The following is a 45,146-nucleotide window of genomic DNA, read 5'->3' on the forward strand; positions in this document are numbered from 1 at the left end:
AAGTAAAAGCAACTCTGCTTGCAATGTCTCCTTTTCGAGGTTTCCACCGTTTGCTGATATCTGAGTGATTCGTTTCAACAAATCGCTCACTTCTCCAGATTTGTGTTCGTATAGAGGCGGAACATTGAAAGCTGGGAAAGAGACCCCGTTCTCACCCTTGAAGTACTTGAGTGATTTCCTGAGGCGTTCTCGGTCTGTTTCCGGTTCAAGCCTCGATATGCATCCCGTATGATCAAGGAACACACGAACTGTAGATCCGCTCGTCCTACACTCCACAAGATATCTGTTCGGTACCTGAGTCTCAATGCCTCTCAGACTCTGCGACAGCTCGAAAAGTTCATTCAACATAACTCAGCACCCCCTTCTCAATCTTAACCTGCTGATCGAACTTCGGTTGCCACTGAGAACTCTTGCCATTAGGGAAGCAGCTTCGGAGCATGCTGGGAATCACCAGATTGATGTCCTCGCAAACTTGTGTCTCAGGGCGAAAGGGACCAAGATAGTCTGGGGTGAATTCCTTCCAACCAAGGCAAGGAGTAGAAAAGAACTGGCCGCGCTTGAGGCGGCGCTCAAAGACCTCCACATAGGCGTGAGCGCCATTTGTTGTCCCAACAGGCTGCAACCCTTGGCGGCCGTGCTTGCCATACTCCTTTGCGTCTGGCTTGACTGTTGCATGAAGCCGGTAACAGACGTCAACTAAGACGGTTGCGATTAGCTGATAACTATTGCCCTTCTTCATTATTTTGCTTTTCCTGAGAGGTCCACCATAGTTCGTAGAGTAATCGTGGTACACAATCGGCTTGCATATCTCCACTTTTGTCGGCACCACTTCCGCCCAGTCGCTCATAAGGATGCATTCGAAGATGCCTTTGGCAGCTCCAAAGGTCGGAGCGGGATAGCTCACAGGTGTGTCCCCTGTATCCGGCCTAGTCCACATGGCTGTGGGGCCGGAGATTTGCAGTGAAATGGCGTAGTTGTCCATGTAACCTCCTTTCATCCTGTTTTTCAATCAGTGACCTCAACTGTGCCCTCCCCGCACCCGAACGCGTCGGCGAACTCAGGGGCTCTCGCGGCGGTTCCCTCAAGATGATCGCGGAGCAGATAACACCGGCCATCCTTAGAGGACTGTGCAAGAAGCTCAAGAAGTCTATCATGCTTGTCTTCTACGCTGTCCTATCCCCGCGTCTGTCAGCTTTGACTCGTCCACTTCAGACGGTGAATCGAGGTCTGGCCTAAGTAGTTGCTCATACGACAATCAGCAAGCCGAAGTGTAACAGGCCACGGTGTGGTAATCAAGGTGGCGAGGCCAATATCGGAAATGGCCGTTCATTCGGAAGGATTCTTCCCTCAGCGCATCTCTGTTCAGATACCGTTCCATTCAGCCGACGTATGCGCTTGAGAGCAAGTGATCAGTTAAATTCGGCGATAGACCCTGGCGAGGGAAGGGGCTCCATTTCGGAGCAGGAGGCGAATCAGTAGGCCTGATCCCTGAAGATGACGGTGCATCTTTGCAGGCAGCGCTACAACTCTATTGAATGAAAGTCCATATTGTTTGGCTATGCACCTAAGAGCCTGATAAGGCCGAGCTTGGGGAAAAGAAGCTGGTGGCTCACCTTCTCGCAGTTCGGGCACAAATGACCGTCCATCATAGAGACAAGCCCGATTATGGGAAACTCCTTCAGCCTCAAAGAATCGATAGTGCGACTCTCGCCGAGATGCCTGAGTCATACCACCTCAATGGACGACTAGAAACATACGGATAGAGCCCCACTGCAAATATTGAAGATGTGATTTCGACTCTGCTTCATCACCCCACCATCGCCTTGTAGAACTTCAGGGTGTCTCAGTTCTTATCCCTGCTACCTCACCAGATGCTATATAAGAAACGATGCGCTGCGTTGCATAGGGAAGTTGAACCTAAACCCAAATGCCTTGTGCTGAGTAACACAAATCTATCCGCTCACAGATCGCGCACGAACTGCACCATGCCCGGGCAGCCGATCAGGGCCTCGAAGGCGGGATGCCGCTTCTCGTCGAGGTACTTGAACCCTGCCTTCTGATAGGCACTCTCGGCGGGGGTGTTGCCAATGTAGTAACCCACCTGCGCCTTGTGAAAACCCTGCTTCCGTCCCTTGTCCAGGATTGCCTCGAGCAGCTTGCTGATCGCCCCCGCGCGGCGGTACTCGGGGCGGGTGGCCACGTGCTCCACCACCCAGGCACCCTCAGTTGACTCAGGATGGCATGTCATGAAGGCTGCCAGGTTCTGCTGCCCCGGTGCCATGTCTTCTGGCGTCAATCCCATCCTCTGGATGACTGCGACCATGGGCGCGGTGACCGTGTCTTCCCCGTTATTCACCGGATCGAAGCCTTCGAGAGCCGCTGCTGGATGGCCATCGACATCGGCCACCAGGAACTCGGTGTAGTAACACATGTGGCGTGGCCGCTGCAAAGTCAGCAGTTCCAGGAACTCCAGACACCTGTCCTCCGGCTGAGAGATGATGAGGTCCCAGATGCCTATTTTCATGTGTGACCGGCCTGCCATGAGCATGGTCCAGGCGAGCAACTTCGCATCTTCGGGGCGTGCCTGTCGGATCTTGGTGTTCACTGTTCCTTCTCCTTCCTTAGTCTGGTGGTCTGCTCTTCAGCAAGGTGCCTGCGGGAATGGGCCCGGTGAAGTCTGATAATCATATCTCTCTGACGAAAAGGCAGATGAGAGAGGAAGTCTCACTCTCTTCTGTAGATTCTCAATGTCGGCATTGATCATGATACCGCTGCTTTTGCAGTAGAGAGCATCCGCCGCTGGTGGCAGTTGATGGGACAGGAGCGATACTTGCAGGCAAAACAATTGCCTATTACCGCTGATAGTGGGGGCAGCAATGGCTACCGGATAAAACTCTGGAAACTGGAACTACAGAAACTGGCGAACGAAATGGGCCTTTCCATCTCGGTCTCTCACTTGCCACCAGGAACCAGCAAGTGGAACAAGATTGAACACCGTTTGTTTTCATTCATCAGCCAGAATTGGCAGGGAAAGCCCCTGGTGAGTCATGAGGTCTTCTTTGGATCCTCTGTCTTGCCAACCAGAATGGCATCCTCCTGCAAAGCCATTGGGTTATTCTCACCCCCGCCCTGTGGGGTCCACATGCCTATTCTTCTATACCTGGTCTCTTCATATCCCTTGACTACTAAATGCCTCTCTAGATCTTTGACATTAAAGTCACCACCGAGCACTGTCACTGATCCATCAGAACCAGAAGCTGATGTCCGTAGTTGTTCAGCCAATCTATTTGACAGTAACCGATTTGGCGAGATTGCGAGGCTTGTCGGGATCCTTACCATGAGCCAGTGCCGAATAATAAGCCAGAAGCTGAAGCGGTACGACAGTTACCAAGGGCTGGAAAATCTCTTCCACCTGGGGAATCTCGAGCCAATCATCAAAAATCAGGTTGTTCTCCTCGGAAACCCCAATAACGAAAGCCCCGCGTGCTTTTGTTTCGTGCGCATTAGCAATGGTTTCATCGAACGTGTAATCCCTGGGGCAGATGACCACAACCGGTGTTCCCTTATCGATAAGGGCCAATGTGCCATGCTTTAACTCTCCGGCTGGCATGCCTTCAGCATGAACATAAGAGATCTCCTTCATTTTGAGCGCTCCCTCGGCAGCTATAGCGAAATTGATCCCTCTGGCTATGTAGTAGTAATCACCCTTATCCTTTGTTTGCTGCGCCAATCCCCGTATCTTCTTACTGTTCTTGCTGAAACACTTCTCAATCTTGGGACATATATCCACTATCTTCCCCAAGCCTTCTTCCAACCTGTTAGCCATCGTGAAAGCCAACAGGTAAAAGATGGTTAGCTGGCTCATGAAGGTCTTGGTAGCAGCCACACCAACTTCAGGCCCGCAGTTGAGATAGAGGACTCTATCGCTCATCCTCGCCAGAGTAGACCCCACAGTATTAACCAGCGAATAGATAGTAGCCCCATTTTCCCTAGCCCTCTTCACACCTTGGATGACATCGGCGGTCTCGCCACTCTGAGAGATAGCTATCACCAGACTATTCTTGTCAATCGAATCGGAGAAGTACTGAAATTCGGAGGCCATAATCACATCGCAGAACTTGCCACCCAGTTTGGAAAAGAGGTACCTCCCGACAAGGGCCGCATGTCTAGATGTACCACAAGCAGTTATGACCACCTGCCTTGATCTCAGAATGCCTATGGCCATCTCAAGAAGCTGCTTCTTATCCTGCATGGTAGCGCAGCGTATTGCATGGGGCTCTTCCATTATCTCTTTCATCATAAAAAAGTCATAGTCTTGCTTGGTCGCCTCATCGCACTTCCAGTCGATCTCCTTAAACTCCTTCTGAATCCGCTGCCCCTCCGCATCGAGAAATGTAACATCCTTGCTCAAGACCACGGTTTCCCCATCTTCCATAAAAGCAACCCGATTGGTCTCCTCCAGGAAAGCAAGTACATCACTGGCAATGAAGTTCCTTCCGCCACTCACTCCAACCACCAGAGGACTGTCTTTACGGCTGGCCACTATCTTCCCCGGTTCTTTTATTGAAATTGCAGCTAATGCATATGAACCTTTAAGCTTCTTTGTTGCCTTCAAGACAGCCTGTTCAAGAGAAACTCCCTCATCCATATACTCCTCAATGAGATGGGGGATTACTTCGGTATCAGTCTGAGATACAAAAAGATGGTTCGGCTCAAGCCAGCTACGAAGCTCTTGATAGTTCTCTATGATTCCATTGTGAACCACTGCAATCTCTCTTTTGCAGTCGAAGTGAGGGTGAGCATTTATGGCTGTGACCTCGCCGTGTGTAGCCCAGCGAACGTGCCCAATCCCCGTACTCCCCGGGAGATCATCCAGGTGGCGTTTTTCTCGTACCTGATCTAGATTGCCCACGTCTTTTTCAGCACAAATCTTGCCGTTGGCAATTGTGGCAATGCCCGCAGAATCATAACCCCTATACTCCAGATTCTTCAGCGCCTTGACCAGGAAGGGAGCGGCAGGGCTATCTCCGACACAGCCGATTATTCCACACATCTACAGTGTCTCCAGTTTCTTCATAAGCTCTCTTTTCTTCTCATCACCTAGATTGATATCCTTATCCATCACCCTGTAACGCGACTCCGCTATAGCCAACTTGTTCGGCCCAAGATCCTTCGTCAAACAAACATGAGGACCAACAAACGAATTGGGGCCAATCTTGATCCCCGGCAAAATGCTCGCGTTAATACCTGTCTTTGACCCCGCTCCTATTATAGCACCAAACTTGTCAAGTCCAGTGTCTATCATTCCATCTCCAACTCCGACCTTGACATCCTTTTCATCGAAGCGAAAATTAGCAAGCACAGTGCCAGCACCAAAAGAACAGTCATCGGCTATGACAGAATCGCCAACATAGTTTGAATGAAACCAGCATCTATCACCAATATAGGAGTTCTTTACTTCAGTACAGTATCCTACGACACAATTAGCACCAATGTGGCTATAGTCACGCACCAAGGCGTTATTGCCAATTATCGACCCTGCGCCGATATACGCCGGTCCTCGTATCACAGCGTTCTCCAAAACCCTGACATTATCTTCGATGACCACCTTCCCTTCAATAGTAGCCTTGGAGGAGATACGCGCTGATGGGGAAATACTCGGCTTACTCCTATCAAGGAAATATCTCACCGCTGTAAAGATATGCCAAGGGTACTTGATAGCCGCCCAATAATCGCGGTAGGGGACTATCTTGATCTTGTCCCCCTCTCTGACCATGCAATCCAGGGCACATTCATATACGTCGTCCCGGCTTGTTTGAACACTTTCAACACATTTCAAAAGTCTCTTTATATCAGTGTGCAAATGTACAAGTATGTTTACAAGATTGCTTGGCTCCTCCCCCTTCTGAGGCTTCTCCACAATCTTTCTTAACATATTCCCCCCATCAACCACCAAGTAACCGCCGGGGAAATAGTCCTTCACCTCGTAGCCAACCAGATAGGAAACAGCACCACCATCACGGCCCCCACGAACAAGACTGGTATAGGCCGAGCTGTCAAATATATCGTTCGGATTTACCACCACTACCTCGCCACTCAAGAACCGGCTAGCACTCTCCAGTGCATTGGCAATTCCCAGAGGATTCTCCTGTACAACAACCTCAAACTGCACTCCAGAAACATCCTTCGCTATTTGCTCTATCCTCTCGACATTCTGCGGATTTGCCACTATTATCAGCTCGTTCAGACCGGCCTCGCTTGCCTTCTCCATCTGGTGTTTAAGCAGTGGCTTGCCCAAGAACTTAAGCAGCAGTTTATCCTCCGTGATAGGAAACATTCTCTTTCCAACGCCACCGCAGAGTAATACCGCCTTCATAGCATCACCTCCGACATGAAGCGCCGAACTACCTTAACACCTCTATCAACAAGATCACGATTCTTCGTTGCCGATGGCGACTCAGCTAGTACCCGAATAACTGGTTCGGTTCCACTGGCCCTGATGAGCATCCATGAATCTCCAAACTCCAGCCTCACACCATCCAGGGCATTCAAACTGTCAGCCCCAAAACAATTAGCCTCCTCTCCAACCTTCCTCATAACAGCTTCCTTCAACTTGTTGGGACATGAGACCTTACTCTTGTCAAAGAAAAGCTTTGGCATCCTTTTGAAAAATTCCCTAACCTCGCCCACCTCACTCATGCGGCTGAGCAAGATCAGCGTGGCAAAAATGCTGTCAGGATAGTAGCCCGCCTCAGGGATTATATACACACCTACCTGTTCTACTCCGATAGCAGCATCATTCTCCCGGGCAAGATATGCTACATTGACATCACCAACCTCACCCCTAACTACCCTCACTCCCAGGTCTTCCACAGCTAAGTCCAGCAACCTGCCTGCCTCTACTGTCGAAGCAATCGTCTTCTTTCCACTTTCCTGAACAACCAGCCTGGAGATAAAGGCAATCGGCTCGTTGAATCCCAGGAAACCCTCGCGGTCACAAAAGACAACCCGATCAGCATCACCATCAAAGCAAACAGCAAGATCTGCCTTGACCTCCCTCAGAAACTGAACAGTGTTATGTAAAGTATCTTCTTTTGGTTCCGGATTCCTGCCTGGGAACAGGCCGTCAGGAACATCATTCAAAGGAACAACATCAAGACCCATCTCAGTAAAAATCTTGCTGACTACTCCGGAAGCAGCGCCATTTCCTGGGTCCACCACGATTTTTGGCTTGCCATCGAAGGTCTTTGAAATAAACCTCCCCTGAATGAAGTGAAGGTAAGCCCCACTCATCCCCTGCCCATGGTACAACCTACCCTGGCTCTCCCTCCTGAACCTCTTCTTAAGATAGACATCCTCTATTTGCCGCTCTTGAATCTTGTTATATCCCAATGAGTCTCTATTGAACAACTTCATACCGTTGAACTCGGGGGGATTGTGAGAGGCTGTAACCATAACACCAGTGTCAAAACCCCATTCTCTAGTAAGGAGGGCCAAAACTGGAGTAGGTAGAATACCCAGATCAGTCGTCTCTATTCCACAGGATTGTAAACCTGAAAGGATGGCGTCCTTGAGAATCTCCCTGCTGAGCCTGGTATCGGTAGCCACGCAAACCCTGGACCCCAAGGGTAGTATGGTGCCCAGCGCTTGGGCCACTTCCTGACATAGCTCTACGGTCAGGTCCTGATTGACCACACCCCTGATACCGCTCGTTCCAAAAAGGGACATCTTGGCTGTCCTTCCAGCGCCTACTTACTTGTCTGCACAGATAAAGGGTAAAATCGACACTCGCCATACCCCTCTTGAGTAGATCATCCTCCTACCATCTGGTATCTGGCTTTCCCCTCCTCGTAGAGGTCTCTGGCATGGATATCATTGATCACAACAGCAGGGAAATCCTTTACTTCTATCCGCAGAACCGCCTCAGCCCCAAGCTCCTCATAGGCTACTATTTCTGATTTCTTGATTGTCTTGGATATGAGCGCACCAGCACCCCCTATGGCAGCAAAATACACTGCCTTGTATTTCCTCATAGCCTCTTTTACCGCTGGCGAACGCATACCCTTGCCTATCATTCCCTTGAGGCCCTCGGCCATTAAGCGGGGGGAGTAGACGTCCATGCGACCACTTGTAGTAGGACCAGCAGATCCAATTACCTGGGCCGGTCTGGCAGGCGAGGGACCCATATAGTATATTGTTTGTCCCCTTACATCAAACGGCAGAGGCTCCCCTCGATCCAATGCCTCAATCATTCTCTTGTGAGCAGCATCTCGAGCCACATACATAACGCCGGTGAGTAAGACATTATCTCCAGCCTTGAGATCACTTAAGGTTTCATCACTCAAAGGCAGTGTAATCCTCTTGGCCATTTGCCCTCCTCACACTTTCAACCCTTTTAGGACATCCCTGGCAATAATACTCCTCTGGAGTTCCAAGGCAAATTCGGTAGCACTTGTTGCTAGCGCATCGCGGCAGAGCCTTTCCATAGGTAAACCTGCTACATAAGAGGGCCCGTTAAATATGTGAGCTACTCTATCCGCAACCTTGTAAATCATTTCAGTAGCAAATAGCTTCACCATGGCTGCTTCGCGCTTTATCACCACTCCCTTATCGGCCTTCCACGCAGCCTCATGAACCATGAGCCTGCAGGCATGAATGCTCATCGCAATATCTGCTAGCGCCGATTGCACATTCAACTGTCCAGAAATCAATTGACCAAAGGACTCCCAGGACTGGGCTCGAGTGGTTGATTCTTCCAGCAGTCTCTGCGCCACCCCCACACACCTAGCACCTCTCACCAAACGTCTTGAGGGAAGCCATTTCTTGCCTAGATTGAAAGCCTTCCCAGGCTCTCCTAATACGTTCTGGGTCGGTACTTTACAACCTTCAAATACTAAGGAAAAAGGTTCCCTCACTTGAGACCTCCATGCCGTCTTTTCACCACCACCTTCCACACTAAAACCAGGAGTATCTTTGTCTATCAGAAGGCATGTTACCCCTTCTCTTGCTCCTTTATTATCAGAGGTGGCCGCAAAGACTATAGCAAAATAATCCTCGCCAGCCTTCGAAAAAGACAGTTTCCTACCGCTGAGAATATATTCACCGTTTGTCCTTTCTGCCTTAGTTTCCATACTGAAAGGACTAGATGCTTTACCCGGTTCCATCAGTGCAATATAAGCCTGTCTTTGCCCATGGAATAATGGCAGAAAATATCTTACCTTCTGCTGGGCATTGCAATCGAAAAGAATAGGAGTGACATTACCAAAATCGAAAGGGATAACTGTCTGAGCCAATTCCTCCTCAACCAAACAGTTACCCAGAGTGCTCAAACCAACGCCACCAAGCTCCTCGGGCACATTTAATCCCCATAACCCCAGTTCTTTGGCCATTTTGATTAACTTCTCGTTCATCTCTGGTGGCAGAGACATTCTGGCATCGCTCAGATCAGCCGCACGCCCCAGGATATCTCTCTCCAAAGGCCTCAATTGATCACTAACAAAGCTTCTGACCAGACTCTGGATCATTTTCGGTTCTTCAGGTATGTCAAAGTCCACTGAAAACACCTTTCCTGCTACATCTGGATAGCTTCTTCCAGGAATAAGTCTAGATCAAGATCTTCATCATCCCCAATCCGCTGATCCAGGCGAGACATGACCTCCACCAGACGCCGGTTGATGACATAGTGTTTGATGGTGGTATCTACCTGAGGGCAAACCAAGACACACGCATAACACTGGTCACAATCCCCACCAACCGTACTTTCCAGGGCCATAGATGTACGCTGCTCCGTCTTATCACGACGATATGGTTCACGAAACAAAAAGGGGCAAATGTCTATGCAGTTGCCACAGCCAATACACTCCTTGTGTCCCGTGATATCCTCAGTTATGTTAAGTGCATGACCAGGATTGAAACCACTGGAAAGAAGTCGACACCGGGCTACTGGAGGACTCTTCGTGTTCAGAATTTCATTCAGAATAGACTCTATTTCCTTGACATTTACCTGAATACGCTGAGGCATGCTACACCCCAAATCCTAAGTCAGCTTTATCCGATGAGCAGTTAATGCCTGTGCACTGTAGTCGGGCAGATAATCAGGTATTGGCCTGGCATAATCAGGTAACAACAATGGGGATACCGGCCGTAACTTGGACAAGCCAGCCCGTTCAAGATCCTTCTGCCAGCAGCGAACGTGCTCCAGTGTCAGTGAGCCTGACTTCACCTCTTTGCTCCAGTTAGCCGCTGCCCTGCCTGCCCTTCTTCCAAAGACAAAGATATCCAGTGTTGAGTTGCCTATGAGCCGATTACTGCCATGCACCCCACCTTCACATTCGCCAGCGGCAAACAGCCCCGGTACAGTGGTTGCCCCCTCAGTGTTAATCTTAATCCCACCATTCTGATAATGCAGCGTAGGATATATCAGCATCGGCTCCCTGGCTATGTCAATGTTGAAGCGGCCAAACTGCCGCACCATAGCCGGTAATTCCCGTGCGACCGTTCCCTCACCACGTAACATGTCAATCATCGGTGAATCCAGCCAAACACCAACCTGCCCTGCTGGCGTTTTTACACCCTTTTGACGTTCCTGGCATTCCCGAATGATCGCTGCAGCTACCACATCCCTCGGCTCCAAAGGCATGATGAACTGTTCTCCATCAACGTTAACTAACTGCGCCCCCAAGCTTCTCACTTTTTCAGTAACCAACTGTCCCAGAATCTGCATCGGATAGGCTGCGCCAGTGGGATGATACTGCATAGTATCCATGAAAATCAGTTGAGCACCTACTCGATAAGCCAGTACCAGTCCGTCGGCAGTGGCTCCATAGTGATTAGTGGTCGGGAAACCCTGGATATGAAGACGCCCCATACCACCGGTAGCCATGACTACAGATTTGGCCCGGACCATGGTCAATTCGTTGGTCTCCAGATTCACCAATACCGCTCCACATACCTGCCCCTTATCATCCATCAACAACTCTACTGCAGGTGAAAATTCCAGATAATCAATTTTCCTATTCCTTATTTCGTCGCGTAGAACACGCATTTCCTCCAAGCCAGTGTAGTCTCTTGCTGAGTGCAATCTTAATCTTGATGCACCGCCACCAGACAGCTCATGCATGGTGCCATCCGCCATCTTATCCCAGTTGACACCCAACGTTCCCAGCCACTTGATTACCATCGGTGCATCTTTTACCAGGGCCTCCACCAATTCAGGCACGTTGGCAAAGTGCCCCCCACCCATGGTATCCAGGTAGTGAATAGCCAGGGAGTCATTGGGCCTGTCGGCCGCCTGTGTGCCTGCCTGAGCTCCTACAGTATTGCAGTCACCCAGCCGCAGCTTAGTTGTCAATAAGACTTTAGCACCGTTTTCTTGAGCCAGAAGCGCTGCCGTTGCTCCAGCACCCCCACCACCAATCACCAGTACATCCACATCATAGTCAACCCTACCGAGGTCAATCTTATCAGGATCAAGACAGCTATTACCTTCCAGCAGATCAGCCACTTCGTCCGGGGTATAGTCTCCCTTGTTCGGGCCTAGTGCCAGTTGGCGCATCTTTCCCGCCACATAATCAGGATGATACCTCTGCAGCAAAGGAGTCTTCTGCTCGTCGCCGAGGCGAAGAAGGCTCTCTTTCAGCCGCCTCTCCCGAGTAGCCTCTACCTTGCGGATACTCTCTTCCATATGAGCAGGATACATCTCGACCCCCAGTCCAATACCTTCAGTTAGCCGGTTCTATTTCACGACCCGCATACAAACGGCGCAGCTCACGCACATCCATCTTTTTCAACTTCTCCAGATCATCATCAAATCTGCCCGCTTCTATCTCAGCTATCCTGTCTTCCAGGTGCCTCGAAACAGGGGCAAGATACCGACCATATAAGCGCCGGCACAGCAAGGCTACATTATAGGGTACCAGTCCTTGTGGGCATCTGGCAGCGCACAAGCCACACATCACACAGTCAAAGGACTTGGCAGATACCTGGCGTATATCACCCCTTAGGGCATCGGACATATACCACATAACTTCAAGTTTCTGGGGGCATGTCTTAGTGCAGGTATTGCAGCCAAAGCACTTAACCAGATCAGGATAAAGAGAGAGTACCTGTTCACCTGTTGCTTCTATCTCCTCCAGGCTATAGAAGGCCTTGGCAGCAGGAAAGAATGGTATCTGCACCAGGTACATATCCTGCTCAACCGTCTTCTGGCAGGCAAGATCATACCTCAACTGGTGGTCATTCTTAAAATTGTAGATGGTAGCACAGGCGCCACAAAATCCGGCGCGACACCCACAGCCACGGATCAACCTATAGCCACAATATTCGAGTGCCGTCATAATGGTGAGCCCCTCGGGAACCTGGTAGTGCTTCCCCATAACATGTATATCAACCATTCGAGCTGACTCTGCCATTCTTACACCCCAGCCGTAATGAAAGTAAACCCTACCTACATCTCAATAGAGCACATACTGAAGCTGCTTCCTTTGGAAGGCCCAAGACCTCCTGGCTAGTTACCCTCTATCAGGAATCTCCTGAGCTCGATTATCATCTCAGGTGTGTCAATCTTCATGGGACACCTGTTCTTACACCTGCCACACGTCAGGCAGGTGTAAGCCACCGCAGCCCCCTTCTCTACATCTCCGCTCAACATTGCCGCCCAAACAGCTCCCATACCGGCAAAATACTTGTCCCCAAAATGACCTGCTGTTACTGCAAAGACAGGACATTCATAGAGACAACCTCCACATCTTAAACAATAGAGTGCTTGCCGCAATATCGGGTTTTTGGCAAGGCTGGTTCTTCCGGCATCCATGAAAATAACGTGAAACTCTTTTGGCCCGTGGGCTCCATAGGTAGTCACCTTCTCAATATCACCAGTCTTACTGGGCCCGGATATCAAGCTCACGTAGGAGGGTACAGTGTAATTGGCGTATCTCCAGGTTACCTCTGCAACTTTGTAAGCATCACCCAGTGTGGGAACCAGTTTTTCCATACCAATGAGCGCAATATGAACCGGAGGGGCACCTGTGGCCAGGCGAATATTTCCTTCGTTCTCAATAATGAATAGTGTTCCCGTGTCTGCCGCAACTACATTAGCACCGCTGATACCAACATCTGCCTTAAAGTACTTCTCCCTCAGCAGATTCCGAGCAGTTGCCACTAGAGTACCGATATCAGGCGGCAATTCTTGTCCTGTAATCTTAGAGAAGAGTTTGGCAACATCTTCCTTAGGCACGTGAATTGCCGGCGACAGGATGTGCATCGGTCTCGAGCCCAACTTCTGAATGATAAACTCTCCCAGGTCAGTCTCGTAAACCTCATTACCATGTTCTTCCAGGTGCTCCCGCAAGCCAATTTCCTCTCCAGTCATGCTTTTGCCTTTGACGATCAGTTTATGTTGGCCCACAAGCTTATCTATAATGCCCAGCGCATCCTCAGCAGTTCTGGCTATGTAAGCTTTCCCCTTGTTACTCTCGATGGCTTTAGACGCCTGCTCGGCAAGCTCCTCCATTTCCCCAATAGCTTTTTCCTTTATCCCCCTTACCTCTTCCGCCATCTTGACAGTATGGGGAAACTTCTTCAGAGCATCATTAGTATTCGCTCTGTAGCTCTTAATAGCTCGAGACAAAGCGACCCTTATCCTGTCGTTATGGGCCGCATCCATTATTTCTTTCTTGTAATCTGTGAAAACTGACATCTGCTTACGCTCCTATAGCCATAGCCACAACCTGGGCCAGGTCCAGGACTTCCACATTATCTTTCTTCAGATCTTTGAGTCCGGCATTCAACTGCATAATGCACCCCGGGCAGTGAGTAACAATGATCTGAGCCCCAGTTTCAACCAACTCGCTGGCCCTGTTCACCGCCAGAATATGGCTCAACTCAGGGAAGACTGCTTCGAATCCTCCTCCACCTCCACAGCACGTTGCCCATTCCCCTTTAGTCCACTCAGTTTCTACAAGGTCAATACCTTTGATAGCCTTCAAAACCTGGCGCGGCGCATCCGTCAAACCCAGATAACGCACCATCTGACACGGATCATGATAGGTAACCTTGACCTCCTTAGGAAATCGCAATTCCTTTGACCCGATATTCTCCAGGACAACCTCCGAGAAATGTTTGACTTCAAGGTCATATCCCTCTACACAAGCAGGAATCAAGTTGCGCAGAGCATATGTGCAAGAAGGAACAATACCGATGATCCGTTTCACCCCATGGGACTTCAGCTTTCTATATACCTCCTGAGCATTCTTGGCGAAATCGTCTTGCAGTCCAATATAGTGCAAGAGGCCCCCACAGCACGGTTCCTCATCAGCAAGATAGCCAAAATCGACGCCAAGACTCCGCAGCACTTTGACAGCATCCCTCAACGGTTGAGCCTCGGTGTCATCACCTCTTGATAACAATTTGCCATAAACGCCAGCAAGATCAACACCCAGCTTCTTCTGAAAAATGGCGATGCTCATTGGCAGCTCAGCACCAACTACACTCTTGTCCATCCCTCGCACAAGGGACATTAAGGATTCCAGCTTCCTAGTATATTGATATCCACATCCAGCAAAGAATATTGTCTCTGACTCTCGGGGAATATTAAGGTCTTTGGCCCACTTCGCCCCCGACGTCTTTGACTCACCTAATACATTGTGCTTATTGGTAATGTTATCCGCCAGATAAGCCAGCCCCGGAGGAATCAGATCTCTCGATTTCTTACCCATTTTGCATTCTCATCTCCACTAAATACTCACAGTTTCTAGCAACTTTACTATATCGCTCGGTTTGTCAGCTACAGCCACCCCAGCAGCAATGAAGGCATCAATCTTGGATTGCGCCGTTCCCATATTCCCCATCACTATTGCCCCGGCGTGTCCCATACGTTTCTCCGGTGGTGCTGATCTCCCTGCAATGTAGGCAACTACCGGTTTAGGATACTTCGTCTCGCTAATGTATCGGGCTGCTGTTTCCTCCGCTGTACCTCCCACCTCACCTATGAGAACCACGCTCCTCGTCTCCTCATCCTCTCTAAACATTTCAAGTACCTTGATAAAATCCAATCCGACTATGGCATCACCACCTATACCTAAACATGCACTTTGACCCAGGCCGGCGTTACTAATGTGCAAAGCAATTTCATAAGTCAGAGTCCCACTTCTGGAAACGACTCCAACGACACCCGGCTTGAAAAACTGACTCGGCATTATCCCAACTTTCATTTTCTTGGGGGGCACTATTATTCCGGGTGTATTCGGGCCAATAATCACTGTACCCCGCTTGTCCGCCATGGCGATGAACTCAATGGAGTCTTTCTGGGGGATCATTTCGGTGATGACCACGATCATTCTTAAGCCAGCTTCAATGGCTTCAATAGCAGCACCCCGGGCAAAACGTGCCGGAACAAAGACGATAGAAGTATCGACACCATGATAGCTCACTGCCTCAGCAACAGTGTTATAGACAGGTATACCACAAACCTGCTCCCCTCCCTTGCCCGGAGTCACTCCAGCGACTATCTTGGTCCCATATTGTAGCATCGCCTCAGTATGAAATCTCCCCTCGTTCCCCGTTATGCCCTGAACCATCACCTTTGAGCTTTCATCTACTATGCTTTTCAAAGACATCATCTCTTAACCCATCCTATGACTTTCTTGGTCGCCGTTTCCATATCCGGGTAAACAGGGATTCCCGCCAGACGTAACATCTCTCTTCCCACCTCATCATTGGTTCCCATCAGTCTTACGGCCACCGGCTTCTCGTCAGCTACCTCACTGAGCCCCCCGATAATTCCCCGAGCCGCCAGATCGCATCTTGTTATCCCACCCAGAATATTGATCAACACGGCCTTTACCCCAGGCTTAGACATAACCAACATCAATCCTTTTCTGACGACTTCTGGTTGAGCACCGCCACCGATGTCGAGGAAGTTGGCCGCTCTGCCGCCAAGAAGATGGACCATGTCCATAGTGGCCATGACCAGGCCAGCTCCATTGCCAATAATGCCTATGTCTCCTGAGAGGTCTACGTAAGCCAGCTTTTGCCTCCTAGCTTCAGCTTCCCTGGGGTTATCATCCATCCCCGCTGAGCCCTTATCTTCAAACTCAGGGTGTCTGAAAAGTGCATTATCATCCAATACTATTCTGGCATCAGCAGCTATGAACTCACCCGAGGACGTCTTGGCCAGTGGGTTGATTTCCACCAACTCTGCGTCATAGTCCATCGCCACCCGATACAGGGTAGCGATGACAGAAGCAAACTCGGTGATATCACGGTCTCCGTTGAAGGAAAACTGGGCCACTGTCGCCCTGGCAGTCTCTTCATTGAAGCCAGTAGCAGGATCAACCCAATACCTTGATATTCTGTTCGGAGAAGTCAGAGCAGTTTCTTCAACATCAACCCCTCCGTTGGTAGAAGCGAGGACAACATATCTCCTGGCCTGCCTGTCAATAGTTATCGAAGCGTAGTATTGATCGACAATGCTCAACTTTTCCTCAACTAACAGACTCCTTACCACGTTTCCCTTAATGTGACTGCCAATGAGATATATGGCAGATTTCTTCGCCTCGCCAGCATCATCAGCAAACTGTATTCCACCGGATTTGCCTCTGCCTGACACTAACACTTGAGCCTTCAAAGCTACAGGTTTGCCCAGTCGTTTGGCCACAATTTCAACTTCAACTGGATCCCTGGCGATACTACCGCTGGGAGTCTGCAAGCCATATTTCCGAAGGATATCTTTAGCCTCAAACTCAAAAAGCTTCATTTGCCCCCCATTACCTATACTCCATACACCGAGCTAGTCCGCCGGCTGAACCAGCTCGATCAGCGCCTTCGTACCCTTTGGATGCAGGAAGGCTATTTGGGCACCTCCAGCGCCTATTCTTGGCTTCTTGTCAATGAGGGGAATCCCATCCCTTTCCAGCTTTTCCAGGGTCTCCTGAATATTACTTACCTGCAGAGCTAAGTGATGCAATCCCTCGCCCCTCGTTCTAATATGTTTGGCAATTGGTCCCTCTGGATCAGTCGATTCCAGCAGCTCGATCCTGATATCACCCACGGGTATGATGGCAATCCGCACCTTCTGATCTGTAACAACCTCAACATCTCTGACTTTGAGCCCCAGCGCCTCGGTATATAGCTTCACTGCATCTTCAATACTATTCACAGCGATCCCAATATGGCTAACCTTTTCTATCATTATCCTCGTCCTCCAATATTGCTTTCGATAAAATTGGCAATCCTCTCCAAAGGCGTGCCTGGCCCAAAAATTTCGGCGATACCGGCTTCCTTCAGTCCAGGGATGTCCTTCTTCGGTATGATTCCCCCACCTACGACCATAATATCCCTACCACCCTTCTCACGAATCAACTTCACTATCTCAGGGAACAGGGCCATATGAGCACCGGACAAGCAACTAAGCCCTACCACATCCACATCTTCCTGAATAGCAGATGCAGCAATTTGCTCCGGTGTTAAACGCAAGCCAAGGTAGACTACCTCCAGCCCGGCATCTCTTAAGCCCCTGGCCACTACCTTGGCACCCCTATCATGCCCATCAAGTCCTGGTTTGGCTACTAAAACTCGTATTTTCTTATCCACAGACGCTCTCCATTTCTAGAGTATATTTGGCTCTCGGTACTCACCAAATACCTGTCGCAGGGCATCGCTTATCTCACCTACAGTTGCGTATGACTTAACCGCATCGATCATCACTGGCATGATATTATCACTACTCCTGGCCACGGTGCGCACACTATCAAGTGTCTGTCCCACCTTCCCATTGTCCCGCACACTTTTTAATCTCCGCAACCTTTCTATTTGCTTCCTCTCCACCTCCACACCTATCTCCAGAGTCTTCGGAGTATAGTCTTCATCTGTCACAAACCTGTTGACACCGACTACCACCTGTTCGCCAGAGTCTACCGCCACCTGATAGTCGTAGGCCGAGTTGGCAATTTCCTGCTGAATATATCCCCTCTCTATCGCTTTCAGAGCCCCACCCATTCTGTCGATGTCATCAAGATATGCTGTCACCTTACTCTCTATTTGGTTGCTTAACCGCTCTATATACCAAGAGCCTCCAAGCGGATCAACTGTATCTGCCACACCACTTTCCTCAGCAATAATTTGCTGGGTCCGTAAGGCAACCTGCACTGCTTGCTCACTGGGTAACGCCAATGCCTCGTCGAAGGAGTTCGTGTGCAGAGATTGACATCCCCCCAACACAGCAGCAAGTGCCTGTAAGGTCACTCTTACAATATTATTGAGGGGTTGCTGCGCAGTCAGCGTGAAACCGTCAGTCTGGACATGATACCTCAACATCATGGATCTCGGGTTCCTGGCATGAAACCTCTCCTTCATTATCTTGGCCCAGATACAGCGCAATGCTCTGTATTTAGCAACCTCCTCGAAGACGTTAGTATAAGCAGCAAAGAAGAAGGAGAATCGAGGCGCAAATGAGTCGATCTCCATGCCTCTATCCAGCATCGCCTGGACATAGGCAATCCCATTAGCAAGAGTGAAAGCAGCTTCCTGGACGGCGGTTGCACCAGCCTCCCGCATATGGTAACCACTGATGCTTATCGAGTTCCATTGTGGCATGGTTTGAGCACAGTGGGAGCAGATGTCAGTGACCAACCGCATGGAGGCTGCTGGGCCAAAAATATAGGTATTCCTAGCTATATATTCCTTCAGTATGTCATTCTGAACAGTCCCATTGAGCCTACCCTTGTCAACCCCCTGCTTCTCAGCAGCAGCAATATACATGGCTAATATGATTGGGGCAGTGGCATTGATTGTCATTGATGTACTGACATCAGCTAAAGGAATACCCTCCCATAATCTTTCCATGTCCAACAGCGAATCTATAGCGACCCCACATTTGCCTACCTCTCCTGCAGCCAGGGGATGGTCTGAATCGTAACCTTCCTGAGTAGGCAAATGAAAGGCAACACTAAAACCGGTTTGCCCCTGTTTATGCAGATACTTGAATCGCTCATTCGTCTCCTCCACCGTACCGAATCCGGCGTACTGTCGCATGGTCCATAACCTGCCCCTGTAACCAGTAGGCATTATGTGTCTGGTAAATGGATACTCCCCAGGGAGACCGATACCTTCTTTACTCAGCTCCTCCAAGTCCGCTGGAGTATAAACCCTCTTCACACCAATGCCATCAACAGTGGTCTTGAATTCTTTCTTTCTCTCAGCCGTTTCTTCCGTCTTCTTCTTCTCAGACATTTTCCCCCTTAACTGCAATACCAATACCTAAGAATGATCATCTGGGTTGACTGCCAGACGTTTTAATCGAAAATGGTCGGGGTGAGAGGATTTGAACCTCCGACCTCATGGTCCCAAACCATGCGCGCTAGGCCGCTGCGCTACACCCCGCAGCGTGGAATATAGCATGCCCCTGGTTTGAAGTCAAAATATCACATCTGCGTCGCGTAGTGCTCTTTATGTCAACATCGGCGTTGTGCTGTCGTCTGGCATATTTTATAATATAATTCAGCTATGATTGAGATAAGATTGCATGGCCGTGGCGGGCAGGGTGCTGTAACTTCAGCAGAAATGCTCGCCCTCGCTGCGATTGGCGAAGGCAAATACGCCCAGGCATTTCCCAGTTTCGGCCCAGAAAGACGCGGGGCGCCAGTTCAGGCGTTTGTGAGAGTAGATGCTAAACACATCCGCATCAGAGGGGAAATCAGGGAACCTAATGTCGTTGTAGTGCTTGATCCAGGACTGCTCAACATCATGGATGTCAGTTCCGGGCTGAAAGAAAAGGGCATTATAGTGCTAAACACCAAGAGCACGGCAATGGAGATAAAGGCCCGTTTCGGGAACAAATGGACAGTGGCAACCGTGGATGCAGCTTCCATCGCTGTTGAGACGATCGGTGTCAACATTGTAAACACAACGATGTTGGGAGCAATATTGAGAGCTACCAACATAGTGAAAATAGACTCACTTGCGGAGCCACTCAAACATCGTTTCGGAAATAGGGCAGCAGCCAACCTGGAGAGTTGTAAGAAGGCTTACGAGAAAACATCAATGGCCTGAAAAGGCATAGTTAGCAGGAGAACAACTTGAGTACGAAGCGGAAAGATACTGATCTTACCTGGCAGGATATCGAGATCGGGGCAGCGATAAGCACGCCGGGGAATGCTGCCGAATACAAGACCGGCGACTGGAGATCAGAGAGACCGATTTGGAACAAGGATAGATGCATCAAGTGCGGCATATGCTATCTCTTTTGCCCTGAGGGCTGTGTCTCCCATGACAAGGAAGGCTATTTCGAGGCTGACCTCTACTACTGTAAGGGCTGCGGCATCTGTGCCAGAGAGTGCTGGACTCAGGCCATAAGCATGGTTCCGGAGGGATGACAGGAATGGAAATGGTAGGAATGGAAGGCTCCCTGGCAATGGCCGAGGCCGTAAGGCTGGCCAATGTCGATGTGATTGCCGCCTACCCCATTACTCCCCAAACACATATAGTAGAGCGATTGGCTGAAATGGTGGCCAACGGAGAACTTAATGCGGAGTACATCCCGGTTGAGTCTGAGCATTCGGCGATGAGTGCCTGCCTTGGCTCATCAGCTACCGGAGCCAGGACCTTCACAGCTACGGCAGGACAGGGACTGGAGCTAATGCACGAGGTCTTGTATGTGGCCTCCGGCCTGAGACTGCCCATAATCATGGGTGTAGCGAACAGAGCACTGTCATCCCCATTGAGCGTATGGGGCGACCACTCCGATGTGATGGCGGTGCGGGATTGCGGCTGGATTCAAATCTTCGCCGAGAACGGACAACAGGCTCTCGATCTCACAGTATGTGCCTTCCGCATCGGTGAACACCCCAATGTTCTCTTCCCAGTGATGATTCACATAGACGGTTTCCACCTGTCCCATGTTGTTGAACCCCTCTTTCTTCTGGACAAGAGCCAAGTGGAGGAATTTCTGCCTCCATACCATCACCCGTTTGCTCTGGATACTGACAAGCCGGTAACTATAGGGGCCTTCACTGTTCCCATCCTGTATACCGAAGCCAGAAAATCCATGGAAGCTGCTCTGCGAGCCACCAGGGACATAATCAATGAAGTGTGGAACGAGTTTGCCAAGGTGAGTGGGCGCCAATACCGGGCTGTTGAGCACTACCGAACGGAGGATGCTGATACCCTACTTCTAACTATGGGTAGTTACAGTGAGATAGCCATGGAGGCGATAGACCAGTTGAGGGACAGGAACGAGAAGGTAGGCCTTATCAGACTGCGCCTCTGGAGGCCATTCCCCTTCGAGGAACTGCGCAAGGCTACCGAAAGGTGTCAGACCCTGGTCGTCCTGGATCGCTGCATATCTCCTGGAGGACCCCCTGGGCCGGTCTGCTCTGAAGTAAAAGCGGCACTTTACTCTCAGAAGAAGAGACCGAAGATAGCGGGGTTTATCGGAGGCTTGGGAGGCCGCGATCTCTCAGTCCCGGAATTCGTAAAAATGATCGAGAGGGGCAAGGAGATTGCAGAGGCAGGTGGAGAGGAAATAGAGACAATAGGGGTCAGAGGACAGTAAGTGGAAAACTTCGCGATATATGTTCCCAGGCTAGTGCCCCAAAAGGACTACTTTGCCCCCGGCCATCGTGCTTGCATAGGCTGCGGAGAAGCCCTAGCAGTAAGATTGGTAACCAAGGCACTCGGCAGAGAGGTCATCATATCCAATGCCACCGGATGCATGGAGATCGTTTCCTCGCCGTTTCCCACTACCTCGTGGCGAGTCCCCTGGATACATACACTTTTCGAGAATGCCTCGGCAGTTGCCTCCGGTATTGAAGCCGCCCTGAAGATACTCAATGAGAAAGGCGCCAGAGCCAAGATGCCGAAGGTAGTGGCTATGGGCGGGGACGGGGCAACATTAGACATAGGGATTCAATCGCTCTCAGGCGCCTGGGAGAGAGGACACAACTTCCTCTATGTTTGCTTCGACAACGAAGCCTATATGAATACCGGTATACAGAGATCCAGCGGTACTCCTTTTGGAGCCGCTACTACTACCTCGCCAGCTGGTAAACTGAGCATTGGCCAGGCCACCTGGAAGAAGAACATGCCAGCTATCGCAATAGCACACGACATCCCTTATGTGGCCACAGCATGTCCCAGCTACCCATTCGACTTGATGGAAAAGGTCACCAAGGCAGTGGCAACTCACGGTCCATCATACCTGCATGTGCTCTCACCTTGTCCTACGGGTTGGCGTTACCCCACCGACCTCAGTATCAGGCTGGGGCGTTTGGCCGTTGAGACAGGCGTTTTCCCACTCTACGAGGTTGAGAACGGCAAATACAGATTGAACTTCGATTCCTCCAAACTCCGGCCGGTGCGCGACTATCTGACGCCACAAGGCAGATTCCGCCATCTCCCCAAAGAAGAGATAGAACGAATACAAGAGGGAGTAAATAAGGAATATCAAAAATTGAAGAGGAAGGTGAAGGCTTAGGTGGCAACCAAGATACAGGCGATAGTGGACAGATATGAAAGTGACAAGGGTCAACTGGTCTCTATTCTGCAAGACATCCAGACCGAGTACTACTACCTCCCAAAGGAATCACTGGAGGAGGTGGTGAAGCTTCTTAATGTCCCCATGAGTCAAGTATACGGCGTGGCTACATTCTTTAAGGCCTTCAGCCTGACTCCAAGAGGCCGACACTTGATCAAAGTCTGCCTGGGTACGGCCTGCTACGTCAGGGGGGCAAATAGAGTTGTGGATAAAATGGAACTCGACCTGGGGATCAAGAGGAAGGAAACAACGAAAGACCTCCGGTTCACCCTCGAGACGGTCAACTGTGTCGGATGTTGCGCTCTTGGCCCGATGGTAATGATAGACGATAAGTACCATGGACAGATGTCAAGCGATAAAGTCAGCTCGCTGCTGGCGAAGTATGAATGAAGATGCAAACTAGAGAACAGATGGTCAGATTGAGTTCCCCTCAGCAACTCGAGGGCCTGCGAAAGTCCATTGTCGAGAGGAAAGACCGCAGCAAACCCTGCATAGCCCTCTGCGTCGGCACCGGCTGCCTTGCGTATGGCTGTACTGACATTCTCACTGCGTTCAAGAATGAGGTCGAGAAGAACAGACTTCAAGACAAGGTTGACATCAGAGCCACGGGATGCCCTGGCTTCTGCGAAAGAGGAGCGCTTCTCACCATCTATCCACAGGGCATCTTCTATCAGCGGGTCAAGATGGAGGATGTCCCGGAGATCATCTCAGAGACAATCCTCAAAGGGAACATTATCGAGAGGCTGCTGTACACAGACCCCAACACGGGAGAGCGGTACACTAAGGAAGCCGATGTTCCATTCTATAAGAGACAGCAGCGCCTCCTTCTCGACAGCAACAACAAGATTGATCCAACCTCTATAGAAGACTACCTGGCTATAGGCGGATATGCTGCCTTTGCTAAGGCCCTTTCCCATATGAAGCCCGAACAGATAATCCAGGAGATCAAGCGGTCAGGACTGCGTGGGCGCGGAGGTGGCGGATTTCCCACCGGCGCCAAGTGGGAATCTACCCGCGAAGCGCACGGCGATATTAAATACGTCATCTGTAACTGCGACGAAGGAGACCCCGGAGCATACATGGACCGCAGCTTGATGGAGGGCAATCCCCACAGCGTTCTCGAGGGGATGATAATCGGGGCCTATGCTATCGGGGCAAATCTGGGATATGTATACATTCGCCATGAATATCCCATGGCCGTGGAGAACGTTACTATAGCTATCAAACAGGCAGAAGAACTTGGCCTTCTCGGGGAGGATATCCTTGGCAGCGGTTTTGGCTTCAAGGTCAAGGTGAGCAGGGGCGGAGGTGCCTTTGTCTGTGGAGAGTCTACCGCCCTGATGGCATCACTCGAGGGCAAGGTGGGAGAGCCACGGGCCAAGTACATTCACACTTCCGAGAAGGGCCTGTACAACCGACCTTCGGATCTGAATAATGTGGAGACTTGGGCAAATATCCCGCACATCATCCTTAAGGGTGCTGACTGGTTCAACAAGATTGGCACCAAAGGAAGCAAAGGGACAAAAATATTCTCGCTAGTGGGCAAAGTAAAGAACACCGGCCTTGTCGAGGTCCCGATGGGCATGACCTTGCGAGAAATAGTGTACGACATTGGCGGCGGCATACTGGGTGGCAATAAGTTCAAGGCTGTGCAGACAGGCGGACCCTCTGGTGGCTTCATACCCGAGAGCTTGCTGGACCTCCCCGTGGACTTCGACGAACTGACCCGCGTTGGTTCCATGATGGGATCAGGCGCCATGATTGTGACGGATGAGAACACCTGTATGGTGGACATGGCCAAGTACTTCGTCGGCTTCCTTCAGGAGGAAGCCTGCGGCAAATGCCTGCCGTGTCGCGAAGGCCTGAAGCGGATGCTGGAGATACTTACGGACATCACGAGAGGGGATGGCAGAAAAGAAGACATTGAACTATTGGAACGCATAGCTGCTACGCTCAAGGATGCTTCTTTATGCGCCCTTGGAGGGACGGCTGCCAACCCAGTTATGACCACCATTCGCTACTTCAGGGATGAGTATGAGGCACACATCAACGAGAGACGCTGTCCGGCAGGAGTATGCAAAGAACTGATTACCTATTCCATTATCGACGAGAAATGCCCTGGCTGTGGCTTGTGCGTCGAACCATGCCCCACAAAAGCAATAACATTCGTGGCTAAGAAGAAGCCAGTCATTCTGAACCAGAAACTCTGTATCAAGTGTGGAACCTGCTGCGACATCTGCAAGATGAAGGCTGTAGGCGTGAAATGAAGAAACTGATCAACCTGACCATTGATGGCAGGAGTCTCCAAGCAGAAGAGGAGAAGACGATACTAGAGGTGTCCAGGGATAATGGCATCGACATCCCCACGCTCTGCTACAATGAAGATCTGGAACCATATGGTGCTTGTCGCCTCTGCCTGGTCGAGATCTCTAGGAATAACCGCTCAAGATTGGTAACGTCATGCCTCTATCCCGTCGAGGAAGGTCTTGTGGTGAAGACCAATTCCGACAGGGTGCTGACCAATCGTAAGATGTTAATGGAGCTGCTGCTGGCCAGGTGTTCAGGGGTAAAGGTGATAGAAGACATGGCCAGAAAGATGGGGGTGGAAAAACCTTCATTCCGGCCACAATACCTTGATCACAACGAGTGTATCCTCTGCGGCTTGTGTGTTCGAGCATGTGCGGAGGTAGTAGGCACCAGCGCCCTCAGCCTGGTGAACAGAGGGGTCAATCGAGAGGTAGCTTCGCCATTCCTCGACACGGCTTCAGATTGCATAGGCTGCGGGTCCTGCGTATACATCTGCCCCACCAAATGCATAAAGATGGAAGATTCGGGTGATACCAGGACAATACGCAACTGGAAAGTAAACTTCAAGCTGAAGAAATGCCAAAAATGTGGGAACTACTTTGCACCAGAGAAGCAGCTTGAATATATTAGAACCAAGCTAAAACTGCCCGAGGACTTCTTTGACACTTGCCCAAACTGCAAATGATGCGCCCCTAGGGCGACTCGAACGCCCGCACCCGGCTCCGGAGGCCGGTGCTCTATCCAACTGAGCTATAGGGGCATACCACCGTCTATGATACCCCGTTGCAGGACAAATCGACAACTTTGGCGCTGTGACAGCCCCTACAGTGCCTTTCACAGTGATGAAACAGGGGGCAAGTTCCCTCCCAACCCACAAGCCAGGCTCCATACCTTGAGGGGGTTTGGCACAAAGCCGCCTCCGAGTCACTCAAATAGGCATCTGCAAGACAAGAACAAGGGTTGTTGCTATAATGTAACAGGGCCTAATAGAGAGCACAGAAGGTGCGACTCACAATAGCCATAGCCAATCATAATTTAGGAGAAGTGCCACACAGAATTCTGGTTGACAGCCAAGGATGAGCAAGAGAAACGTCGCCTATCTAGGACCGCCCGGTACCTTCAGCGAAGAAGCCGCTCTCAAATACGATCTGGAAGCACAACTCATCCCCTTCCCTAGCATATCCGCCGTCACTTCTGCGGTAGAGACAGGTATAGCAGATGAGGGAGTGGTACCCATAGAGAACAGCCTCGAAGGGTCTGTCAACGACACCCTGGACCTCCTCATACATGAGTCAAAGCTGCTCATTCGACAAGAATTGATCCTTGACATTGAGCACCACTTGTTGGTCAAGCCAGGGACTTCAGCCACAGAGCTGAGTGTGATATTCTCTCATCCGCAGGCGCTGGCACAGTGTCGACGCTTTCTGGAGCGATGCTTCCCAAAAGCCCAGATAGTCGCTGCACTCAGCACAGCAGCCGCTGTTGAGCAGATGATGGCTTATTCCACTCCGGCAGCGGCTATTGGTAATTCCAGGGCAGCAGAGATCTACGGTGCACAGATCCTTGCAAAGAATATCCAAGACCGCTCACCCAATGTCACTCGCTTCGTGGTTCTTGCCCCGAAGGATCTTCCGTCTACAGGCAGGGATAAGACCTCTCTCTGCTTCTCCTTCAATGATGATCGCCCTGGTTTGCTGTACGGCGTGCTGGAAGAATTCTCCAAATACAACATTAATCTGGCAAAGGTGGAATCACGCCCCTCCAAGGAAGCCCTCGGGAAATACATCTTCCTGGTTGACATAGAAGGACATCGCCAGGACAGGATCATAGGAGAGGTACTAGGTAGGGTGCAGGCCAAGACCTCCTTCTTTAAGGTCTTGGGCTCCTATCCCAAATACCAATTGAAAAGATGACCAGCTACATTCCGAATCCGAAAAAGGGCAATGGCAATGCCGAGTTTGATCTCGATTGGGACGACAAGCACGTAGTGCCTCCGGTCACTTTCCCCGATCTGGATTTCTTCTTCAGCCGGCTGGAGGAAGCCACTCTTAATGCCGTGGACACAAAGAAGGGTGAAAAAGTATTGGACGTAGGTTGTGGCCGAGCCACCGATGCCATGGCTGTGGCCAGAAGAGGAGGGATTTGCCTGGGGCTGGAGCCATCGGAGACTATGATAGAGCACGCCAAGGTAGATATCGGCAACGATGGCACGGGAGTCTTTCTGCTCCGGGGGATAGGCGAATACATGCCCATCAAGAACCACTCCCTTGACAAGATCGTGTGCAAAGGCGCCCTGGATCACTTCCCCACTCCAGAGAGGGCAGTACAAGAGATGGCTAGAGTAGTGAAGCCAACCGGGACAGTGATCATTACAGTAGCTAACCTTGATAGCTTGGGCTTCAGAATTGGAAGAACCTTCTTTGTTAGATTCAGGAAGCTACTTCGCCGAGAAGAGTCTATCTACGAGAAGATTTGGCAAACACCTTTCGATCATACATACAGGTTCGACTACAAGTCCGTGAAGAAGATGGTCGAGCGTCACATGAATGTGGATCAGTCCATTGGAGTGTCGCTGTTCTTCGCCTCGCCATGGTGGGGCATGATGCTGGCAAAGTTGCCGAGACGTATTTCAATGACCATTTTGAAGGCTTTGGACAAATTGGCGCAACACATACCATCACTTAGTGATGGTATTGTTCTGAAATGCACCCCAAGAACGAAAGAGAATAGCCCACGCTAGCAGACAAGTCGATACCGTACCCTTCTAACGCTTCACCAAAAGGATAGTAACGACCCCACTCCTGCCTTCGATTTCTTGAATCTCTCTTATCTCACTACTGTGATCAATAACCAGTTTGTCAACAGCTGGGGTAACCTCTGGCCAATCATCAAATCTGTAGTCGTGAAACCCTATCGCGCCCCCTGGGACAAGGTGGGGCCAGATCACATGAAAATCGTTCTTCACATAGGACACCTGGTGGCAACCATCAACAAATCCAAAGAAGAACCTCTGATCTTTTGGGAATGTCACTTCTTTAGAATTACTCTTGATGGTTATGATATTATCGAAACCCCTGATCGTCTCCTCGTAGACTTCCAGCATTGAGCGACCATAGAGGAAAGCCTCGTAGACCTCTCCTGCCGTAACGCCTCCCTTGCCCGTAGTCTTGTCCAAGCTAGGGTCGAAAATGTCAATGGCATATACCTTCTTGCCGTATTTCTTAGCGAACTTCGCAAGCTTGGCCGTTCCCCCACCCATGTATGTCCCAATCTCAATAATGTCTCCATCAAGTTTCTGGAGCGCCTTCTCCTCAACAAACCTCAGGAGATTCTCGTAACCCACAAACTCCTCAGCACACATTGATGCCTTCAATACTCACACCCTCAACCTTCGCCCGGGCTGATACAGCCATAATGACCCCAGCCGACGTCCAAGTATTTTTCTCCTCCGGCCAGATCATCTGCTCCGGCAACTTTATACCAGTCTCGAAGCCGCCATCGTGATCTTTGAGCTGCAGCATCCAACCCAATAGCATATTGGCCCTATCTGTTTCGCCCATCCGATATAGTGTCATAATCAACTCAGAAGTTTCGGCTACCGTCACCCACGGTGTCCCCACAACACACTTGCACCCCCACCTGTCCATCACGAAATCATTCCACCGCTCGAGAATAATCCTCTGGGCTTCCTTCCCTCGAACGACCCCGGTGAGAACTGGATAGTACCAGTTTATGGCAAAACCTTGACTATCCTCGCCAAACCTGTCAAAGAGTTCTGGACGTTCCTTCATAGCCCTAATCAACCTATCGTTTGCAGCTTCCCAGCCTGGTTTATGAATCCCGAGCTTATTGGCAATCTTGATGGCACTCCTTATGCTCTGCCAGATACAGGTCGATGCTGCCAGAATAGCCCCCGGCCACGTCTTGTTATTTCCATTGCAGGCCCAGTGGATCTCCCCTGTAGATTGCTGGAGACACAGAGCAAACTCTATAGCCGCCTCGACAGTCTGCCACATATCCCAGAGGAAGCCCTCATCGCCCGTAAGCAAGTAGTGATACCACACTCCAGTGGCTACATATGTACTCTGGTTAGTATCCCGAGTCAGATCCTTCGGCTTGTCGGCGACGTAGCTCGAGTACCAACTGCCATCAGAGTTCTGTTTTGCCTTCAACCACATGTAGGCCTTGACAGCCTGATCAAAGCGACCAGTCAAGTCCAGGGCTATGGCACATTCCACATGATCCCAAGGGTCCGTGATGCCGTCATCGTACCAAGGGATAGCTCCTGAAGGCAGTTGATGTCTACTGATAAAGTCTGCCTGTTCGTTAATCAGTTTGGAGATGCTGTCCATCCTCTCCTTTCTTGGCATAGATAACAATGCTCTTAGGAAAGATGCGATTGCATATATCGTCAAGCAGACGAATCGGCCTGGTTCTGGTCTTGAGATCCCAAATCAGAAACCTATGGTACATGGATGGAATTAGGGCCTTCTCGTTGTTTACCCCAAACACACAGCGGAGAAGCCAGTATATCGAATGCAGGGAATGTTTATGTCGAATACTGTAGATCCGGAGGTTATGCTCGCGCAGCAGGACTACCAGGTCATTGGCCCTGTACTTTCTCACATGTCCACCTGGGTTGTGGCAATATTGCTTCGATATCCTCCAGTAGATGCTCTCCGTAAGATATGTGGGCACACTGACGGCCAGTATGCCACCATTCTTCAGTACTCTTACCAGTTCTCTCATGCTCTGTTTGTCATCACCAACGTGCTCTAGAACTTCAGAGCAGACAACCCTGTCGAATGAAGTATCCCTAAGAGGAAGCCGCATGGCATCGCCCCGAACTGCCAGCCATTTACCATTGCGCTGCTGCTCGTTGTCCAGAGTCTGAAGCATATACCTGGTCTTATTCAGACCCTTTTTCTCCATATCCAACGCACAGACGTGGCAATCGAATTTGCTATATGCCGCCCAACTGTGCCTCCCTTCACCACAGCCCACATCCAGAATATGCTGGCCTTCCTGTATTTCCAAGAGATTGTAGTCAACGGTGAGCATCGGCAATCAGCTCCTCATACACCGCTACAGTCCTCTTCGCAGCTTCTTCCCAGGTGAAATGCGTCTCTATTCTCCTCCGTGCTGCCGCACCCATTCGTCTGCGAAGGTCATTATCAGACATAAGACGCCTTATCGCCGAGGCTAGAGCATCAGCATTACCCGGGGGTACTAGAATACCAGCCTCGCCATCTGGACCTACCACCTCAGGAAGAGCGCCTGCTGTTGTCGAGATAACAGGTACCCCGCAAGACATGGCTTCAGCAGCAGGAAAACCAAAACCCTCATAGAGCGAAGGCACCACCGCCACTTCGGCTGCCGAATAACATCTGACCAGATCTTCATGGCTTATCCTGCCAGTAAAAGTGACCCTATCTTGAAGTCCATAATCTCTTACCAAGCCCGAGGAATACTTGCCGTCAGGCGGACCACCAACCACCGTCAGGTTTAATTCCATCTCGTTGCTCAGCAACTTAATAGCCCCCAGCAGATGAGCCAAACCCTTCAAGGGGCTATATCCCCCGACAACGATGAGGCTGTTGGGCTTCTTGCACGTCGAACCATCACCATCAAAAAGATTGATATCAATCCCGTTGTAGACCACTCTGAACTTCTCTCGCGGAATCTTAAAGGAGCGCGCTGTGTCCTCGGCTGAGCTTTCAGAGACAGCAACAATCCTGTCCATCCGCCTCGACACAATACGCTGCATGGGCAAGAAGGAATACCATCGAATCATTTTGAACTTCTGCCACCAACCCCTGGCATTGCGGACATCTATTTCCCTGTCAACAGTGACAGGATGATGAATAGTAGAGACGATGGGGATTCCGAACTGCTTCATCAACAACAAGCCATAACCCAGACACTGGTTGTCATGGATGACATCAAACTTCTTATGTCTTGAGAGCCACCAGAGTTTTCTATGTGCCCTCATACTGAACGTGAACGGCTCCGGAAACCCTCCCAGGAGAACAGACACTACTTCGTAGAGATTAAGGGGGTAGAGGATTCGCAGGGGTTTTGGTGGAAGACGACCTCTCCAACTATATACGTCTAGACTCTCGAGCTTGTGTACCTTGACTGCATCGACAACCACGGGGTGGGGAGGTCCCGACAAAAGCTCAACCTCGTGACCGAGACTGCAAAGCGCCTTGGTAAGATTGTGAATGTAGATGCCCTGTCCACCGCAAAAAGGATGCCCTCTATAGGATAGGAGGCATATCTTCATCTATACCGCTTATCCTCTTTCACAAGTCAGGATCCACAAGAGGAATAGAGCCCTCTTTGTTGAGGAAACAAAAACAATACCCCCCTTAGTGGCACCTGCATTAATGCCATATGCACAAGAGATTAAGTATAGCACATGGGCTCAGGCATGGCCAAACCACACATAAACAAAGCACACAACTCATTAGCACGAGAAGCGTTTAGGTGCTATAATCCCTAATGATTACCCTTGTGTATGTTATGATTCTCGTATTCAATACAGAATGACCCATTCTTTAGGCATAGATATTGGCTCTGTCAACGTAAAACTGGCGCTTATCGACAGGGACGACAGAGTAGTCTTACTCGATAGTGAAAAGGTGACCTCCAGTTCCCAGGCTGCGGTCGCATTACTAATTGCAAGGCTAGCCAGAAAATTCAATATCCAAGAGATCAACACAGCTGCTCTATCTGGTTCAGCCGTCACCATGGTATCCAATAAACTAAACTGGTCTGAATATAGCAGCTCGCTATCAATTGCTTCAGGGCTTCTCCATTTCCATCCAGAGGCAAAAACCATCATACAAATTGGCGGGCAGAGTTCTTTTGTCATGGAACTCGAGGATGGGCTAAGGAAACCATGGAGGGTTGCCTCAAATCCTCTTTGCGCAGCAGGCACCGGTATGTTCCTGGGGCAGCAGGCATACAGACTCGGGATAAGCATGGAGGACTTCTCACGTCTTGCGATGGAATTTGAAGGCACTCCACCCAGGATAGCCGCCAGGTGTAGCGTCTTCGCCAAGACTGACCTTATTCACCTGCAGCAGAAGGGGGTTCCGATAGGGGCAATGCTCTACGCACTCTGTGGCAGCATAGCCCGAATGGTAGCCTCTCTCAAAAAAGGCGTGTTCGAGGAACCAATCTTCTGCGTTGGTGGTGTTGCTGCCAATGCTGCGATAATCAAAGCCCTCAATGAGGTACTGTCTGCAAGAAACGGGCGTCCGGCGAACGTTATTGTTCCAGAGAATAATCTATATATTGAGGCTTTGGGGGCAGCCATACTTTCCAGAGAATCTGGAAGAATTTCAAAAGTCACAGTGCTGTCTGAAGCAGAAGTCAAGCAACAGTATTTTGAAATGCCAAGGCTTGAAAAGAACGGCCAGCAATCTAACTGTTGGGCAACACCAGTAATAGAGAAACCGTTCACGGGCTATCTTGGGGTTGATGTTGGGTCTACCAGTACAAAGGCAGTCATAATCGACGAATCTGGCCAGAAGATCATAGCAAGGAGTTACCTGATGACAGCAGGAAGGCCGTTAGATGCTGTAAAAGAGGTCTTCCATAATCTGCTGCGACATGTGGGAGATACGGCTATGATCGCTGGAGTAGGTGTCACCGGCTCCGGGAGATATCTGGTAGGCAGCTTTATCGGTGCAGATTTAATAAAGAACGAGATCACTGCACAGACAAGAGCTGCAGCAGAACTAGACCCCGAAGCAGATATCATTGAAATAGGGGGGCAGGATTCAAAGCTCGTCATAAAGCGAAACGGTGTCGTTGTTGATTATCAGATGAATAAGGCCTGCGCCGCTGGTACTGGCAGCTTTATCGATGAACTGGCTGAGCAGCTTGGTATCCATGTTCAAAACGGTGAATTCGCCAACCTGGCATTCAAGGCTACACACACCATCGATTTGGGAACAAGGTGCGCTGCCTTTATGGGACAGGCAGTGGCTTCGGCTCAGCAAGGAGGCGTCCCTCTGGAAGTCATCACTGCCAGTCTGGCTAACTCTATTGCCGGGAACTACCTTTCTAAAGTCGTGGAAACAAGAAAGCTGGGCGACAAAGTTATATTGACTGGAGCAGTATTCTACAACGAGGCTGTTGTTTCTGCTTTTCAAAATGCACTACAAGGGAAAACCACTATCGTACCTGAGCACAAGGAGGTTAGTGGTGCTATAGGTGCAGCACTTCTCGCCAGGGAAAGCACGGAAGGCGGAAGCTCAAAGTTCAAAGGATTCCAGAAAGTCATCGACAGTAATCACAACCTCACAACCTTTGTCTGCAAAGTGTGCGACAACAACTGCAACATCAGTCGACTGGACATACCCAACGAAAAGTCAACGTTCTACGGCAGCAGGTGCGACCTTTTCGACAGCACTATCAGCCATGAAAAAATAGAAACCGCTTTTGATGAACGTGAGAAGCTGTTATTCAAGCAGTACAAAGAAAAAGAGGGCACACCATCTGTCGGTATTCCCAGGGCGCTCGCAGCATATGATTACGCCCCGTTGCTCATTGGCTTTCTTAACTCGCTGGGCACAAAGGTGGTCCTTTCAAGCAAAACCACCAAGCAAATCACAGAAGAGGCCGTGGAATTGGGCTATACAGACAGTTGCTTCCCCCTCAAGTTGCTACATGGCCATGCGGCAAGTCTCAAGCAAGTCGACTACATCCTCTACCCCTCTGCTATCCGACTTGGCCTGAAAGAAGGTGATGAGGATCAAAAATACTCCTGCCCTCTAGTTCAGGCTTCTCCATTTATTATTCGCCAGGCCCTCAATCTCGAACAACGAATGCTTATACCTGTGATCGATCTTAGCAGAGGTAACGATGATACGATAAATAATCTGACAGATGTTGCAGTGCGAATGGGATTCACCAAGAAACAAGGAAAGATGGCTGCAATCGCCGGACTTGAAGCTCAAAGTGAATTCGAAGCGGCCCTGGTGGAGCACGGCAAGAAGCTACTGCAACAGATCCGTCATAATAATCAACTGGGTGTAGTGATATTCTCCCGTTCATACATGTCTCAAGATTCAGGCGCCAATCTTGGTATCGCCGAAAAGCTCGCCCAACTCGGTGTAGTGCCTATACCACTAGACTACCTATCGCTGTCTTCGGTGAATGTTAGAGAATACTCAGACCGACCATACTGGTTCTGCGAAAGCAAGCACATAGCCGGGGCGGCAATAGCAGCAAAAGACCCACAACTTTACGGGCTAATACTAACAAACTTTGGCTGTGGTCCCAACTCATTCGTGCTCAATATTGTTCGAGATATTATGGGCAACAAACCGTTAGGCCAATTGGAAATCGATGAACACGCAGCAGAGGCTGGTATCATTACGCGACTCGAAGCTTTTGTGGATACCATAAATGGGTTTGCGCGCTCATCCAAATCATACAGCTTCCCAACCGAGGATAAGAATATCCGCCGGGAAGCACCTACGACTGTTAATTCAAATAAGGTTATCCTCATACCAAGGATGTGCACACATGCTGAGGTACTTGGCGCTGCAATGGAAGCCTTTGGAGTGAAAGCAGTCGTGCTTCCTGAGCCAGACGAAAGAAACCTCCTTTACAGTAACAAGGTCACATCAGGCAAGGAATGCTTGCCATACCGCGTGAGCCTCGGTGACTTCATGAGGTTTTTCTACGAAGGCAACAGCTATGGTTTCGGGCCAAAAGATGTCGAAGGCTTCATGGCCAGTGCCTTCGGTCCTTGCCGCTTTGGGAAATACGCTGTAGAACAAATCAGAATACTGAGAGAAATTGGCTTCAATCTTCAGATACGAACTACCGTGTCAAATAACGCCTATCGTGATTTGAATATTGGTACAGGATTCGAGCGCCTGGCTTGGAATGGCATTGTAGCCGTGGATTATCTCGAAAGGCTTCTTTGGCGAACTCGGCCTTATGAAAAATCAATCGGAGTGACTGATGCATTATTCAACGAGTGCCTGACTGATCTTGCCAACCATATCCGCAAAAGAGAGAAATTCGACTACTACTTAAGACAGGTAACCACAAGATTTAAGGCTCTGATTGACCCTGACAAGCCCAGAAGACCAATCGTAGGGATCAATGGTGAGATATACTTGCGATCTAACAGATTCAGTAATAGAGACATGGTGAGAGAATGCGAAAAGGCAGGGCTTGAGGTCATAGTCTCCCCGATTGGAGAGTGGCTGAAGTATATTACCCACCGGAACATTGAGGACGGTATCAGAGAAAGAAGACTGAAGAAGATCGTGATAGGTTATCTGAGGCAGCTTCAGCTAGAAAGAGATGAAAGCTCGGTGATCAGCAATTTCAAAGAGCTGATTGACAGCCGAGAGCCTTCAATAAAAGAGATACTTTCGTTCTCCAGTCAATACCTTTCTCCAAAATGTGGCAGTGAAGCAGTAGTTAGCATAGGCGCTGGGATTGAATGGATGGAGAATCCGAACTTTGCCGGTGTGATATCGGTAATGCCACACGGCTGCATGCCCGGAGGAATCGTGGCTGCTATGTCTGAGAATTTCAGCAGAATGTATGGGAAGCCGTGGATCAACCTGACTTACGATGGATTCCTCGAGTCCAACAATCTAGTTAAGCTGAGCAACTTTGCCGAAGTCATTAGATTCTGCAATAAGAAGAATGGTAGTAGCCTTACATGAAACCCGCCCTTCTTTTGAAATAGACTCGCGCTGCTCACATACATCCACTACTAATAAGCCCACTAACGCAGGGAAGTACTCAGCAATCCAGCAATGCTCTTGGCATCGCATATTCTACCTGAAGCAATAAGGGCTCGAACCTCTGCAGGAGAGACACGTACCACCTCAATACTCTCGGTATCCTCAGCTTGCAAAGGGCTGGGGACAAGCTCGGTGGCAAGGTAAAGATACAAATACTCCGTACAGTATCCCGGGGCAGAGTAGAATCCCCCCAACCGTACGATCTTCTGGGGTAGATAGCCTGTCTCCTCCCTCAATTCGCGGCACACCGCCTGGTCTGGGGTCTCCCCAGGTTCGATACCACCGGCAGGGATTTCCAGAAGGTCCTTCCCCACCGCATAACGGAACTGACGAACCAGAAGAATACTACCATCAGCATCTACAGCCAAGATGGCTACACAATCGCTATGTTCCACGACTTCCCGAGTGGTCTCCCTGCCGCTGGGTTTCTGCACTGTATCTACCTTCAGTTGTACTGCTCGCCCCTGGTATACTCGCTGGCTATGCAACAACTGCTCAACAGCCTCGCTCAACACACCTCCTCTGGGAATCAAAGGGGATTCCCCAACCGAACACCATCAAGAAACGTTATATGTCAAGGCAACTTCGTCGCAGTTAGGAAACTTGGGGCAACGGTAGCACTCAGACCAAATCTTTCGCGGCAGCTCCAGCTTATCTACCTGGCGGAAACCAAGCTTTTCAAAAAAGGCTGCCTTATAAGTCAAACAAAAGACCTGTTGGATACCCAGTTCCTTCGCTTCCCTCAGACATGCTTCAATAAGCCTCGCCCCAATCCCCTGGCCCTGGCAGTCTTCGCTCACCGCCACACCTCTGACCTCAGCCAAATCAGACCAGTATATATGGAGGGAGGCACAGCCAATTACCTTGTCTCCATCTCTGACCACAAAAAAGTCTCTTATGTTCTCATATATTTCGCTTAGGGCCCGCGGCAACATGACCCCCTTCTCAGCAAAGTAGTTGGCCAACTTGTGTATCTGGGGGCCATCATCAATCCTGGCTTTTTCTACCTTCAAGGTCATCTCCTCCAACCTACATTCAATCTCTTACTTTCACCCTCAGTCTCTGCTCGAGAGCACTATAGAAGAAATCGCGAGGATACATCCTCAGAAAACGAGCGCCCTGCTGGCTCCGCTTTGCAGTGATTCTGTCCCCGTCCTGCAGCGCGAGATTTATCTGCCCATCGACGCTCAGCACAGCCTCATGGTAAGTATGGACTTGCATTTCCACCACGGCCGTGGATGGCAAAACCAAAGCGTAAGACAGGCTCAAATGAGCTGAGACCGGTGTGACCATGATCTCCTCAGCTTGGGGAAAGAGGATGGGCCCTCCAGCCGCCAAGGAGTAGCCGGTGCTGCCAGTGGCAGTGGCAATGATAACACCATCAGCTCTGTAAGTTGTCAGAGGTGCACCGTTTACAGCAGCTGACACCTGAATGATTCTCGGCACTGAACCTCTGCCGATGAGCACATCATTCAGAGCATGGAATGATCTGGGTAACCCCTTGTCAGTCCTGCCGTTAGTTTCAGAAGACAGGTCTACCTGCAGCATGGTACGTTGATCAATCCAACCCTCTCCACAGAGCACTGCGGGCAACTTTTCCAACAGGTCATCAGCCGAAAACTCAGTCATGAAGCCAAGATGGCCTAGATTCACCCCAACGATGGGAATATTCTGAAAGGCTACCGCGCGGGCGACCCGTAGAATAGTACCATCACCACCCACGCTGATGACCAAATCGGTGTCTTGCAACTGGGTTCTCATATCTTCTTCATCCCACGAGGAACAGGCCCATGCACTGGCCCTCATGGATGGTAACACCTCGGATAATCGTTCCGATAAGGCCTTCGCTGCTGGAATCTTCGGATGGTAGATAACGCCAACCCTTTTCACAGGACGGTTCACTGTTTCCCCTTCTTGAAAAAATCTTCGATGTCTCTCATCATTCGCCTGAGCTCTTCGTCACTTATCGTCGCCGTTGTATTCTCAGGATAGCTAGCTGGCTGTTCACCCATTGGATAGACAACTTCCTTCTTGGCCTCCTCGTATAACTCGTCGTAGATCTTCCTCATTTCCGTTTCCGTACGCCTGGCGGAGTCTTCAAGCTCGCCAGTATCCACTACAATATCCTCCAGCCCAGCTAACTTCTCTAAAATAGACAGGGATGATCTGGGGTAATTGCTCCATGGGAATGGGAGTCTGGCAATATAGTGTGGTATCGGTGACCATAAGCCAAGAGCTTCGATATTCCTCACTTTAGCAAACCACATGAACAAAGAATGTATAGTGCCAATGCCTCTATACTCAGGATACAGTGCAATGCCACAGCCTTCCACAAGTTGTTTCAAATGGGGCAGATTGACTACCCCCAAAACCGATGGGCTCTCCAAGTGAGTCACTCCTGTAGCACCAAACGCACCGACTATATAAAGTCTCTGAACCCCAAGACGGCCAGCAACGTCCAGAATCAGGTGAACGTATTCATAGATCCTGGCTGTTGGCTGTTCACTTCTGAAAAGAACCAAATCATTCCCGTTTGTGTTGTTCTCCCAGTAATAAAACCCGTTCCTCATCATCTCCAGATCTTCTATCAGCCCGTCCTTGACTGAAATCCAAGGCACTACGGAGAAATCATAGGGTTCAATTCTACCAAACTCCTCAGCACACAGTTTGTTTCTTAAGTAGTCAATGATCCTCAAGCCTACATATCCGGTATCTGGCAAAGCCATGATCAACCTGGGGTTCTTTAACTTAGGCTCCTTATATAGCGTAACAGCTCTTTCCATAACGAGATTACCAATTGCCAGAGACAAAACGCCAATATTTACTATAATTACAGAGTGCCACTCAGCCAGAAACGCACAGGGACACCTCTGCCTAATCTATCACTTTCCCATTATCTAGTAAAACAGCGCGACCTGCCGGCTAGCGAAACTATGAAAATGAATAGCACTCAAAGTCAGGCGCAGGCAAAAGTGGAATTGAACCACGCAGCCTTGAGTTGATTGACGATGAGCGAATAAAGAACCTATACTGGCTAGAACAAACACTGCGGAGGTTTTCCGATGAGACTACTAGAAGGAAAGGTTGCCTTGGTAACAGGCGGAAGCTCAGGAATCGGCCAGGCCACGGCTGTAGCATTCGCCAGGGAAGGTGCCAAGGTTGTCATTGCCGATGTAAGGGTGGAGGGGAGCGAGGAGACACTGCAAATGATTAAGGATGTTGGTGGCGAAGCTATTTTCGTCAAAACCGACGTAACAAAGGCAGCTGAGGTAGAAGCAATGGCAAACAAAGCTGTCGAAACCTACGGTAGACTTGACTGCGCCTTCAATAACGCCGGCTTTGGGGGAGAGATAGCATTAATCACCAACAGCAAAGAAGAAACCTGGGACCGTGTAATCGACATCAACCTCAAAGGTGTGTGGCTTTGCATGAAATATGAGGTTCCACATATGCTCAAGCAGGGCAGCGGGGCTATTGTGAACACAGCGTCGGTGGCAGGACTAGTAGGCACCCCATCCCAGGCTGCTTATGTTGCCAGTAAACATGGCATTGTGGGCCTGACAAAATCAGTAGCACTGGATTATGCTACGTCTGGCATCCGGGTAAACGCTGTCTGTCCCGGGGTTATTCGGACACCCATGATCGGTCGCCGTATTGAAGCTAAGCCAAAAAGAGAAGCAGGCTATATAGCTATGGAACCAATGGGGCGACTTGGCAAACCTGAGGAGATCGCTGAAGCCGTGGTTTGGCTATGTTCAGATGCAGCTTCGTTTGTTACCGGACATGCCATGGCCGTTGACGGTGGTCTCGTAGCACGATAGCCGCCTAACTCACAATTTCGGCAGACTAAACGTAAACTTTCTTGGGCATAGCAGACACAAAAATAATCCATAGGTCCACAAATCTAAATAGAATTCTTGTCGCTCTCGCGTTTCCCAAAAGTACGACTAGAATCCTTTCCCTCGCTTGAATATTCGATCTATTTCCTCAATTGCATCCAATACCTCGGGCATCTGGGAAAGTACTTCAAGGCTGTAACGTGCTTTCCGCCGCCAGTTAGGGTGTTCCTCCTGGATACCAGGGATATTCTGAGGCTCTGTCTCCAACCACAGATCCTCCAAGTTGACCAATAAAATCCTGGCATGGCTGCTAGCCAGGAACGCCAAGCAAGCTTTAAGGACGGAATGTGTATCCCATGAATTGCCCTTGAGCCATCCGTTGCGCTGCAGAAAGTTCACCAGGGCTTGTTTGAGATTCTGTCGAGATCCGCGCTCGACGTGGGCACCTGTAGTGTCCAAGATCTTCATCGCCAGCCGGTCTTCAATGTCCAAGCCCTGCCAAAAGGCCGAGAATGGGGGCATATCATGCGTGTTAAGGCTCGCTACGGCATTGGTGGGAATCTCCCGAAGCGTCCCGTTGGAGTCAGGTGTGATTTCGTACTGTGTAACATACATGCATTGTATGTTATGCCTCGTCATGGCCTCATTGACATATGGCGGCACGGTTCCTAGGTTCTCACCCACCAGCAGACATTTATGTCTGTGGGACTCGAGGCTTAAGATAGCGTATAGCTCATCGGCAGCATATCGAACATAGACCCCTTTGCTGGGCTCCATTCCTTCGGGAATCCAAAAGAGACGATGTAGACACATCACATGGTCGATTCGGAGAATGCTTGCATATTCCAGTTGGTGATTTAGACAAGCAATAAAGTATCGGTGTTCTTGCTCCCTGATCTTTTCAGGATGGAGAGGAGTGAAACCCCAGTCCTGCCCACCACTGAACAAGGTATCCGGAGGTGCTCCTACAGATACACCCATGGTAAATAGGCTGTGTTCACGCCACATATCGTAGCCATCGGGATTGACACCAAGAGGAAAATCAAGATAGAGTCCCGAGCCTTTCTCGCGAGCTTTTTCGGAGAGAGTTTCCAACTGCTGGTGAGCCACCCACTGCACATAGGCATGATACCGTTTAGTATCCTCACTGTAATCCCCCTCCTTCAAGATACCTGCACACAGCCGCTGCGGCCATTCTGGCCAGGGAACACTCCGCCGTTCGCAGGTAGCCCGGAAACGAGCATAGTCCTCAACCCGATGATTTGTCTCCATAAAATGACGGAAGGCTGCAAGGTGATCAGCTGGTTTTGTGAAGAAGCACTTTGCTAATTCTTCAAGCAGCCGGCGTTTTAACGCCATTTGATGCCGATAATCAACCAGAGGTAGAGATTGTAACTTTTCAACTGCTTCCTTAACTTCACCTGACTCGATCATGGCTCGTGCAGCAGCACAATTTTTCAGCTCAGTAACCTTGGTCACGTCAATATAGAACTCATTCCAGAAGAGGCGACTTACAGGAGCATAGGGACTTGGATCAAATGACTCATCTAAGAAAGAGGCTAGAAATGGAAGGGTCGCCACCACACTACCACCTTGACCGGTAAGCCATGTGATGAGGTCTTCAAGATCAGAGAAATCGCCGCTTCCCCAGCTACGCCGCGAATGTAGCGCATATAATGGAAGGAACACCCCCCAGACCCTGCTCACTGAACTTTCAGGAGACAGATACGCCTTGACCGGAGCACAGATAATCATAGCCTCAGAAAGCCTTCCCGATGACTCCACTATAAGCCGGTGATATCCCCATGGTAATCTGCCAGGTATGGGCAGTTTCTTGGCTACATAGCGCGCACCCTCTACTTCAACTGTTTGCGTCGTGGGCAGTCCAGAGATGTCGCAAGCCCAACCTCGCGCCTCTCCATTCTCAAGTTCCATGTGGCACATTGCAGAACCAACAGCCTGATCTACCAGCAGACGCAGCTCAACTTCAGCAGAGTCTCCATCCCATACCACAACCACTGGCTCCAAACACCGTCTCCATACGGCCTGCCGGTGCTCGATGAGCGCAGCAGAGACATCGCCAAAGGTCTCAACTGGAGCACCCAGAGCTCGGAGCACTAATAAAAGAGACTCGGGGGATGCTTCCTGCCTGCGCTGGGTAATATCATAATATGCCGTTTCAATACCATAGGCATGAGCCAGTTCCTGAAGCTGTGGCATATTGTAAAAGTCACTCATTATCTATCCTCTCAGCAACAGCGAGATGACTAAAACAGACAGTTACTCTCAGGGATTCTCAAACCCGGCAGGACTCAGTCGAACCGGAGGAGGACTAATAAACACAGAGAAGATCCACACTCCGGCATTTCTATCTAAGAAAGGCCAACCACACCAATATGATAATGAGGGCCACAAAAACAAAGGACTCAATCAACAAGAAGAGGATCAGTGTTTTCAAGGGATGGGTGCGCCCCCAAGCTATGAGAGACTTCCCTTTGTCGATTAGCATCCTAAACATGAATATATCTTGCTATTCCAGCAGTGGCTCCTACACCCAAATCGACTACCGCCCTATTTTAAGCCTTGGTTGCTTTAACAAGCAATGTCCTGTCACCGCCCTTACCCTCTCCATATTTGCCTTCCAAGACCTATCAGTGCTAGAATTCTTGCACCAGGAGGTGCGCCACGGCAACACTACCTGAAGAAGCCAAGAGAATCATTGCGGCTGTCCAACCAGTCTTCGTAGCCACTGCAAGCAAGCACGGCAAACCAAATGTCTCCCCAAAAGGTTCCTTCAAAGTACTAGATGATGAGCATGTTGCCTTTGCAGAGATAGCATCGCCCAATACTATTGCCAACATCAAGGAAAACCCACAGGTCGCTGTATTGGTTTTCGATCCAGCTACTTGGGGAGGATGCCGACTTCGGGGGAAAGCAGAGATTCTAGAATCTGGTGACTTGGTCGAGTCTTTCAAGTCTCAGTTTGCTCCAATGAAGATGAAGGTTCGCAGTGTCGTCAAGATAACAGTTGAAGAGGTAGTGATTATGCCTCCGATGAAAGCGGGGTCAAAGGGATAATGGATTTCCGATTCTCTGAACAGGAAGAAAAGCTTAGAAAAGAAGTCCGGGAATTCTGCGAGAAAGAGCCACCGGAAAGTTTTCCATGTGAAATTGAGGACGAGGGTTACAGTTTTGGTGGCTGGTCCCGTGCCTTTACGCAGAGGCTAGGGCAAAAAGGTTGGTTATCAATAGCCTGGCCCAAAGAGTACGGCGGAATGGGCGGGACTGTCATGGAGCGCTTCGTCGCTGCTGAAGAACTGGCCTACCACAGAGCACCACAATACGGGCATTTGTTTGGAGATGCTGCAGCTGCAGGAGTTCTGCGCTACGGCACCGATGAGCAGAAGAAAGAGTTCCTCCCCAAGATGGCAAAGGCCGAGATACTCTTCTCCACAGGGTTGAGCGAACCGGGGGCAGGCTCTGACCTGCTGAACACAGCAACTCGAGCAGTAAAGAACGGAGACGACTATATTATCAATGGGCAGAAGATCTGGCCTACTGGGGCACACCTGGCAGAGTGGTGCTTACTGTTAGCCAGGACAGACCCTGAGGCTCCGAAATCCAAGGGACTGAGTACATTTCTGGTGGATGTAAGACTTCCTGGTGTAACAGTAAACCCGATTATCGATATGGCTGGCGCCAAGTCTTTCAATGAGATATTTCTTGAGGATGTTCGTGTTCATAAGAAGTATCTCCTAGGGCAAGAGAATCGCGGACTCCCTCTCGTTTTTGAAGCCCTGGAGGGAGACAGATTCTGGGGGAGATGCCTGAGGCACGCAGGGAGCAAGAAAGACCTGGAAGAGCTCGTCGAATATGTCAATGATGCAAGATACGATGGCCACAGATTGAAAGACAATCAGGTGATCCGGGATACACTGGCTGAACTAGCTATTGAACTTGAAGTGAGCCGCATGATCAACTACAAGGCAGCCTGGCTGCTGAACAAAGGGACCAGCATCAGTTCGGAGTCCTCGGTGGTCAAAGTCTTCGCCGATGAACTGGGACAGCGCCTGGCCCACGTCGCGTTGCAAATCCTGGGCCCGGAGGTACAGCTTGGCGAAGACTCTAAATGGACCAAACTGAGAAAGAGATTCACCTTCCTCTACAAGTTCAACAGAGGTCTGAGCCTCGCCGGAGGCACTTCAGAAATCCAAAGGATGACGATAGCCACCAGAGGCTTGCGCCTGCCGAGAGGCTAGAGGGAAGAGGATAGAAAGATGGACTTTACCTTCACCGAAGAACAAGAAATGCTGCGCAAGATGGCTCGTGATTTCCTGGCCGCGGAATGCCCCAGGGATACGGTCAGGAAGCTGATAAAGGACGAGAAGGGATTCACCCCGGAGCTGTGGGCCAAGATGACTGAACTGGGCTGGCCGGGCCTGATCATTCCGGAGCAGTACGGAGGCGTGGGCGGCAGCTTCATGGACATTGTGGCCCTGGTGGAGGAAATGGGAAGAGGCGCTCTCGTGGGGCCGTTCTTCTCATCACTAGTGGGCACTCTGGCCGTTTTGGGAATGGCGAGTGACCAGCAGAAGGCTGACTTGCTCCCCAAGATAGCCTCGGGCAAACTGGTTCTCACCACGGCTTTCAGCGAGCCGGGCGTGGGCTATGAACTCGACGCCATTCAATGCCAAGCCACCGCAGCGGGAGACGACTGGGTCATCAACGGTACCAAACTCTTCGTGGAAAACGCTCATCTGGCCGACCTTATACTGGTGGCCGCCAAGACCAAGCATGCCACCAAGCAGGAAGGACTCGATCTGTTTCTGGTGGATGCCAGGAGTCCCAACGTGACATGCTCCACGATCGAGACCATTTCCGGAGACAAGCAGTCGAAGGTGATCATCAAGGGACTCAAACTTTCCGAGGCCAAGAGGCTGGGAGAGGCTCACCGCGGCAAAGAGCGCATCACCAGGCTGCTGGAGATGGCCACTGTGCTCAAATGCGCCGAGATGGAGGGCGGAGCCCAGCAGGTACTGGACATGACGGTTACTTATCTCAAGGAGAGGGTCCAGTTTGACAAGCCTATCGGCACTTTGGCGCCACTCCAACACCATGCCGCCAACATGGCCGTTGACCTTGAAGGGATGAAGTACATCACCTATCTGGTGGCCTGGAAGGTCAATGAGAATCTGCCTTTTGCCAAAGACGTCGGCATGGCCAAGTCCTGGTGCAGTGATGCCTACCGACGAATCTGCGACCTGGCCCATCAATGCCACGGAGCCATCGGCTTCTGCGAGGACCATGACTTGCCGTTGTACTCCAAGCGATCCAAAGTGTCCGAGTTCGCCTTCGGAGACGGTCAATACCAGAGACGCTTCGTGGCAAAGGAGATAGGGCTCTAGCCAATGCACCATCACCACGTCCGTTTCCAAAGTTGATAAAGGGAAGCAACAAACTCAGAAAGGAGAGCAAAATATGGCTAAGAAGCAAGTCCCGATAATAGAGGGCTTATTCACCTGGCCCGCTGACAAGCCCCAGCTACTGGCGAGCAAGTGCAAGAAGTGCGGTGCGTACTTCTTCCCGACAGTCCCATTCTGCGGAAATCCTGACTGCGCCAAGGACAAGGCCAACATGGAGGTCGTGCCTCTGAGCAACAAAGGCACAATGTACACCTATACTATT

At 50.2% G+C, this 45,146-nt stretch carries 41 protein-coding genes, 2 tRNA genes and 1 pseudogene; 15 read left to right on the top strand and 29 right to left on the bottom strand.

Annotated features, from left to right (window positions below; translation table 11 throughout):
* From NTZ04_07445 to NTZ04_07455, 3 genes are all read right to left on the bottom strand, one after another.
* Positions 1–348 (bottom strand): hypothetical protein (locus NTZ04_07445; GenBank protein MCX5992139.1); only part of this gene is annotated, 348 nt, incomplete at its 3' end.
* Positions 338–982 (bottom strand): CRISPR-associated protein Cas5, encoded by a 645-nt coding sequence (cas5, locus tag NTZ04_07450; GenBank protein ID MCX5992140.1) that lies wholly within the window; start codon positions 980–982, stop codon positions 338–340. The genes NTZ04_07445 and cas5, both read right to left, overlap by 11 nt.
* A 978-nt stretch (positions 983–1,960) precedes the next feature.
* Positions 1,961–2,605, bottom strand: a complete 645-nt coding sequence (locus NTZ04_07455; protein ID MCX5992141.1) for a GNAT family N-acetyltransferase — start codon at positions 2,603–2,605, stop codon at positions 1,961–1,963.
* A gap of 138 nt (positions 2,606–2,743) precedes the next feature.
* Here NTZ04_07455 and NTZ04_07460 point away from each other — a divergent pair.
* Positions 2,744–3,055: pseudogene (locus NTZ04_07460) on the top strand (ISAzo13 family transposase).
* A 228-nt stretch (positions 3,056–3,283) separates the two neighbouring features.
* On the opposite strand, the gene glmS reads toward NTZ04_07460, so the two are convergent.
* From glmS to NTZ04_07540, 16 genes are all read right to left on the bottom strand, one after another.
* Positions 3,284–5,053: a glutamine--fructose-6-phosphate transaminase (isomerizing) gene (gene glmS, locus NTZ04_07465; protein ID MCX5992142.1), complete on the bottom strand. Its 1,770-nt coding sequence runs from the start codon at positions 5,051–5,053 to the stop codon at positions 3,284–3,286.
* Positions 5,054–6,376, bottom strand: coding sequence for a sugar phosphate nucleotidyltransferase (locus tag NTZ04_07470; GenBank protein MCX5992143.1), 1,323 nt, complete (start codon positions 6,374–6,376; stop codon positions 5,054–5,056). It abuts the gene before it with no gap.
* Positions 6,373–7,728, bottom strand: coding sequence for a phosphoglucosamine mutase (locus NTZ04_07475; protein ID MCX5992144.1), 1,356 nt, complete (start codon positions 7,726–7,728; stop codon positions 6,373–6,375). The genes NTZ04_07470 and NTZ04_07475 overlap by 4 nt, the downstream gene beginning before the upstream one ends.
* An 83-nt stretch (positions 7,729–7,811) precedes the next feature.
* Positions 7,812–8,369, bottom strand: coding sequence for a Fe-S-containing hydro-lyase (locus NTZ04_07480; GenBank protein ID MCX5992145.1), 558 nt, complete (start codon positions 8,367–8,369; stop codon positions 7,812–7,814).
* Between the two features lie 9 nt (positions 8,370–8,378).
* Entirely contained in the window at positions 8,379–9,554 is a 1,176-nt protein-coding gene (locus tag NTZ04_07485; GenBank protein ID MCX5992146.1) for an acyl-CoA dehydrogenase family protein, read from the bottom strand.
* 17 nt (positions 9,555–9,571) lie between these two features.
* Positions 9,572–10,021, bottom strand: coding sequence for a 4Fe-4S dicluster domain-containing protein (locus NTZ04_07490; GenBank protein MCX5992147.1), 450 nt, complete (start codon positions 10,019–10,021; stop codon positions 9,572–9,574).
* A gap of 15 nt (positions 10,022–10,036) precedes the next feature.
* Positions 10,037–11,698 (bottom strand): FAD-binding protein, encoded by a 1,662-nt coding sequence (locus tag NTZ04_07495; GenBank protein ID MCX5992148.1) that lies wholly within the window; start codon positions 11,696–11,698, stop codon positions 10,037–10,039.
* A gap of 22 nt (positions 11,699–11,720) precedes the next feature.
* Complete coding sequence (locus NTZ04_07500) at positions 11,721–12,410, bottom strand: 4Fe-4S dicluster domain-containing protein (protein MCX5992149.1); 690 nt, start codon at positions 12,408–12,410, stop codon at positions 11,721–11,723.
* Between the two features lie 95 nt (positions 12,411–12,505).
* Positions 12,506–13,696 carry a lactate utilization protein B gene (locus NTZ04_07505; protein ID MCX5992150.1) on the bottom strand — a complete coding sequence of 397 codons (1,191 nt, stop codon included), beginning with the start codon at positions 13,694–13,696 and terminating at the stop codon, positions 12,506–12,508.
* Positions 13,697–13,700: 4 nt separating this feature from the next.
* Positions 13,701–14,714 (bottom strand): (Fe-S)-binding protein, encoded by a 1,014-nt coding sequence (locus NTZ04_07510; GenBank protein ID MCX5992151.1) that lies wholly within the window; start codon positions 14,712–14,714, stop codon positions 13,701–13,703.
* An 18-nt stretch (positions 14,715–14,732) separates the two neighbouring features.
* On the bottom strand, positions 14,733–15,608 hold the full coding sequence (sucD, locus tag NTZ04_07515) for a succinate--CoA ligase subunit alpha (GenBank protein ID MCX5992152.1): 876 nt from the start codon (positions 15,606–15,608) through the stop codon (positions 14,733–14,735).
* 5 nt (positions 15,609–15,613) lie between these two features.
* The gene (sucC, locus tag NTZ04_07520) at positions 15,614–16,753 is read right to left on the bottom strand and encodes an ADP-forming succinate--CoA ligase subunit beta (GenBank protein ID MCX5992153.1); all 1,140 of its coding nucleotides are present in this window, start codon (positions 16,751–16,753) and stop codon (positions 15,614–15,616) included.
* A 33-nt stretch (positions 16,754–16,786) separates the two neighbouring features.
* Positions 16,787–17,188, bottom strand: a complete 402-nt coding sequence (mce, locus tag NTZ04_07525) for a methylmalonyl-CoA epimerase (protein MCX5992154.1) — start codon at positions 17,186–17,188, stop codon at positions 16,787–16,789.
* Positions 17,188–17,589 carry a cobalamin B12-binding domain-containing protein gene (locus NTZ04_07530; GenBank protein MCX5992155.1) on the bottom strand — a complete coding sequence of 134 codons (402 nt, stop codon included), beginning with the start codon at positions 17,587–17,589 and terminating at the stop codon, positions 17,188–17,190. The genes mce and NTZ04_07530 overlap by 1 nt, the downstream gene beginning before the upstream one ends.
* A gap of 15 nt (positions 17,590–17,604) precedes the next feature.
* On the bottom strand, positions 17,605–19,227 hold the full coding sequence (locus NTZ04_07535; GenBank protein ID MCX5992156.1) for a methylmalonyl-CoA mutase family protein: 1,623 nt from the start codon (positions 19,225–19,227) through the stop codon (positions 17,605–17,607).
* A 73-nt stretch (positions 19,228–19,300) separates the two neighbouring features.
* A tRNA-Pro gene (locus tag NTZ04_07540) sits at positions 19,301–19,377 on the bottom strand.
* Positions 19,378–19,500: 123 nt separating this feature from the next.
* Between NTZ04_07540 and NTZ04_07545 the strand changes: the two genes are divergently transcribed.
* The 7 genes from NTZ04_07545 to NTZ04_07575 are packed head-to-tail and all read left to right on the top strand — an operon-like array spanning position 19,501 to position 25,520.
* Positions 19,501–20,046 (top strand): 2-oxoacid:acceptor oxidoreductase family protein, encoded by a 546-nt coding sequence (locus NTZ04_07545; GenBank protein MCX5992157.1) that lies wholly within the window; start codon positions 19,501–19,503, stop codon positions 20,044–20,046.
* A gap of 26 nt (positions 20,047–20,072) precedes the next feature.
* Complete coding sequence (locus NTZ04_07550; GenBank protein MCX5992158.1) at positions 20,073–20,369, top strand: 4Fe-4S binding protein; 297 nt, start codon at positions 20,073–20,075, stop codon at positions 20,367–20,369.
* Positions 20,370–20,374: 5 nt separating this feature from the next.
* Positions 20,375–21,547 (top strand): pyruvate ferredoxin oxidoreductase, encoded by a 1,173-nt coding sequence (porA, locus tag NTZ04_07555; GenBank protein MCX5992159.1) that lies wholly within the window; start codon positions 20,375–20,377, stop codon positions 21,545–21,547.
* The gene (porB, locus tag NTZ04_07560) at positions 21,548–22,468 is read left to right on the top strand and encodes a pyruvate synthase subunit PorB (GenBank protein ID MCX5992160.1); all 921 of its coding nucleotides are present in this window, start codon (positions 21,548–21,550) and stop codon (positions 22,466–22,468) included.
* Positions 22,469–22,918 (top strand): NADH-quinone oxidoreductase subunit NuoE, encoded by a 450-nt coding sequence (gene nuoE, locus NTZ04_07565; GenBank protein ID MCX5992161.1) that lies wholly within the window; start codon positions 22,469–22,471, stop codon positions 22,916–22,918.
* Positions 22,919–22,938: 20 nt separating this feature from the next.
* Entirely contained in the window at positions 22,939–24,795 is a 1,857-nt protein-coding gene (locus NTZ04_07570) for an SLBB domain-containing protein (GenBank protein MCX5992162.1), read from the top strand.
* A 5-nt stretch (positions 24,796–24,800) separates the two neighbouring features.
* Positions 24,801–25,520, top strand: a complete 720-nt coding sequence (locus NTZ04_07575) for a 2Fe-2S iron-sulfur cluster-binding protein (GenBank protein ID MCX5992163.1) — start codon at positions 24,801–24,803, stop codon at positions 25,518–25,520.
* Positions 25,521–25,522: 2 nt separating this feature from the next.
* On the opposite strand, the gene NTZ04_07580 is transcribed toward NTZ04_07575, so the two are convergent.
* Positions 25,523–25,595: transfer RNA gene (locus tag NTZ04_07580), tRNA-Arg, on the bottom strand.
* A 316-nt stretch (positions 25,596–25,911) separates the two neighbouring features.
* On the opposite strand from NTZ04_07580, the gene pheA reads away from it, so the two are divergent.
* Complete coding sequence (pheA, locus tag NTZ04_07585; protein ID MCX5992164.1) at positions 25,912–26,748, top strand: prephenate dehydratase; 837 nt, start codon at positions 25,912–25,914, stop codon at positions 26,746–26,748.
* Positions 26,745–27,575 (top strand): methyltransferase domain-containing protein, encoded by an 831-nt coding sequence (locus NTZ04_07590; GenBank protein ID MCX5992165.1) that lies wholly within the window; start codon positions 26,745–26,747, stop codon positions 27,573–27,575. Before pheA ends, NTZ04_07590 begins: the two co-directional genes overlap by 4 nt.
* 24 nt (positions 27,576–27,599) lie before the next feature.
* Here the strand turns inward: NTZ04_07590 and NTZ04_07595 are convergent, their stop codons facing one another.
* Genes NTZ04_07595 through NTZ04_07610 form a run of 4 tightly spaced genes read right to left on the bottom strand, consistent with a single transcriptional unit; the run spans position 27,600 to position 31,121 of the window.
* A complete protein-coding gene (locus NTZ04_07595) occupies positions 27,600–28,208 on the bottom strand; it encodes a class I SAM-dependent methyltransferase (protein ID MCX5992166.1) in 609 nt (202 codons plus the stop codon).
* The gene (locus tag NTZ04_07600; GenBank protein MCX5992167.1) at positions 28,186–29,205 is read right to left on the bottom strand and encodes a hypothetical protein; all 1,020 of its coding nucleotides are present in this window, start codon (positions 29,203–29,205) and stop codon (positions 28,186–28,188) included. The genes NTZ04_07595 and NTZ04_07600 overlap by 23 nt, the downstream gene beginning before the upstream one ends.
* Entirely contained in the window at positions 29,162–29,896 is a 735-nt protein-coding gene (locus NTZ04_07605; GenBank protein ID MCX5992168.1) for a class I SAM-dependent methyltransferase, read from the bottom strand. Before NTZ04_07605 ends, NTZ04_07600 begins: the two co-directional genes overlap by 44 nt.
* Positions 29,883–31,121: a glycosyltransferase family 4 protein gene (locus tag NTZ04_07610; GenBank protein MCX5992169.1), complete on the bottom strand. Its 1,239-nt coding sequence runs from the start codon at positions 31,119–31,121 to the stop codon at positions 29,883–29,885. The genes NTZ04_07605 and NTZ04_07610 overlap by 14 nt, the downstream gene beginning before the upstream one ends.
* Positions 31,122–31,383: 262 nt before the next feature.
* On the opposite strand from NTZ04_07610, the gene NTZ04_07615 reads away from it, so the two are divergent.
* Complete coding sequence (locus NTZ04_07615) at positions 31,384–35,541, top strand: acyl-CoA dehydratase activase (GenBank protein MCX5992170.1); 4,158 nt, start codon at positions 31,384–31,386, stop codon at positions 35,539–35,541.
* Positions 35,542–35,603: 62 nt separating this feature from the next.
* Here the strand turns inward: NTZ04_07615 and NTZ04_07620 are convergent, their stop codons facing one another.
* Genes NTZ04_07620 through NTZ04_07635 form a run of 4 tightly spaced genes read right to left on the bottom strand, consistent with a single transcriptional unit; the run spans position 35,604 to position 38,405 of the window.
* Complete coding sequence (locus tag NTZ04_07620; protein ID MCX5992171.1) at positions 35,604–36,134, bottom strand: NUDIX hydrolase; 531 nt, start codon at positions 36,132–36,134, stop codon at positions 35,604–35,606.
* A gap of 45 nt (positions 36,135–36,179) precedes the next feature.
* The gene (locus tag NTZ04_07625) at positions 36,180–36,635 is read right to left on the bottom strand and encodes an N-acetyltransferase (protein ID MCX5992172.1); all 456 of its coding nucleotides are present in this window, start codon (positions 36,633–36,635) and stop codon (positions 36,180–36,182) included.
* 22 nt (positions 36,636–36,657) lie between these two features.
* Positions 36,658–37,524: an NAD(+)/NADH kinase gene (locus NTZ04_07630; GenBank protein MCX5992173.1), complete on the bottom strand. Its 867-nt coding sequence runs from the start codon at positions 37,522–37,524 to the stop codon at positions 36,658–36,660.
* A complete protein-coding gene (locus NTZ04_07635; protein ID MCX5992174.1) occupies positions 37,521–38,405 on the bottom strand; it encodes a PAC2 family protein in 885 nt (294 codons plus the stop codon). Before NTZ04_07635 ends, NTZ04_07630 begins: the two co-directional genes overlap by 4 nt.
* 279 nt (positions 38,406–38,684) lie before the next feature.
* On the opposite strand from NTZ04_07635, the gene NTZ04_07640 reads away from it, so the two are divergent.
* On the top strand, positions 38,685–39,443 hold the full coding sequence (locus NTZ04_07640; protein ID MCX5992175.1) for an SDR family oxidoreductase: 759 nt from the start codon (positions 38,685–38,687) through the stop codon (positions 39,441–39,443).
* 126 nt (positions 39,444–39,569) lie between these two features.
* On the opposite strand, the gene malQ is transcribed toward NTZ04_07640, so the two are convergent.
* Positions 39,570–41,699, bottom strand: coding sequence for a 4-alpha-glucanotransferase (gene malQ, locus NTZ04_07645; protein ID MCX5992176.1), 2,130 nt, complete (start codon positions 41,697–41,699; stop codon positions 39,570–39,572).
* Between the two features lie 839 nt (positions 41,700–42,538).
* Between malQ and NTZ04_07650 the strand changes: the two genes are divergently transcribed.
* The 3 genes from NTZ04_07650 to NTZ04_07660 all read left to right on the top strand — a co-directional run.
* Entirely contained in the window at positions 42,539–43,720 is a 1,182-nt protein-coding gene (locus NTZ04_07650; protein MCX5992177.1) for an acyl-CoA dehydrogenase family protein, read from the top strand.
* 18 nt (positions 43,721–43,738) lie between these two features.
* Complete coding sequence (locus NTZ04_07655; GenBank protein ID MCX5992178.1) at positions 43,739–44,866, top strand: acyl-CoA/acyl-ACP dehydrogenase; 1,128 nt, start codon at positions 43,739–43,741, stop codon at positions 44,864–44,866.
* A 73-nt stretch (positions 44,867–44,939) separates the two neighbouring features.
* Positions 44,940–45,146: zinc ribbon domain-containing protein (locus NTZ04_07660; GenBank protein MCX5992179.1), on the top strand; the 207-nt coding region annotated here is incomplete at its 3' end.

The organism is Chloroflexota bacterium (genome assembly GCA_026389585.1).
Classification (GTDB): domain Bacteria; phylum Chloroflexota; class Dehalococcoidia; order UBA2247; family RBG-13-53-26; genus JAPLHP01.

Coding starts and splice junctions, on each gene's coding strand:
- cas5 (MCX5992140.1), bottom strand. CDS start 982: ATGGACAACTACGCCATTTCACTGCAAATCTCCGGCCCCACAGCCATG.
- glmS (MCX5992142.1), bottom strand. CDS start 5,053: ATGTGTGGAATAATCGGCTGTGTCGGAGATAGCCCTGCCGCTCCCTTC.
- NTZ04_07470 (MCX5992143.1), bottom strand. CDS start 6,376: ATGAAGGCGGTATTACTCTGCGGTGGCGTTGGAAAGAGAATGTTTCCT.
- NTZ04_07475 (MCX5992144.1), bottom strand. CDS start 7,728: ATGTCCCTTTTTGGAACGAGCGGTATCAGGGGTGTGGTCAATCAGGAC.
- NTZ04_07480 (MCX5992145.1), bottom strand. CDS start 8,369: ATGGCCAAGAGGATTACACTGCCTTTGAGTGATGAAACCTTAAGTGAT.
- NTZ04_07490 (MCX5992147.1), bottom strand. CDS start 10,021: ATGCCTCAGCGTATTCAGGTAAATGTCAAGGAAATAGAGTCTATTCTG.
- NTZ04_07495 (MCX5992148.1), bottom strand. CDS start 11,698: ATGTATCCTGCTCATATGGAAGAGAGTATCCGCAAGGTAGAGGCTACT.
- NTZ04_07500 (MCX5992149.1), bottom strand. CDS start 12,410: ATGGCAGAGTCAGCTCGAATGGTTGATATACATGTTATGGGGAAGCAC.
- NTZ04_07505 (MCX5992150.1), bottom strand. CDS start 13,696: ATGTCAGTTTTCACAGATTACAAGAAAGAAATAATGGATGCGGCCCAT.
- NTZ04_07510 (MCX5992151.1), bottom strand. CDS start 14,714: ATGGGTAAGAAATCGAGAGATCTGATTCCTCCGGGGCTGGCTTATCTG.
- sucC (MCX5992153.1), bottom strand. CDS start 16,753: ATGAAGCTTTTTGAGTTTGAGGCTAAAGATATCCTTCGGAAATATGGC.
- mce (MCX5992154.1), bottom strand. CDS start 17,188: ATGATAGAAAAGGTTAGCCATATTGGGATCGCTGTGAATAGTATTGAA.
- NTZ04_07535 (MCX5992156.1), bottom strand. CDS start 19,227: ATGTCTGAGAAGAAGAAGACGGAAGAAACGGCTGAGAGAAAGAAAGAA.
- NTZ04_07545 (MCX5992157.1), top strand. CDS start 19,501: ATGATTGAGATAAGATTGCATGGCCGTGGCGGGCAGGGTGCTGTAACT.
- porA (MCX5992159.1), top strand. CDS start 20,375: ATGGAAATGGTAGGAATGGAAGGCTCCCTGGCAATGGCCGAGGCCGTA.
- NTZ04_07570 (MCX5992162.1), top strand. CDS start 22,939: ATGGTCAGATTGAGTTCCCCTCAGCAACTCGAGGGCCTGCGAAAGTCC.
- pheA (MCX5992164.1), top strand. CDS start 25,912: ATGAGCAAGAGAAACGTCGCCTATCTAGGACCGCCCGGTACCTTCAGC.
- NTZ04_07590 (MCX5992165.1), top strand. CDS start 26,745: ATGACCAGCTACATTCCGAATCCGAAAAAGGGCAATGGCAATGCCGAG.
- NTZ04_07600 (MCX5992167.1), bottom strand. CDS start 29,205: ATGCCAAGAAAGGAGAGGATGGACAGCATCTCCAAACTGATTAACGAA.
- NTZ04_07605 (MCX5992168.1), bottom strand. CDS start 29,896: ATGCTCACCGTTGACTACAATCTCTTGGAAATACAGGAAGGCCAGCAT.
- NTZ04_07610 (MCX5992169.1), bottom strand. CDS start 31,121: ATGAAGATATGCCTCCTATCCTATAGAGGGCATCCTTTTTGCGGTGGA.
- NTZ04_07615 (MCX5992170.1), top strand. CDS start 31,384: ATGACCCATTCTTTAGGCATAGATATTGGCTCTGTCAACGTAAAACTG.
- NTZ04_07635 (MCX5992174.1), bottom strand. CDS start 38,405: ATGGAAAGAGCTGTTACGCTATATAAGGAGCCTAAGTTAAAGAACCCC.
- NTZ04_07640 (MCX5992175.1), top strand. CDS start 38,685: ATGAGACTACTAGAAGGAAAGGTTGCCTTGGTAACAGGCGGAAGCTCA.
- malQ (MCX5992176.1), bottom strand. CDS start 41,699: ATGAGTGACTTTTACAATATGCCACAGCTTCAGGAACTGGCTCATGCC.
- NTZ04_07650 (MCX5992177.1), top strand. CDS start 42,539: ATGGATTTCCGATTCTCTGAACAGGAAGAAAAGCTTAGAAAAGAAGTC.
- NTZ04_07655 (MCX5992178.1), top strand. CDS start 43,739: ATGGACTTTACCTTCACCGAAGAACAAGAAATGCTGCGCAAGATGGCT.